The 51,500-nt window shown below is 56.4% G+C and carries 48 protein-coding genes; 31 read left to right on the top strand and 17 right to left on the bottom strand.

All coding sequences use genetic code 11. The features are described from left to right. The first annotated feature begins 264 nt into the window (after positions 1–264). The 3 genes from NG653_RS07280 to NG653_RS07270 all read left to right on the top strand — a co-directional run bounded on the left by NG653_RS07280 (position 265) and on the right by NG653_RS07270 (position 2,642). The gene (locus tag NG653_RS07280; RefSeq protein WP_252741024.1) at positions 265–1,032 is read left to right on the top strand and encodes a DUF6090 family protein; all 768 of its coding nucleotides are present in this window, start codon (positions 265–267) and stop codon (positions 1,030–1,032) included. 83 nt (positions 1,033–1,115) lie between these two features. Next, positions 1,116–1,880 (top strand): DUF6090 family protein, encoded by a 765-nt coding sequence (locus NG653_RS07275; protein ID WP_252741023.1) that lies wholly within the window; start codon positions 1,116–1,118, stop codon positions 1,878–1,880. Between the two features lie 9 nt (positions 1,881–1,889). Continuing rightward, on the top strand, positions 1,890–2,642 hold the full coding sequence (locus tag NG653_RS07270) for a DUF6090 family protein (protein WP_252741022.1): 753 nt from the start codon (positions 1,890–1,892) through the stop codon (positions 2,640–2,642). Positions 2,643–2,714: 72 nt separating this feature from the next. Here the strand turns inward: NG653_RS07270 and NG653_RS07265 are convergent, their stop codons facing one another. Together NG653_RS07265 and NG653_RS07260 are read right to left on the bottom strand one after the other, a co-directional pair. Beyond that, entirely contained in the window at positions 2,715–4,442 is a 1,728-nt protein-coding gene (locus NG653_RS07265) for a sodium:solute symporter family protein (protein ID WP_256470436.1), read from the bottom strand. Beyond that, complete coding sequence (locus NG653_RS07260; RefSeq protein WP_252741021.1) at positions 4,432–4,683, bottom strand: DUF4212 domain-containing protein; 252 nt, start codon at positions 4,681–4,683, stop codon at positions 4,432–4,434. Before NG653_RS07260 ends, NG653_RS07265 begins: the two co-directional genes overlap by 11 nt. A 188-nt stretch (positions 4,684–4,871) precedes the next feature. On the opposite strand from NG653_RS07260, the gene NG653_RS07255 reads away from it, so the two are divergent. The 4 genes from NG653_RS07255 (at position 4,872) to NG653_RS07245 (ending at position 8,110) form a co-directional block, all read left to right on the top strand. Next, positions 4,872–4,943, top strand: coding sequence for a hypothetical protein (locus tag NG653_RS07255; RefSeq protein ID WP_370281093.1), 72 nt, complete (start codon positions 4,872–4,874; stop codon positions 4,941–4,943). A 124-nt stretch (positions 4,944–5,067) separates the two neighbouring features. Beyond that, positions 5,068–5,361: a type I restriction enzyme endonuclease domain-containing protein gene (locus NG653_RS14745; RefSeq protein WP_370281092.1), complete on the top strand. Its 294-nt coding sequence runs from the start codon at positions 5,068–5,070 to the stop codon at positions 5,359–5,361. 61 nt (positions 5,362–5,422) lie between these two features. Further along, positions 5,423–5,782, top strand: a complete 360-nt coding sequence (locus NG653_RS07250) for a hypothetical protein (protein ID WP_252741020.1) — start codon at positions 5,423–5,425, stop codon at positions 5,780–5,782. 156 nt (positions 5,783–5,938) lie between these two features. Next, complete coding sequence (locus tag NG653_RS07245) at positions 5,939–8,110, top strand: molybdopterin-containing oxidoreductase family protein (RefSeq protein ID WP_252741019.1); 2,172 nt, start codon at positions 5,939–5,941, stop codon at positions 8,108–8,110. Positions 8,111–8,261: 151 nt separating this feature from the next. On the opposite strand, the gene NG653_RS07240 is transcribed toward NG653_RS07245, so the two are convergent. Then, a complete protein-coding gene (locus tag NG653_RS07240; protein WP_252741018.1) occupies positions 8,262–10,508 on the bottom strand; it encodes a glycoside hydrolase family 3 C-terminal domain-containing protein in 2,247 nt (748 codons plus the stop codon). Between the two features lie 279 nt (positions 10,509–10,787). Here NG653_RS07240 and NG653_RS07235 point away from each other — a divergent pair, with 279 nt between their 5' ends. Further along, a complete protein-coding gene (locus tag NG653_RS07235; protein WP_252741017.1) occupies positions 10,788–11,393 on the top strand; it encodes a hypothetical protein in 606 nt (201 codons plus the stop codon). 177 nt (positions 11,394–11,570) lie between these two features. Here the strand turns inward: NG653_RS07235 and NG653_RS07230 are convergent, their stop codons facing one another. The 3 genes from NG653_RS07230 to NG653_RS07220 form a co-directional block, all read right to left on the bottom strand. Beyond that, entirely contained in the window at positions 11,571–12,014 is a 444-nt protein-coding gene (locus NG653_RS07230) for an ABA4-like family protein (protein ID WP_252741016.1), read from the bottom strand. 262 nt (positions 12,015–12,276) lie between these two features. Further along, entirely contained in the window at positions 12,277–13,278 is a 1,002-nt protein-coding gene (locus tag NG653_RS07225) for a glycosyltransferase family protein (protein ID WP_252741015.1), read from the bottom strand. Positions 13,279–13,294: 16 nt separating this feature from the next. Further along, positions 13,295–14,137 carry a UDP-2,3-diacylglucosamine diphosphatase gene (locus tag NG653_RS07220; protein ID WP_252741014.1) on the bottom strand — a complete coding sequence of 281 codons (843 nt, stop codon included), beginning with the start codon at positions 14,135–14,137 and terminating at the stop codon, positions 13,295–13,297. A gap of 753 nt (positions 14,138–14,890) precedes the next feature. Between NG653_RS07220 and NG653_RS14740 the strand changes: the two genes are divergently transcribed. The 5 genes from NG653_RS14740 to NG653_RS07200 all read left to right on the top strand — a co-directional run bounded on the left by NG653_RS14740 (position 14,891) and on the right by NG653_RS07200 (position 18,218). Next, positions 14,891–15,022 (top strand): hypothetical protein, encoded by a 132-nt coding sequence (locus NG653_RS14740; protein ID WP_256470435.1) that lies wholly within the window; start codon positions 14,891–14,893, stop codon positions 15,020–15,022. A gap of 205 nt (positions 15,023–15,227) precedes the next feature. Continuing rightward, complete coding sequence (locus NG653_RS07215) at positions 15,228–15,869, top strand: TIGR04282 family arsenosugar biosynthesis glycosyltransferase (protein WP_252741013.1); 642 nt, start codon at positions 15,228–15,230, stop codon at positions 15,867–15,869. Beyond that, complete coding sequence (locus NG653_RS07210) at positions 15,850–16,665, top strand: purine-nucleoside phosphorylase (protein ID WP_252741012.1); 816 nt, start codon at positions 15,850–15,852, stop codon at positions 16,663–16,665. The genes NG653_RS07215 and NG653_RS07210 overlap by 20 nt, the downstream gene beginning before the upstream one ends. Before the next feature lie 93 nt (positions 16,666–16,758). Further along, positions 16,759–17,511, top strand: coding sequence for a DUF547 domain-containing protein (locus tag NG653_RS07205; RefSeq protein WP_252741011.1), 753 nt, complete (start codon positions 16,759–16,761; stop codon positions 17,509–17,511). Further along, complete coding sequence (locus NG653_RS07200) at positions 17,508–18,218, top strand: TIGR04283 family arsenosugar biosynthesis glycosyltransferase (protein ID WP_252741010.1); 711 nt, start codon at positions 17,508–17,510, stop codon at positions 18,216–18,218. The genes NG653_RS07205 and NG653_RS07200 overlap by 4 nt, the downstream gene beginning before the upstream one ends. Here the strand turns inward: NG653_RS07200 and NG653_RS07195 are convergent. After that, positions 18,215–19,216 (bottom strand): glycoside hydrolase family 113, encoded by a 1,002-nt coding sequence (locus NG653_RS07195; protein WP_440480514.1) that lies wholly within the window; start codon positions 19,214–19,216, stop codon positions 18,215–18,217. The genes NG653_RS07200 and NG653_RS07195 overlap by 4 nt on opposite strands. 111 nt (positions 19,217–19,327) lie before the next feature. Here NG653_RS07195 and NG653_RS07190 point away from each other — a divergent pair, with 111 nt between their 5' ends. The 14 genes from NG653_RS07190 to argH all read left to right on the top strand — a co-directional run bounded on the left by NG653_RS07190 (position 19,328) and on the right by argH (position 35,040). Next, positions 19,328–20,629, top strand: a complete 1,302-nt coding sequence (locus NG653_RS07190) for an NAD(P)/FAD-dependent oxidoreductase (RefSeq protein ID WP_252741009.1) — start codon at positions 19,328–19,330, stop codon at positions 20,627–20,629. Next, entirely contained in the window at positions 20,626–22,209 is a 1,584-nt protein-coding gene (locus NG653_RS07185; protein ID WP_252741008.1) for a 4Fe-4S binding protein, read from the top strand. Before NG653_RS07190 ends, NG653_RS07185 begins: the two co-directional genes overlap by 4 nt. Then, complete coding sequence (locus NG653_RS07180; RefSeq protein ID WP_252741007.1) at positions 22,196–22,945, top strand: glycosyltransferase family 2 protein; 750 nt, start codon at positions 22,196–22,198, stop codon at positions 22,943–22,945. Before NG653_RS07185 ends, NG653_RS07180 begins: the two co-directional genes overlap by 14 nt. Positions 22,946–22,947: 2 nt before the next feature. After that, on the top strand, positions 22,948–24,432 hold the full coding sequence (locus NG653_RS07175; protein WP_252741006.1) for a cellulose synthase family protein: 1,485 nt from the start codon (positions 22,948–22,950) through the stop codon (positions 24,430–24,432). A 77-nt stretch (positions 24,433–24,509) separates the two neighbouring features. Beyond that, the gene (locus NG653_RS07170) at positions 24,510–25,892 is read left to right on the top strand and encodes an MptA/MptB family glycosyltransferase (protein WP_252741005.1); all 1,383 of its coding nucleotides are present in this window, start codon (positions 24,510–24,512) and stop codon (positions 25,890–25,892) included. 196 nt (positions 25,893–26,088) lie between these two features. Then, the gene (locus tag NG653_RS07165) at positions 26,089–26,706 is read left to right on the top strand and encodes a GNAT family N-acetyltransferase (protein WP_252741004.1); all 618 of its coding nucleotides are present in this window, start codon (positions 26,089–26,091) and stop codon (positions 26,704–26,706) included. Then, entirely contained in the window at positions 26,703–27,893 is a 1,191-nt protein-coding gene (locus tag NG653_RS07160) for an argininosuccinate synthase (protein WP_252741003.1), read from the top strand. The genes NG653_RS07165 and NG653_RS07160 overlap by 4 nt, the downstream gene beginning before the upstream one ends. After that, positions 27,886–28,860: an N-acetyl-gamma-glutamyl-phosphate reductase gene (gene argC, locus NG653_RS07155; protein ID WP_252741002.1), complete on the top strand. Its 975-nt coding sequence runs from the start codon at positions 27,886–27,888 to the stop codon at positions 28,858–28,860. The genes NG653_RS07160 and argC overlap by 8 nt, the downstream gene beginning before the upstream one ends. Positions 28,861–28,876: 16 nt before the next feature. Further along, complete coding sequence (gene proC, locus NG653_RS07150; RefSeq protein WP_252741001.1) at positions 28,877–29,671, top strand: pyrroline-5-carboxylate reductase; 795 nt, start codon at positions 28,877–28,879, stop codon at positions 29,669–29,671. Between the two features lie 4 nt (positions 29,672–29,675). After that, positions 29,676–30,803: an aspartate aminotransferase family protein gene (locus NG653_RS07145; protein WP_252741000.1), complete on the top strand. Its 1,128-nt coding sequence runs from the start codon at positions 29,676–29,678 to the stop codon at positions 30,801–30,803. Further along, positions 30,800–31,738 carry a Rossmann-fold NAD(P)-binding domain-containing protein gene (locus NG653_RS07140; RefSeq protein WP_252740999.1) on the top strand — a complete coding sequence of 313 codons (939 nt, stop codon included), beginning with the start codon at positions 30,800–30,802 and terminating at the stop codon, positions 31,736–31,738. Before NG653_RS07145 ends, NG653_RS07140 begins: the two co-directional genes overlap by 4 nt. Before the next feature lie 11 nt (positions 31,739–31,749). Then, positions 31,750–32,529 carry an acetylglutamate kinase gene (argB, locus tag NG653_RS07135; RefSeq protein WP_252740998.1) on the top strand — a complete coding sequence of 260 codons (780 nt, stop codon included), beginning with the start codon at positions 31,750–31,752 and terminating at the stop codon, positions 32,527–32,529. Further along, on the top strand, positions 32,526–33,608 hold the full coding sequence (locus NG653_RS07130; RefSeq protein ID WP_252740997.1) for a M20 family metallo-hydrolase: 1,083 nt from the start codon (positions 32,526–32,528) through the stop codon (positions 33,606–33,608). The genes argB and NG653_RS07130 overlap by 4 nt, the downstream gene beginning before the upstream one ends. A 133-nt stretch (positions 33,609–33,741) precedes the next feature. Continuing rightward, positions 33,742–35,040, top strand: a complete 1,299-nt coding sequence (argH, locus tag NG653_RS07125) for an argininosuccinate lyase (RefSeq protein WP_252740996.1) — start codon at positions 33,742–33,744, stop codon at positions 35,038–35,040. On the opposite strand, the gene NG653_RS07120 is transcribed toward argH, so the two are convergent. From NG653_RS07120 to NG653_RS07105, 4 genes are all read right to left on the bottom strand, one after another. After that, a complete protein-coding gene (locus tag NG653_RS07120; RefSeq protein WP_252740995.1) occupies positions 35,037–35,876 on the bottom strand; it encodes a pseudouridine synthase in 840 nt (279 codons plus the stop codon). The genes argH and NG653_RS07120 overlap by 4 nt on opposite strands. 115 nt (positions 35,877–35,991) lie before the next feature. Continuing rightward, complete coding sequence (locus tag NG653_RS07115; RefSeq protein WP_252740994.1) at positions 35,992–36,897, bottom strand: geranylgeranylglycerol-phosphate geranylgeranyltransferase; 906 nt, start codon at positions 36,895–36,897, stop codon at positions 35,992–35,994. 9 nt (positions 36,898–36,906) lie between these two features. Beyond that, complete coding sequence (locus tag NG653_RS07110; RefSeq protein WP_252740993.1) at positions 36,907–37,845, bottom strand: mevalonate kinase family protein; 939 nt, start codon at positions 37,843–37,845, stop codon at positions 36,907–36,909. Between the two features lie 65 nt (positions 37,846–37,910). Next, positions 37,911–38,993 (bottom strand): diphosphomevalonate decarboxylase, encoded by a 1,083-nt coding sequence (locus tag NG653_RS07105; RefSeq protein ID WP_252740992.1) that lies wholly within the window; start codon positions 38,991–38,993, stop codon positions 37,911–37,913. A 74-nt stretch (positions 38,994–39,067) separates the two neighbouring features. On the opposite strand from NG653_RS07105, the gene NG653_RS07100 reads away from it, so the two are divergent. The 3 genes from NG653_RS07100 (at position 39,068) to NG653_RS07090 (ending at position 41,884) form a co-directional block, all read left to right on the top strand. Then, a complete protein-coding gene (locus tag NG653_RS07100) occupies positions 39,068–39,550 on the top strand; it encodes a TspO/MBR family protein (RefSeq protein WP_252740991.1) in 483 nt (160 codons plus the stop codon). A gap of 92 nt (positions 39,551–39,642) precedes the next feature. Then, complete coding sequence (gene glpK / locus NG653_RS07095; protein WP_252740990.1) at positions 39,643–41,142, top strand: glycerol kinase GlpK; 1,500 nt, start codon at positions 39,643–39,645, stop codon at positions 41,140–41,142. A 10-nt stretch (positions 41,143–41,152) separates the two neighbouring features. Then, positions 41,153–41,884: an MIP/aquaporin family protein gene (locus NG653_RS07090; protein ID WP_252740989.1), complete on the top strand. Its 732-nt coding sequence runs from the start codon at positions 41,153–41,155 to the stop codon at positions 41,882–41,884. Positions 41,885–41,937: 53 nt separating this feature from the next. On the opposite strand, the gene NG653_RS07085 is transcribed toward NG653_RS07090, so the two are convergent. Continuing rightward, on the bottom strand, positions 41,938–42,648 hold the full coding sequence (locus tag NG653_RS07085; protein ID WP_252740988.1) for a glycerophosphodiester phosphodiesterase: 711 nt from the start codon (positions 42,646–42,648) through the stop codon (positions 41,938–41,940). 181 nt (positions 42,649–42,829) lie between these two features. Here NG653_RS07085 and NG653_RS07080 point away from each other — a divergent pair, with 181 nt between their 5' ends. After that, positions 42,830–43,261 carry a hypothetical protein gene (locus NG653_RS07080; protein ID WP_252740987.1) on the top strand — a complete coding sequence of 144 codons (432 nt, stop codon included), beginning with the start codon at positions 42,830–42,832 and terminating at the stop codon, positions 43,259–43,261. 49 nt (positions 43,262–43,310) lie between these two features. Here the strand turns inward: NG653_RS07080 and NG653_RS07075 are convergent, their stop codons facing one another. The 5 genes from NG653_RS07075 to NG653_RS07055 form a co-directional block, all read right to left on the bottom strand. Continuing rightward, positions 43,311–45,188, bottom strand: coding sequence for an alpha-amylase family protein (locus NG653_RS07075; RefSeq protein ID WP_370281091.1), 1,878 nt, complete (start codon positions 45,186–45,188; stop codon positions 43,311–43,313). Positions 45,189–45,191: 3 nt separating this feature from the next. Then, entirely contained in the window at positions 45,192–47,120 is a 1,929-nt protein-coding gene (locus NG653_RS07070) for a glycoside hydrolase family 13 protein (RefSeq protein ID WP_252740985.1), read from the bottom strand. Beyond that, positions 47,113–49,419 (bottom strand): glycoside hydrolase family 65 protein, encoded by a 2,307-nt coding sequence (locus NG653_RS07065; protein WP_252740984.1) that lies wholly within the window; start codon positions 49,417–49,419, stop codon positions 47,113–47,115. The genes NG653_RS07070 and NG653_RS07065 overlap by 8 nt, the downstream gene beginning before the upstream one ends. Before the next feature lie 11 nt (positions 49,420–49,430). After that, positions 49,431–50,096: a beta-phosphoglucomutase gene (gene pgmB / locus NG653_RS07060; RefSeq protein ID WP_252740983.1), complete on the bottom strand. Its 666-nt coding sequence runs from the start codon at positions 50,094–50,096 to the stop codon at positions 49,431–49,433. 126 nt (positions 50,097–50,222) lie between these two features. Next, complete coding sequence (locus NG653_RS07055) at positions 50,223–51,266, bottom strand: LacI family DNA-binding transcriptional regulator (RefSeq protein WP_252741030.1); 1,044 nt, start codon at positions 51,264–51,266, stop codon at positions 50,223–50,225. Between the last annotated feature and the right edge of the window lie 234 nt (positions 51,267–51,500).

The following is a 51,500-nucleotide window of genomic DNA, read 5'->3' as shown; positions in this document are numbered from 1 at the left end:
GGGAGGGGGAGGTATCTCCTGGAGTTCAATTGAAGAAATCTCCAGCGGCGGTAGGTTTTGGCACCCCTCACCTTCGCTCGGGACAGGTTTTCAGGTGGGGGACCGAAGGAACATCCGGAAGTGAGCTCTGCTCTACTTCCGGGTATCTCCTGGCAGTGGGGCGCACAAACAACTTCACAAGCCCAGGTAGCTGATCCACATAGCAAACAAAACACCAAAGCTTTGCTTCTTTTTTGTAATTTGATCGGGTAACCAACCGACCTAATGCTCCGCTTCTTCCGTAACATCCGTCAAAGACTCCTAACCGATAATAAGTTTAGTAAATACCTGCTCTACGCCATAGGCGAAATTGTGCTGGTCGTGATCGGGATCCTCATCGCCATCAGCATCGACAACTGGAACCAGGAGCGCATTTTAAAAAGGGAAGAACAGGTGGCCCTGCAGAACCTGAAACAGGATTTCCAATACAACAGGGAGGCTTTACAAATGAATATTACCATAACCCAAAAGACAATTGAATCCAACTTACAGGTTCTTAATTATACCGGATCCAAGCCTAAACCAGATACAGAGGAAGCCTTTAATGTCCTGATCAATGATGTAACGGTTACCTCAGAATTCTTCCCCAAAAACAGCTTCCTGGACGACTTGATGAATTCGGGCCGGCTGCAGATCATTAGGAGTGCCGGGCTCAGGGAAAAACTATCTTCCTGGAAACCGGCATTTGAACATATCAAGGAGGAAGAGCGCCAGACCAAAAGCTATTCGGATCCCTTACTGAACTTTATAATTAAAAATGGCAGCTGGCTCAATGCGGATGAGGTGGCTACCACCCAGGCCATAGCGAAATACAATTTCCCGAAATCCGGATTTGAGGTAGACAACCGGAACCTTCTGGGCTACCTGGAATTTGAAAACATGATTGAAAACCTCGTTATTTACCATGAAAGGGTGCTCTCCAGCCAGAAAAAGGGACTCCAATTGATTGAGGAAATCCTCGATTTAATCAATAAGGAAATCAAGGATGAATAATGGGGGTACAACAAGGGCAATAAAATCGTGCAAATTAGTGCTTATTTCTGAACCCCAAAAGCCATAGAAACCAACCCAAGCCGATGCTCAAACTCTTCAGACGTTTAAGACAAGACCTGCTTACTAAAAACAATTTCAGCAAATACCTTCTGTACGCCATTGGGGAGATTTCCTTGGTGGTGATCGGGATATTGATAGCACTTCAAATAGGTAATTGGAATGAGGCCCTAATGGAAAAAGCCCAAGAAAAAGAGCTGCTAAACAATCTTCTCGATGACCTCCGTGCCGCCCGGGAGCAGTCCTCCAAATCTATCCGTGCCGAGGAACTATTGGTTGTCGATCTTATCCGCACCCTTAATATCCATCCTGACGAAGGTGAGACTCCATCTTCTTTTTACGAGGATGAAAAAATAGGACCGATCTTATGGGATTTTGAATCCGATATTCCCATAATTAAGTCGTACGCAGAGATTAAGAATACAGGAAAAACAGCCCTGATAAGTAATCGAGACCTCCGGGAAATGTTCACCAATTTGGAGATAAGCCTTGATCGATTAGAAAACCTGGTGAAAGATCGTTTGACAGTTCAGCAAATACGGATTGATGAGATTGCGGAATCACAACTGAATTTTATTCGCATCTTTAATTCTCCGGCATCCAATTTGTCGGTGGATCTAAGCAATGAACCAGAAAACGACTATCTGGAACTCTTAAAGGACCCCAGGATCCGCAATTTATTTGCCATGAAACTTGCATTGACCGAAGATGTCCTGAGCTTCCGCCACGATCTTCAATCCGAAATTGATCTTATTATTCAGATGATCGAATCAGAAATCAACAAATCCTGATAAGCTGCCATGCTCCGCTTCTTTCGTAAAATCCGTCAAGGCCTCCTGACCGATAACAAGTTCAGCAAGTACCTGCTGTATGCGGTTGGCGAGATATTACTTGTAGTGATTGGTATCCTGATTGCCTTTCAGGTGGATAATTGGAATGAGAAGCGGAAGGATCGGTTGAAACTAAAAATCGCCATGGAATCCCTGCAGAATGACATCTTGCAGGATAGCCTTTTGATTTCAGAGTATTTGCCAGCTTACAAAAACACAGACAGCATCAATCGAAGGCTGATGAACAGGGCCTATTCCAGTTCTGCTACCCTTGATACCCTGATACAAATAATGAAAAAGGAGTTTCCAGTTTACTGGATATCCAGCTTGCCCTTTAACCAAAACACCTTTGAAAACTTAAAATCTACAGGGGCTTTTGAGCTTTTGCCCGAAGATGTCAAAAAGGCCCTCTCGGATTATTACACCACCATTGCCAGCAATAAAGAAATCATTGATTTCTATAATGATCAATATCGGACCCACCTGGACGATTTTGTCGACAGGTATAATATTATTGGACGACTCCACCATCCGAATTACCAAAACAGTTACCTGTTTAATGCAACATGGAAAAACATTGACGAGGAAGATTTTGTCCCAAGGGTGGCTGTTGTCCTCGGGTCCTATGAGGTGATGTACGGTAGTGAAATTGAACGTCTGGAGCAGCTACAAATTACGATTAGGGCCATACTTCCCCTGTTAAATCCATATATTGAAGATTGACATACTTCGCTTCTTCCGTCAAATACGGCAACCACTCCTAACTGACAATAGGAATCGAATTCCTGGCCTCCATTAATGGTCGGTGGCCGGGCCACTTCCAAGTGGGATGCGTATGTTTTCAACCATTTCCTGTACTTCTGTTGGGGGTGCGGATGTGAATTTTGAAATTACCACCGAAACGAAAAAATTGACACCCATAGCCACGCTGCCAAAGCCTTCTGGTGAAATTCCGAACCACCATTCATCCTTGTCAGGCACAACCTCATCGAACCAGCCAAGCCTGTATTTTATCATATAAAACATCATCAGGGTTATCCCCACAACCATGCCTGCTATGGCTCCCTCCTTATTCATCCTTTTGTAGAAAATACCTAAAACTATGGCTGGAAAAAATGAGGCTGCCGCCAAACCAAAAGCCAGGGCTACGGTTGCAGCGACAAATCCAGGGGGGTTGATGCCAAAATAGCCGGCCACACAAACCGCAACTATAGCCGAAATGCGGGCAGCGATCAATTCGCCATTCTCCGATATTTTCGGATTTATTATTTTCTTGATCAAATCGTGAGAAATGGAGGAAGAAATAACCAATAAGAGTCCGGCAGCTGTTGATAAAGCTGCAGCCAGGGCGCCTGCAGCTACCAGGGCTACAATCCAGTCCGGCAGGCGGGCAATTTCCGGATTTGCCAAAACCATAATATCATTATCCACTTGCAATTCATTCTTTGAGGCATCGGCGACATAGTTGATTATCCCGTCATTATTTTTATCATTAAAGACTATTAATCCGGTCGTTTCCCATTTTTTGAACCATTCCGGAACTGAGGCGTAGGATTGCTTTGAAACGGTTTCAATCATATTTGTTCTCGCAAAAACAGCAACGGCAGGAGCCGTAGAATATAGAATAACGATTAAAAGCAATGCGATTCCCGCAGATTTCCTGGCGTCCCTCACCCTCCTGACGGTAAAGAAACGAACGATAACATGCGGCAGGCCGGCCGTACCGACCATTAGCGCCAGTGTAATTGCAAAGACATCTATTATTGATTTTGACCCGTTGGTATATTGGGCAAAACCCAAATCTTCGCTCAATCCGTCCAATTTATCCAGCAAATACATTCCGGACCCATCGGCCATTTGGCTTCCAAATCCAAGCTGCGGAACCGGATTACCCGTCATTTGGATAGAGATAAAAATAGCGGGCACCATAAAAGCAAAAATGAGCACACAATACTGAGCTACCTGGGTATACGTAATTCCCTTCATCCCCCCTAAAACGGCATAGAAGAGTACAATGAGCATTCCTATGATCACCCCGGTATCAATATCAACTTCTAAAAAACGGGAAAAAACCAGGCCAACACCGCGCATTTGCCCGGCTACATAGGTGAAAGAAACCAGCAAAGCGCACAGCACACCCACAAAACGGGCGATGTCGGAATAGTAGCGTTCACCGATAAAATCAGGCACGGTAAATTTACCAAACTTGCGGAGGTAGGGCGCTAAAAGCAGTGCCAACAGTACATAACCCCCCGTCCAGCCCATTAAATATACCGCTCCGTCATATCCTGCAAAGGAGATAATGCCCGCCATCGAAATAAATGATGCTGCACTCATCCAATCGGCTGCCGTGGCCATACCATTGGCCAGTGGTGATACGCCTGAGCCTGCAACATAGAAATCTTCGGTAGAGCCTGCCCTGGAACAGATTGCAATACTTATATATAGGGCGAAAGTTACCCCGACCAGGATGTACGTCCAATTCTGAATCCCAATCCCTTCGACCATCAAGCTATGAATCATACCCGTATTTTCTATCGAGTTTGTTCATAAGGCGCACATAGACAAATATCAAAATCACAAAGACGTACATAGAACCTTGTTGGGCAAACCAAAACCCAAGTTTGAACCCCCCAATTTTAATCTCGTCCAGTATATTTTTAAATAAAATCCCTGCTCCAAAGGAAACCACAAACCAGATCATCAATAGCATGAAAAGATACCTGAGGTTTTCCTTCCAATATGCCTTTGCCTTTTTAGTCATCAAATAATTTTAAAAATTTATAGCATATCCTTTTGTGCTAACCCGGGGAGGTCTGACATAGGAATCCCGTCCCGGGAGTTCCCTTTCTTCAATGCTGAAAAGATAATAATAAGGACTATTTCAAATCATTTTAATGTAAATTTTAAAGGAGATGTCCAATCCCGTATATAGCCGTTTATGAGATTTTGGTGGTGGTGATTGGGATTTTGATTGCCTTGCAAGTAGACAACTGGAATGAACGCCGAAAAAAAAAGAGATGATTTTGCTTTACGAAGGAATACATCGGTGGAAAAGTATCTCTCAACAAGAAGCAGTGGAAAGGCCATAAAATATGGTAATGGAGATTGATACAATTGTTGCCGAAATTAATCTGGAGATGGAAATATAAGCAGCGGTCGGCCCGCACTATTTTCAATTTACTCAGTTGGCGGGATAGTCCCGGGCAGGGCAAAACCCAAAGCAATCCTCAAGCCGGCCTTACGGCAAAATGGCTATCCCCCGGATATGCAGAAATTGGCAACGGAGATGGTGCTGAAGCAGGCGGAGGTTATTGCCAAAGAATTTACACCTGAACCAGGTTACAGAAAACAGTTCAAATTCAGACGTACTCCTTCGTCCACAAAAAAGCACCCCATATCACCCCCAACCCCACAATCAATCCCTCAGGCGAACCATTAGGCCCTTATGTATTATCTTGTAAACCCATAACCAGGTCGCCCGCCATCAAAACAGTACCCGAATGAAAAACAAACAGGCCCTGCTCAATCACTTCTTCAATTTCCTGGCCGTGATCCTGGGGGTATACCTGGCCTTTTACATCAGCGAAAGGGCACAAATAAACAAGGACCGGAAGGAAAGCGCCCTGTTGGTGCACTCCCTGGTCGCAGATCTCACCGGGGACCTGAAGAGCTATGAGGCGTATCAAATCCCCCAGAACACCGAACACCAGAAAAACGTGGAGAACCTGTTTGCCCTGGTGTCATCCAACCAAATGGAAGGCATCAACAGCCATCTCCCCACTATTTTGCAGGTAGAGAATTACACCCCCACCACCTCCACCTACAGCGTCATGAAATCGTCGGGGAATCGGGGAAACTGAAAGCGCGCCTGGAAGCGGCCCTGGGCTCAAAAGAATAACGCAGGCGCCGCCCGATAAAGTTAAACGACCTTGAACCGTAATCTTTTTTACCTTAGGGGTATGCCCCGGGGGCGCGGCTGCCCGCACAGGGTGTTTGGCAGTCTTTAAAACCATCCTATGAAACCAACCCAACCCAAAGGCATCCCCCGCAGGGAATTCCTTGAACTCAGCGCCAAAACGGCCGCCGGCATCGGCCTCACCTCCCTGCCCCTGGTGGGTTCGGGCTGCCTCGGCCCTTCCCCTGCCAAAACCGTGCACGGGGCCTGCTACCACGATTGCCCCGACCGCTGCAGCTGGAAGGTAACCGCTGCGGACGGCAAGGTTACGGCTTTCCAGGCCGGCGACAACCCCTACACCGCCGGAAAACTGTGCAACAAAATGGACGCCTTCCCCTCCGACGTCACCTACCACCCCGACCGGCTGCTGACCCCCTTGAAGAGGACCGGGGAAAAGGGTACCGGCACCTTTACCCCCATCTCCTGGGAACAGGCCATCGGCGAGGTGGCCGGGAAACTGCGCGCCATTGTTGCCAAAAGCGGGGGCGAAGCCATATTGCCCTACAGCTTTGGCGGCAACCAGGGCCTGGTGCAGGGGGAAGCCATCCCCAACCGGTTCTTTGCCCGGCTCGGGGCCAGCCAGCTGGAGCGCACCATCTGCGGGAATGCGGCCGTGGCCGGGGTGCTCGCCGCCAACGGCCAGACTACCGGGGTTTTGCCCGAAGATTGCGTCCATAGCAAATACCTCGTGTTGTGGGGCACCAACCCCATTCTTTCGAACCAGCACCTCTGGCCCTTTATCCAAAAAGCAAGGGACCACGGGGCCACCCTGGTGGTGGTGGATCCGTTCCGCTCGCGCACCACCGCGGAAGCCGACTGGCACATCCAGCCCCGGCCCGGCACCGATACGGCCCTGGCCCTGGGGATGATGCACATAATCCTGGCGGAAGGCCTGCAAGACCAGGACTACATCGACCGCCACACCCTGGGGATCGAAGAACTAAGGGCCCATGTGCAGGCCCATAACCCGGCAACCACAGCGCAAATTACCGGCCTGCCCGAAGAAACCATTATTGCCTTTGCCCGGGCGTATGCCCAAAGCACGCCCTCCCTGATCCGGGTGCTGATCGGCATGGAGCACCAGGCAAACGGGGCCAGCGCTTTCAGGGCGGTGGCCATGTTGCCGGCCCTCACCGGGGCCTGGCGGCACCATGGTGGGGGGCTGATGCACATGACCTACGAACTTTTCGGGGAGGCGCTCAACTGGGAAAGCATTTCCCTGCCCGCAGAACTGGCCAACCCCGCCACCCGCTCCATCAACATGGTGGAACTGGGGAAGGCGCTTACCGACCCGGCCCTGGACCCGCCCATCGAGGCCCTGCTGGTGTTCAATTCCAACCCGGCCGTCACCACGCCCAACCAGAACCTGGTGCGCCGGGGCCTGGAGCGGCCCGACCTGCTGACGATCGTGTCGGAACACTTCCTTACCGATACGGCCCGGTACGCCGACTATGTATTCCCGGCAACCACCGTGCTGGAACATTGGGACCTCTTCGATTCCTGGGGCTCCACCTACCTGAACCTCAACGAGCCGGCCATCGACCCCCGGGGGGAATCCAAGCCCAATTCGGAACTCTTCCGGCTGCTGGCGCGGGCCATGGGCTATACGGAACCCTACCTGTACCAGGCCGACCTGGAAATCGTAAAAAACACCCTGAAGAGCGACCACCCGTACCTGGAAGGCATCACCTTCGAGTCGCTGCGGCAATCGGGCGGACAGCGGTTAACCCTGCCGGAGCCCTGGATACCCCATGCGGAAGGGAACTTCAAAACCGCCTCCGGGAAATGCCATTTCCACGACGCTGCCCTGGAGCATCCCCTGCCCGCCTACCTCCCCGTGGCGTACAGCGAGGAGGAACTCAGGGCCTACCCCCTGCACCTGCTGACCCTTAAAACCCCGAAATATTTCCTCAACAGCAGCCATGCCAACGTGGGCCACCTCCTTGAAAAGGAAGGGAAGCCCTACCTGGAGGTCCACCCGCAGGATGCGGCGGCCCGCAATATTGCCGATGGGGATGAACTAAAAGTTTTCAACCCCCGGGGCCGGGTGTTCCTCACGGCGCGGATCAGCGAAAAGGTCACCCCCGGGGTGGTCTGCATGCCCCAGGGGTACTGGCCTTCCCTTTTGAAAGGCGGCTCTTCAGCCAATGCCCTTACCGACCACCGGCTGACCGACATGGGCCGGGGCGGCGCCATACAGGAGGCCCGGGTGGAAATTGAAAAAATCGTTTAACATGGTCCTGGCCCGGGTCGGGCCCCAATTAACCCCATGGCGAACCCGGGGCAGTGCCCTTACTGCTGGTTTTGGCCGGGACGCTTTGGTACCTGGCCCTGCGACGGCGTGGCAAAGGGTGACCGGTTGCGGATAAAGGCCATCAAAAGCGTCACTCGACCCGGATGGCAACGGTCGCCTGCGTATCGCGCGAGGAAGTGCCGATGCTGAATTGGTATGCCCCGGGTTCCACCTCCCAGGCGCCCCTGGCCACATTGTAATACGCCAGGTCCCCAAGGGGGATGGCTATCGCGATGCGTTTGGTTTCCCCTGCAGGGACAAACACCTTCCGGAACCCTTTCAGTTCCTTTGCTGGCCGATCCACTTTGGAATTTCGCGCAGTGCTGTAGACCTGCACCACTTCCTTCCCGTCCCGCCGGCCCGTGTTCGCCACCTCCACGCTCAGGTAAACGGTATCCGTTGCGGAGTAGGCCTCCCGGACCGGTGCCGCTTTCCCGATTTCAAAGGTGGTGTAAGATAACCCGTAGCCGAAGGGGTAGAGCGGCTCGATGTTTTTGGTGTCGAACCAGCGATACCCCACCAGGAGGCCTTCGGCGTAGGAAACCGTGGCGTCTCCCGGGAAACTGTTTGTGGCATGGGCCGGGGAATCCTCTATGCGTTTGGGCATGGTCCAGGGCAGCTTTCCCGACGGGTTGACCGTGCCCAGCAACACATCGGCCAGGGCGTTCCCGCCTTCGGACCCGTTGTACCAGCTCCATACCAGGGCAGACGCTTTTTCTTTGATCCGGCCGATGTCAAAAGGCGCCCCCCCAATCATCACCACAATGGTATTGGGGTTTACCCCCAGCACCTTTTCGATCAGGGTTTCCTGCCCAAAGGGCAATTCCAGGTCGGCCCGGTCGGAAGCCTCGGTTTCGTAGTCGCGGTTCGATCCGGCAAAAATGACGGCCACGTCTGCGCTTTTCGCCGCTTCAAGCGCCTCGTTCAACAGTTCCGGGTCGAGGGTATCGATGGTTTCCACCCGCTGCTGGGTCACGTCCCCGAAAACCGCCTCCCGCCTGGGGGCATAGCGCTCCTGGTATCCTTCGGCATACCGGATGTCCACGGATGCGGGCAACCGGTTTTTCAGCCCTTCCAGGGGGGTGACCTCCCTCCTGGTTTTTACCCCGGCCCCATAGCCGCCCAGGGCGTTCTTTTTGGTGGCATTGGCCCCGATCACCGCGATGGATTTCATCCCTTCCGCATTCAGGGGCAGGAGGTTTTGGGTGTTTTTCAGCAGCACCACCGATTCCGCGGCAATGGCGTAGGCATCCCCGAAATGCGCCTCCGTACCGAGGCTTCCTTTTTCCCGGGCTTCGCCCCCCATGCTTTTTACCGTAAACATCACCCGCAGGATGCGTTTGACGTGCTTGTCGATTTCCGCTTCGGAAATCTTCCCGGCTTTTACAGAATCTATGAGCGGGTCTGCCAGAAAGAATTCGTTGAAGGGTTTGGGGGTCCCCATTTCAATGTCCAACCCGCTTTCCAGGGCATGGACCGAGCTGTGCACAGCTGCCCAGTCGGAAATGACGATGCCTTCAAAACCCCATTCCTCCCTTAAGACCTCGTTAAGCATATACCCGTTCTCGCAGAGGTATTCCCCCCGGAATTTATTGTACGCCCCCATAACGGTATGGGCTTTGGCTTCCGTTACGGCCGCTTTGAACGCTGGCAGGTAGATTTCCCGCAGGGTGCGTTCATCGATCTGTACATCCACAAAGTCGCGGTTGGTTTCCTGGTTGTTGGCCGCATAATGCTTCACACAGGCCGCCACGTCGTTCTCCTGCAGGCCCACAATAAAGGGAACGGTCAGTTTTCGGTTCAGGAAAGGATCTTCCGTAAAGTATTCGTAAGTACGGCCCCCCAATGGGGTCCTGATAATGTTGATGGCGGGGGACAGCAACACGTCCTTTCCCCGGGCCCGGGCCTCGGCCCCCACGCTGCTGCCAAAGCGGTAGGCCATATCGGGGTTCCAGGTGGCCGACAGCCCGGCCCCTGCGGGGTAATAGGTCGCAAAATCATCGTCGGCCCCCACCGGTGCCCAGGAATCCCTTGAAATCTCTTCTCGGACGCCCAGGGGGCCATCGGCCATTTTCAATTCGGGGATCCCCAGCCGGGCTACCCCGGCCGTGGTAAACATGCTGGTCCCGTGGAGCATCCCCACCTTTTCGTCCAGGGTCATTTGATCCACGAGGCTATCAATCTGCTGGTCGTGGGCACGGGTGACCGGTATTCCTTTGAAGGTTTGCTGCGATTCCATGGGCGGTGCAGGGATTTCGGGTTTTTCGGAAGGTTGGCACGCAGTAAGCAGTAATACTGCCCCTGCGGCGAGGAACCTGCCTGTGGTGGTGGAGGCCATACGCGGTATTTTCAGGGTGGCTCTGGGCTGGGGCTTGCTTCCCGCAGCTTCGTTCCCTCAAATTTAACATTATCCCCGAAGATACCGGTGGCCCGGGACCAATTAAAACGCCGTTGGCCGATCGGATATTCCCCGCCCCGGGAGGCCATCAACCCCGGAAGCCAGATCCGGCTTCAATTTCCTGGGGTTGGGCCCGGTCGGGGCTGGCCTCTTATCCCCCCCGTGGCAATATACCGGGTATGGGCTTCGTTTTTATCCTACATTTCCAAAAAAAGCCATATGAAAAATATCATCCTTTCTGCCCTTTTGCTGGGCTTTGGCGCGGTTTCCCTGGCCCAGGGCCCGGGGGACGATGTCCGCCGTTTCCGCATCGGGCTCAAAGCCGGGGTGCCGAATATTATCGGTGGGAATGCCGAATTTGTGCTGCCCGTGCTGGGCAACCGCCTGGCGCCTTTTGTGGATTATTCCACCTTTTCCCTGGAAGTGGAAGAGGTAGATACTTCTTTCGATTTCTTTGAAATCGGCTCCAACATCTATTTCAACACCCAGGGGACCGGGCTGTATGCCTCCGTATCCTACGGGAAGTTCAACCTCGACGGCACTTATACCGATGCTGAAACCATCGATGGGGAGCTCTTTGAGGGGGAAGCCACCGGGGAAGTCGAGATTTCGACCTTTAACCTGAAGGTAGGCGCCAAACTCGGGCGGAAGTTCTATTTCCGGGCCGAAGCTGGCTATGGGTTCGGCGATATCCCCCAGGAAGTGGTTCTCCGGGGGACCGTCAATGGGCAACCCGCAGAGGGTCGGGAAGAAATCCCGGACGTGCCCGGCATTGGCGATAACGGACTGCTGGTAGCCAATATCGGGTTCGGTTTCGCCTTTTAGGCGGGCGGGTTCCCAACAGGAGGCTGGTAAAAAATCCGGTAATACGAGGGCGGGGGAGGGTCCCCCGCCCTCGGTTTCAAGATATGGGAATTCCCTGCAAACCCAAAGCATGGAATTCAGGAAACAGAAGGCGCAGGAACCGGGGTTTCTTAAGCCATCAAGGGCCTACCCATTCCTTTAGTTCCCGGACCCATCCTGCAGGGGCAGGCCCAGGTGCCGGGTGTAAGCGGCCCGGATCAGGACATAGGTCAACAGGCCAAAGGGTCCGGCCATCAAGGTAAGGAACAGCGGCAGGGCCATCAAGATCCGGTTCACCCCCACACGCCTGGCATCGAGGGCGATAACGAGGCCTGCCAGCATATCGAAGGCGAGGTAGTGGATCCAGCCGATCAGGGCAACCCAGGGGCTGCCAAAGGCGTTTGAGATCCCCTCCAGGGTGGAACCGGCCTCCGGGTCAAAACTCCCGATATCGGAAAGCAGTAACACCGCATACACAACGGCCAATACCAGGATCACCAGGTAGAAAACGAGTTTTCCGGTATGCTTCCAGGATGGGGCGAACAACAAGAGCAGCCATCCCGGCAGGATCCAGGCATTGGCCAGGGCAAAAAGGGTTTCCATAGGTTTTGGTTTGAAGGGGAAAGATAGCTTTTTTAAGCCGGGCATCGCTATGAGGGAGGTGGTGTGGCGAGGGTAGGAGCGAATTCTTTTCAATATGGGGCGCCCCCTCCCCCCATTTTCAAAGTACCCTAAATCCCTGCAAGAACAAAGCAGGCACCCTTTTTCTATAGCGCGCACCAACCCCTTCTTCACCCTGCAAGCCCAACCCCCATCGGAGGCTGCAAACAGGTTCATGTGCATGGCTGGGGGATATCCGTGGCGTTTAGACAAAAACGGGGGCATGCGCCTCCAGCACCCGGTCCACCACGACCCCTGCAATATCGGGGTAGGGCACCTGCAGGGCCTTTTCCTGCCCCACCCATTCCTGAAGGGCAGGCAGGGTATCTGCAGACAGGCCATCGAGGACCGGGACCCCCATTTGGGAGAGGGCCACGGCATTGCACTGCTGTTCGTACTGGTTTTTCATGGGCACCACGCACAGCTTCTTGCCCAGGAACAGGGTTTCGGACGGGGTTTCAAACCCGGCAGCGCAAAGTACGCCCCGGCAACCTGCGATACTTTCGAGGAACGCATCGTGTTCGATCGGGCGCACCTGCACATTCCCGTGGCGGAACGGGCTGGCGTTGTGTTTGGAAAAAACCTCCCACTGTACCCCGGGGACCTGTGAGAGCACCGAGACGATACGCGCGTCGGAATAGGCCGGGAGGTATACTGTGTAATGCCATCCCTCGGAAATACGGGCTTCCCGGATCCCTTTGCCGATGATGGGGGTAAACATGCCTTCCTCATACGCCTGGAAGTGGAAGCCGTACTGGTGCGAGACCGGGGCGTAATTCCTCAGGACAAAGAGCCCCACCGGGTCCTTCCGGTCTGGCTGGGGCGCGGCCGGGGACAATACGGCGGCCTGGTGGCTGACCCCGATGCACGGGATGTTTTTCAGCTTGCAGGCCCAGGCCGAAACCGGTTCAAAATCATTCAGGACCAGGTCGTATTCCCGGACCGGAAGGGTGCGTACTTCTTCCCTGACCCGAAAGGAGTTTGCCTTCCGGTAAGTTTGCCAGAAATCCACGCCCCCCTGCTTCCCGAAAATGAAACTCATGCCTTTGAACCGGTACCGGACCGGGTAGGGCAACGACAGGTCGGCCTGGGTGCCGGAGACCAGCAGGTCGAGGGCCACCCCCCTGTCGAGCAGGGCCGGGATGAGGTCGCGGGCACGGCTGAGGTGGCCGTTCCCGGTTCCCTGAATCGCATAGAGTACTTTCATGTTCCTTTGTATTTGGTTATCGCACCCTCATTTCCTGAACCAGGTTTTCAAACAACACCTGTACATCCATCACTTCTTCGGCCTCTGCCAGGGGTTCGTCCCCGGGTTGCACAGCCGGGTCGTGCTCGTACCTGTAGAGGCTCCATTGGCCCATATGGTATTCCAGGCTGGTCAGGTTTTCCACCCAGTCACCGGAATTCAGGTAGGTAACCGCGGAATCCCCTTTGCGGATTTCCCGGATTTCGGGCTGGTGGATGTGCCCGCAAACCACATAATCGTACCCGTTTTCCAGGGCGATGTCGGTGGCTATTTCTTCGAAGTTGTTGATGAATTTCACCGCCGACTTCACGCTGCTTTTGATCTTTTTGGACATGGAAACCGGGCCGTAGCCCAGTTTCTTGCCGAAAAAGTTTACCGACCGGTTCAGCAGGATCAGGGCATCGTAGCCCAATGCCCCAAGCTTTGCCAGCCACTTGGAGTGCTTCATGGTCACGTCGAAGACATCGCCGTGGAAGGCCCAGGCCTTTTTGCCGTCGAGGTCCAGGACCACCTTGTTGACAATCGAAAAGCCCGATAGCTGGAAGCCGACGAACTTGCGGAGCAATTCATCGTGGTTACCCGTCACATAATACACCTGTACCCCGCTGGTGACCCAATCCATAAGCAGTTTCACCACTTTCATATGCGATTTGGGCCAGTACCGTTTTGAGAATTGCCAGACATCGATGATGTCGCCGTTAAGCACCACGGTAGCCGGCCTGATCGATTTAAGGTACCTGCAAAGTTCCCGGGCGTGGCACCCATAGGTGCCCAGATGTACATCGGAGAGGACCACGAGGTCCACCGGTCGTTTTTTCATAAGCGAATTAGGGTTTTGGAGGCAACGGCTGGTATCCGGGGTTGGAAAAGCTGGCCGGGAGATAAAGGCGGGGGCCCGGCCCCTGTTACGATTCCCTGGATGTCCTGAAAGTATTTCAGTGCGTTGCGGGGATTGGAATACACTGCGAACTTAACCTCTTAAGGTAAAGTGAACGTAAATCGGCATTTACAAAAAAGTTGCGCCCGTTTTAAGGTTGTGTTTCCAACAGGGTGCTGCTGTCTGGCATCCCGCGTGCCGCCAAACACCCTTCTTTAACCCTGAAAAGCCCGGAATTGCTTAGGGCTTCCGCCCCTGCCCCATCCAAAGGGCGTTCGAATGACGCAGTTTTACCAAATTAGGGGCTTTTCAATTCCACAACCTAAGCTTAATATGTCCCTAACCCGAAACCCGCAAATAAAACGGATCTTTACCCCATATTCATCGCTAAGCATAGTTTGAGTTAGTTTTGGTCGCTAAGGTCGGGGGCAACAGTCCCCGACCTTTTTTTAAGGCATCCGTTCACCGATGTTTTTGAGACCCTGTCGGAACCCGTCCGAATTGTTTTTGATCGACCAACGACACATTTTTCCGATTACAGGTTCCCAAAACTGCAGTTCATCGACAAATTGCGGACCCAAATCCATTTAACCGGCATCCTTCGACCAAAGGGGTGAAATTTGGCTGTGAGTCAAAAGGGGGTCGGACTGGATCCCTTCCCCCGGCAAGCACTCTTTTACAAGAACCTTTTTGATTATGAAAACCATGCTTTCTCTTGAATTTTTCTACCAACTGGGTCAAACCCTCCATCGGTACCGCGGAGCAATCCTTTTCTGGATCTATATGTTTGCCATCATGGCCTATGCCTATCGGTGGGTGGAGTACTAGGGTACCAAAAAATCCTTTATAAAACGTATTTATGCCCGGGAACCCCGGGCTTTTTCTTTTCTCCGCGCGAAGGTCCGGCCACCCGGGATCGTTTTCTCCGGGCACACTGATGGCAGGAACGGTTCCGAAGTGCTATCTTTGACGGGCAACCCCGAGCCTACTGGTGCCTTCCGGCCCCGTCGGGGCTCTAATTAAAAAACCCGCTTTGTCCGAAACACCTCCTAACGCCCTGTTGATTTTTACGCGAAACCCGGAGCCGGGCAAATGCAAGACCCGTCTGGCTGCCAAAATAGGCGACCGGGCAGCCCTGGGGATCTACAGTTTCCTCCTGGGCCATACCGCTGCACTTTGCTGCGAGCTCGAAGGCGTCGATAAACTGGTGTATTTCAGTGACCGCCTCGGGGATGGATCCATTTGGGATCCCGGGGTCTTCCGCTACAGGCTGCAGTCAGGGGAAGACCTGGGCGAACGCATGGCCTCCGCCTTCAGGGAAACCCTGGAGGCGGGGTATTCCAGGGTCATCATTATCGGAAGCGACCTGTACGACCTAAGCGCTGCTGACCTCCGTCACGCGTTTGAACTGCTTGAGGAAAAGGATGCGGTCCTTGGCCCTGCCCGGGACGGCGGTTACTACCTCCTGGGCCTGAAGCGCCTGGTGCCCCCCCTGTTCCAACACAAGGCCTGGGGGAGCGAAACCGTTTTGGAAGAAAGCCTGCGCGACCTGGAAGGCATGCAGGTAGGCCTGCTTCCGGAGCGAAACGATATCGACCGGTATGAAGACATTGCCGGGCACACCCTTTTTGAATTCCTGATCAATAAATATTCCGATGACCAAGAAACAACTTGAATCCTCCACAGCCTATCTTAGGGAGCGGGGGTTCCTGGATCCCGAAATCGGCATCGTCCTCGGATCCGGACTGGGCCGCCTGGTGGAGTCGATCGAAAACCAAAAAATCGCCCATTACCACAATATCCCCTTCTTCCCGCTGGCCACCGTGGAATTCCACACGGGAAAGCTGGTTTTCGGGGAGATCGGCGGAAAAAAGGTAGTGGCCATGCAGGGCCGATTCCACCTGTACGAAGGATATACCTTTACCGATATCACCTACCCGATCAGGGTAATGAAGGAGCTGGGCGTTGGGACGCTACTGGTTTCCAATGCTGCAGGTGCGGTAAACCTGGAATTCCGCAAAGGGGAACTCCTGCTGATCGAAGACCACATCAACCTGCAGGGGGGGTCTCCCCTGGCGGTTAAAAACATCACGGAATTCGGGGAGCGTTTTGTGGACATGAGCGACCCCTACGATCCGGGCCTCCGGGCTGCCCTTTCCGGGATCGCCAGGGAAAAAGGCATTGTCCTGCGCAAGGGGGTCTATGCCGCCGTAGTGGGCCCGCAACTGGAAACCCGGGCCGAATACCGCATGCTCAAGACCCTGGGGGCCGATGCGGTGGGGATGAGCACGGTGCCGGAAGTCATCGTGGCCAACCAGCTGAAGGTGCCCGTGGCGGCGATTTCCGTGCTGACGGATGAATGCGACCCGGACCACCTGGAACCGGTGAAGGTCGAGGAAATCCTGGAAATCGCCGGCCAGGCCGAACCCAGGCTGGTTACCCTGCTCACCGAACTGATTCGAAGGCTGTGATATTGGCAACAATGCCATATGTTTCCAGAATGCCCTTTGGCCCGTAAGGTTTTTCAGGGGAACGCTACTAGTAGGGAAAACAAATCGACACCCATGGTCAAGCCATTTTTCCTTATTGCCCTTTCCATGATCTTCCAGTTTTGCGGATTACACCACCCGATAGCCCTCCCCGGGAGAGACCCGGGGGTCCCGGCGCCTTCCCATGAGTTATGGGATGGCCTGCTGAGGAAGCATGTGGATGCGGTCGGGCAGGTCAACTATAGCGGTTTTGCAGGAGACCGGGCCCAACTGCAGGCCTACCTCGACACCCTTTCAGGCCATGTCCCCGGGGAGCACTGGACCCGCGAAGCCCGCCTGGCGTATTACATCAACCTTTACAATGCGGGTACCGTAATGCTGATCGTGCAGCATTACCCCCTGAAAAGCATTAAGGACATCAGCGATCCGTGGGGGCGGAAGTTCCTTCGGATAGGGGAGGCACAGGTTTCCCTGGAAGACGTGGAACACGGGATCCTGCGCAAAATGGACGAACCGCGCATCCATTTTGCCATTAATTGCGCTTCCCTATCCTGCCCCAGGCTCCAGGCCCGGGCTTATACGGAAAAAGAGCTGGAAAAACAGTTGCAAACCGCTGCAAGGGAGTTTGTCAATGATCCGCTGCGCAACCGGTTTTCGGATAACAAGGCACACCTCTCCAGGATCTTCAAATGGTTTAAGGGCGATTTCACCGGTCGGGGCCTGTCGCTTGTTCAGTTCGTGAACCCGTACCTTGCCACCCCACTCCCCGACGATGCCCGGGTGGAGTACCTCCCCTATGACTGGTCCTTAAATGACCGGCTTCCGTGAAAGGCCTTTCCATTATAATCCCGGTGCTGAATGAAGGCCCCCGCCTCGAAACACTCCTGCCGGAACTCCGCCGCAGGGCGGTTTCGGGCCAGGTACTCGAAACCCTTGTGGTCGACGGGGGCAGCACCGACCACAGCAGGGAAGTGGCCGGACGGCTTGGGGCCCGGGTCCTTCAATCGGCCCGGGGAAGGGCTGTGCAGCTAAATGCCGGGGCTGGGGAAGCCCGAGGGGAACTCCTGTATTTCCTGCATGCCGATTCGCTTCCCCCACCCCGGTTCGACCAACTCATCCTGCAGGCCCAGAGTTCCCGGCCGGTGGCAGGGTGCTTTCGCCTGGCCTTCGAACCCGCCCACTGGTTCCTCGATTTTTTCGCCTGGTGGACGCGGTTCAACCACCCTTTTTGCCGGGGGGGCGACCAGTCGCTCTTTATCCCAAAGGCGTGGTTCGAAACGCTGGGAGGGTTCAATGAGGCGTTCAGGATCTATGAAGACAATGAATTCACGGGCAGGGTCTACCGCCATTTCCCTTTTGCCGTGCTGCCCGACAAAATCACCACCTCGGCCCGAAGGTACCACGAGGCAGGTATCTTCAGGCTTCAATACCATTACACCATGGTACACCTGAAACGGAGGTTGGGAAGTACCCCCGAGGCGCTGTATGACTATTACCAAAAGAAGGTCCTGAGGGCGCCTTCACGGCAGGGTTAGTATCTCTGGTAGTACTGCCGGATCACCTCCTGGGCCGGCTTGTTCTGGGGGGTAAACCGGTTGTCGCCGGCCCCGCCGGCTTTGGGGTGGTCGATGAACCACTTCCAGACAAACCCGCCGGCAAACCATTCTTCGTTCCAGAATTCCTCGAAGATGGCTTCCTTGGCATTGGCCTGGGCCCCAAGGTTTACCTGCTCCTGGTTGCGGTCGACGAGCCAGGGTTTCTTTGCCGTGTAATCCATGCTGCGGTAGCCGTATTCCGTGAAGAGGACGGGTTTTCCGACCTGCTGTTGCAGGGTCCGGATTTCCTGTTTCCAGCGCTGCCATCCATCCCGGAGCTCTGCAACGGTTGGGTGTCGCGATTCGGAAAGCGGAAAGTAGGCATCGATCCCGATCAGGTCGAGCTGGTCCCAGAATGGGACTTTGCCATATTCGTCCCAGTTGGCCGCATAGGTGATCTTCCCCCCATACCGCGCCCGGACCTCCCGGATCAGCTGCCCCCAAAACGCTGGCCTGGCCCGGACAAAGGTTTCCAGCTCGGTACCTATACAGAAAAGGGACACCCCAGTTTCCCGGGCGAGTTCAGCATAGGTAAGGATAAAATCGGCATATTCCGACTCCAGCTCCTGCCATTGGGCCTCGGAGGGCATCTCCAGGTCCCCGGTGAAGAGGCCCCTCCAGATCCAGAGCTGGGGCTTGAGCATTACCTTTATCCCATTGCCCTGCAACAGCTCTATGTACTGCCGCGCCCCCTCGCATGTTTCCCCATACCATTGACGGTCGGTATCGAAAATGATTTCCGGGCTATCCTTTTCCCTGATAAAGCCAAAAGGCATTACCGCCGCGTGGCCGGCGTGCACCTGGCGCAGGGCATCTACATGTTGCTGGTGGGCCGGCTCCCGCGACCCCACAAAGCTCACCCCGTTGATTTTGCCCCCCGGCGTCCCCATGCAGGAAACACCCAGCACCCAACAAAAAAGGACAACGCTTCTCACCACCTTGGGAAATTTATCCCTAAAGTACAGATTTAACCCGCTGCAAATTCCAATCCCTTGTTAAGTTTGTATCTTGTTTGCGACAGTATACGCAACAACCCAATCATCGAATCCATGCATGTTGCCATTATCGGAAACGGGATTTCGGGAATCACGGCAGCCCGTCACCTGCGAAAGCTGTCGGATTGCAGCATTACCGTAATTTCTTCCGAAACCGAATACTTTTTCTCGCGGACCGCGCTGATGTACATCTACATGGGGCACATGGCCTTCGAGCACACCAAGCCCTATGAGGACCATTTCTGGGAGAAAAACCGCATAGGCCTGCTGAAGGCCCATGTGGAGCAGGTAATCCCGGAAGCCAAAACCCTCCTGCTGGATTCCGGCGAACGCCTTCAGTACGACGCCCTGATCATCGCCACGGGCTCCCGTCCCAACCGCTTCGGGTGGCCCGGGCAGGACCTGGACGGGGTACAGGGCCTGTACTCCTACCAGGACCTGCAGGCACTGGAGCGCAATGCCCCGAACCGCCACACCTGCCGGCGGGCCGTCATAGTCGGGGGCGGGCTTATCGGCATCGAACTGGCCGAGATGTTGCGCAGCCGCGACATCCCCGTAACCTTCCTGGTCAGGGAGCCCAGCTTCTGGGACGGGGTACTGCCTTCGGGGGAATCGGAAATGATCAACGAACACATCCGGGAACACCATATCGACCTGAGGCTGGCGACCAACCTGAAGGAAATCCTCCCGGATGCCCGGGGCAGGGCGCGGGCGGTGGTCACCGACCAGGGTGAAACCCTGGAATGCGACCTGGTGGGCCTTACTGCCGGGGTGAGCCCGAATATCGGGTTCCTCCGCGACTCTGGGATCGAAGTCGACAAAGGGGTGTTGGTGGACCGGTTCCTTCAGACCAATATGCCCGGGGTGTATGCCATAGGCGACTGTGCCCAGCAACGCACCCCAGTCGGAAAGCGCAGGGCCGTTGAAGCTGTATGGTACACAGGGCGGATGATGGGGGAAACCGTGGCGCAGACCCTCAGCGGAAACCCCATGGAATACCGGCCCGGGCATTGGTATAATTCCGCAAAATTCCTCGATATCGAATACCAGACCTACGGCTGGGTCAACAGCAACCGCTCCAGGGGGGAGGAGGAAGCCCATTTCCACTGGCGACACCCCGGGGAAAAAATTTGCCTCACTATCGCCTACCAACCGAAAACCCGAATATTCCTGGGCATCAACACCTTTGGGATACGGATGCGCCACGAGGTAATGGACCACTGGCTAACCACCGGGCAAACCGTGGACCAGGTCGTCTCCAGCCTCCGGCAGGCCAATTTTGACCCGGAAGGGTTCGCCCGCTATGAGCCCCTGGTCCGCCATGCCTTCAACCTTGAAAAAAACACACCCCAATGAACACACTTACCTCCATGTCCCTGGCCGGAGGCCCTCCGAAGGCCATGAACACAAACCAGAAAATGGCGGTTTTCCTGGGGATGGCCAGCCTTTTTATCCTGGTTCTTGCCACTTTCGGGATCGATTTCCCAAACCCGGCGGCATGGCTCACCGCTGCCCTGGGCGGCATGGCCCTGGCGGTGGTATGGTTCAGCCGGGCAGCCTATGGCGGGCAACCGGGGGGGGTCAAAAACAACGGGGTATGGTTCAAATCCGTTTCCGGACGGGGAATCTGGGCCTGGGGCCTGGGCATTTTGCTGACCGGGTTCTATATCGTCCTGTATTTTTACCCCCAGTACCTTGGCCTGGTCAGGGATGGGGACAACCGTGGCCTTATCGCCCTTTTCGACCCCCTGAGCCGTGCCATGAGCGGAAACCCGGCCAGCCAGTGGTTTGTTTACGGTACCCTGTATACCCTGGCAATCGTGGCTTTCGGGATCAAATTCCTTTGGAAATACCGGCACAACCGCTATCAGGTCATCCGAACCCTCAGCGTGATGTTCTTCCAGACCGCTTTTGCCTTTATCATCCCGGAAATCATGGCGCGGCTCAACGGGGACCTTCCCTATTACGACCTTAAAAACATCTGGCCGCTCAATTATTACAACTTCGAAAAATACCGGGTAAATGCCTTCCTCGACGCCGGGAACATCGGGCTGGCCATGCTGATCTTCGGGGTGGTTTCCATCCTGGTCATCACCCCCGTACTCACCTATTTCTTTGGCAAACGCTGGTACTGTTCGTGGGTTTGCGGTTGCGGCGGGCTGGCTGAAACCGCAGGGGACCCCTTCCGGCACCTGAGCGACAAGAGCACGTTTGCCTGGCGGGTGGAGCGCTGGGTGGTCCATAGCGTGCTGGTTTTCGTGGTGCTGATGACCACCGCGGTTATCTATTCCTACCTGGGGCCCGACAACAGCAAATACTGGCTCAGCCGGCCCCAGTTCCTCCTGGGGGTGGCCGCGCTGCTGACCGCCATCTTTGCCTGGGTGATGGTGTACCGCCGCGAGCAACTGCGCAAAGATGCCCGCCTGGGCGCCTCGGCCTACCTGCTGGTCATCCTCGGGTTGGTCGCCTTCCATTACCTGAGCGACTCAAGGCACGTGTTCCTGTTTCCTTCGGAGGACCTGAGGAAAACCTATAGCTTCCTCATTGGCAGTATCTTTTCCGGGGTCATCGGAACGGGGTTTTACCCGATTCTCGGCAACCGGGTCTGGTGCCGGTTCGGCTGTCCGATGGCGGCCATCCTGGGGCTGCAGCAACGCCTGTTCTCGCGGTTCCGGATCACCACCAACGGGGGGCAGTGCATCTCCTGCGGGAATTGTTCCACTTACTGCGAGATGGGGATTGACGTGCGGGCCTATGCCCAGAAAGGGGCGAACATCGTCAGGGCCAGCTGCGTGGGTTGCGGGATCTGTTCTGCAGTCTGCCCCAGGGGGGTCCTGAAGCTCGAAAATGGCCCGCTAAAAGGCCGGATCAACCCAAAGGAAGTCCTGCTCGGAAATGATGTGGACCTGATGAAACTCGTGAATGAAAATACCTGAACGCACCCCAACCCCGGAAGGGAAGCCCGCGCCCGCGCCGGGAAATGCAGCCATAATCGACCTGATCATCCCAGCCTTTAACGAGGAAGAATCCATTGGGTTCGTGCTGCGGGAAGTCCCCCCGCTGGTACGCGAAATTGTGGTGGTCGACAACGGGTCCGCAGACCGGACTGCCGAAGTGGCCCGCAAAGCCGGGGCCACCGTCCTGCACGAACCCAATAAGGGCTATGGGCATGCCTGCCTGAAAGCAATTAATTACCTGTCCGAAAAATCCAGGAAGCCCGATATCATCGTATTTATGGACGGCGACTATTCCGACTACCCGGAAGAGTTGCCAAAAGTGGTAGCCCCCATCCTTGAACAGGGGATGGCCCTGGTCATCGGGAGCAGGGACAGGGAACTCAGGGAACCGGGGTCGATGACCCCGCAACAGGTTTTCGGGAACTGGCTGGCGACTTTTTTGATGCGCCTGCTGTTCGGGGCCCGGTTTACGGACCTCGGGCCATTCAGGGCCATTACTTTCGAAGCCCTGGCAGCCCTGGGGATGGAAGACAAAACCTACGGGTGGACCGTGGAGATGCAGCTTAAGGCCCTGAGGCACAAACTGGCATACACCGAAGTGCCAGTGCGTTACAAAAAAAGAATTGGCCTCTCGAAGGTCTCGGGAACCGTAAAAGGTAGTATATTTGCAGGCATAAAAATTTTGGGCTGGATTTTCAAATACAGTTATAAATAACCATGGGACTAACCATTGCTTACCTTATCATCGGAATCTACAGCCTTGCGCTGGTGCTGATCTTTTTCTACAGCCTTTCCCAGCTCAACCTGCTGGTAAACTACCTGGGGTATAAGAGGAAGCAGAAAGAAGCCCCGAAATTCAATATGATGGATCCCAGGGAAATCCCCTATGTGACCATCCAGCTCCCCATATACAACGAACAATACGTGGTGGAGCGCCTGCTCGAAAACATCGCCTGCCTGGAATACCCCCTGAGCAAGCTGGAAATCCAGGTGCTCGACGATTCCACCGACGATTCGGTGGAGAAAACCGCTGCCCAGATTGCAGAACTGCAGAAAACAGGGCTCGACATCCAGCATATCCGGAGGGAAAACCGGGAAGGATACAAGGCGGGGGCCCTCAAGGAAGGGTTGAAAATCGCCAAAGGGGAATTCATCGCCATCTTCGACGCCGACTTCCTTCCCGAGACCGACTGGCTCAAGAAAACCGTACCCTACTTCAAAGACCCTGAAATCGGGGTGGTGCAGACCCGCTGGGGCCACATCAACCGCGATTATTCCATCCTGACCCGTATCCAGGCCTTTGCCCTGGATGCCCATTTCACCCTGGAGCAGGTCGGCCGCAATGCCAAGGGGCACTTTATCAACTTCAACGGCACTGCCGGGATCTGGAGGAAAGAGTGCATCCTGGACGCCGGGAACTGGGAAGGCGACACCCTGACTGAAGACCTGGACCTGAGCTACAGGGCCCAGCTGAAAAACTGGAAGTTCAAATACCTGGAAGATGTGGAGACCCCGGCAGAACTGCCCGTGGTCATCAGCGCTGCCCGTTCCCAGCAATTCCGCTGGAACAAGGGAGGGGCTGAAAACTTCCGCAAAACGGTATGGAGCGTCATCACCGCCAAAAACATCCCTTTCAAGACCAAGTTCCACGGGGTCATGCACCTGCTCAACAGCTCCATGTTCCTGTGCGTGTTCCTGGTTGCCATCCTGAGCATCCCCATGCTCTACATCAAGAATACCTTCGGGCACCTGGGCTGGATCTTTGAAGTCACCAGCTTCTTCATCGTCAGTACCGTGATCCTGTTCATCTGTTACTGGTTCACCTATAAAAGTATACAGGGCAGCGGGCTGGAAAACTTTGTGGATTACATCAGGTTGTTCTTTACCTTCTTTTCGGTTGCCCTCGGTTTTTCCCTGCACAACACCGTGGCCGTCCTGGAAGGCCATATGGGGAAACGTTCCGAATTCGTACGCACCCCGAAATTCAACATCAAAAACCTGACCGACAGCTGGCAGGGGAATAAATACCTGGTGACCAAACTTTCTCCCAACACCTTGCTGGAATTTGCCCTGATGCTGTATTTCCTTTTCGGGATGTACAGTGCCATCCCCCTAAATGACTTCGGGCTTTTCCCGTTCCATTTCATGCTATTCCTGGGCTTTGGGTTTGTATTCTTTAAGTCGGTGAGCGCCAATGCCTGATCGGGTAACCCCCGGGTAAGGTATCCTTTTTTTAAAAGAGATTTTTTCCTTTTCTTGCAGGCGAAAAACCAGCTCCCATGATGCGCGCCCTGCTGACCTACTGGAACCTGCACCGGGTTTCCCTGTTCCTGCTGGCGCTGAGCATCGTGTTTTACGGACTTTTTGCATACCGCCTCGATCGGGGCGATACCCTTGCGCTCCTCTCCCTTTACGCCGCCCTGTTCTTCCTGTGCTATAAGCTGATCCAGTTCGAAAAATGGAACCTGCGCCTGATGATCTTCAGCGGCATCGCGCTCAGGGGGGTATTCCTGCTCGCCCTGCCCAACCTCTCCCAGGATTTCTACCGCTTCCTCTGGGACGGCAACCTGCTGCTGGAAGGCCTGAACCCCTACGCCCTGACCCCCGATGGTTGGATGGCCCAGGGAGGCCCCCCTTTTTCAGGGGCACGGGAACTGCATGAGGGGATGGGAGCCCTGAGCTCCGGCAATTTCAGCAATTACCCGCCGGTAAACCAGTATTTCTTTGCCCTGGCCGCCTTCCTGGGCGGCAAGTCAATCGCGGGTACCCTAATTGCCACCAGGGGGATCATCCTGTTGGCCGACCTGGGGATCCTGTATTTCGGGCGGCGCATCCTCAGGAGGCTCAACCGGGCCCCCTACATGATTTTCTGGTATTTCCTCAACCCCCTGGTCATCATAGAACTCACCGGAAACCTGCATTTCGAAGGGGTAATGTTGTGCTTCTTCATCATGGCCATGTACCTGCTCCTCTCCGGCAAGTGGCTCCTGGCCGCTGCCCCGTATGCCCTTTCCATCGGGGTCAAACTCATCCCCCTCTTATTCCTCCCGCTCGTCCTGCCCCTGCTAGGCCTGCGCAGGAGCCTGGGGTTCTACCTGGGCACAGGCCTGGCCCTGGGGGCGTGCCTTTATCCCCTGTACTTTGACGCCTTCGGCCCAAACTACGCCCAAACCCTGAAGCTCTGGTTCTCGAATTTTGAATTCAACGCCGGGCTGTTCAATGTCGCGGAATGGATTGCAGTCCGCCAGGGTGCGCGGCCCTGGGAATTCATCAGGGCCTACGGAAACTGGTTGCCCGCAGTCATGGTTGCGGTTACCCTGTTGCTGAGCCTGCTCCCGGCACTCAGAAAGGGAAAATACTGGTTCGGGGGAGCCCTTGTGCTCCTGAGCACCTATTTTTTCCTTTCCACCACGGTGCATCCCTGGTACATCATCTTTCCCCTTTTGCTGGGGGTGTTTACCGACCTGCGGTTCGCCCTGGTATGGTCGGCCACCGTGGTCCTCAGCTATTCGGCCTATTCGCCATCGGGGGTAACGGAGAAACCCCTGTTTCTGTTCCTTGAATATTTACCGGTATTCGGGGTTTTGGGTTATGAAATCTTCAAAAACCGGAAGAATTTTAACGCCATTGCCAAAAATCAGGCCGGTAGGGACCCCAGTTAAATAATATTTGTACTTTTAACCCATCATGAACGCACCACGCCTTCATTTTGGCTTTTCACCCCGACGGCTTCCCGCCCCGGTCCGGCACGTGCGTTGCCCCCGCCCGTAAGGGTGTGTCTCCAGTAAAGGAATTAGGTGAGTCCATTTCCGCAGTAAGCCAACTATCATTCTTTTCGTTTCAATAAACCCACTGGCAATGAAAATCATTGTTGCTGACGCTTCCCATAGCATTTACGCCCAGGTCATTTGCGATACCATTGCAGAATCGGCCAAAATCCGGGGGACCGGAATTGCCCGGCGAACCCCGGAATATATCATCCAACGCCTGAAAAACGGGAATGCGGTAATCGCCCTTGACGGGGAAAAATTCGCTGGCTTCTGTTATATCGAAGTATGGGGCCACCAAAAATACGTGGCCAATTCGGGCCTCATTGTCCACCCCGATTACCGGGACCAGGGGCTGGCCAAAAAAATCAAGAAGGCGGCTTTTGACCTCTCCCGCAAGAAATTCCCGGACGCCAAAATTTTCGGCATTACCACGGGGCTTGCCGTCATGAAGATTAATTATGAACTGGGGTACCGCCCGGTCACCTTTTCGGAACTGACCGATGACCCCGAATTCTGGAAAGGGTGCCAGACCTGCAAAAATTTCGATATCCTCACCCGTACAGAACGCAAAATGTGCCTTTGTACCGGGATGCTTTTTGACCCCGTGGCGAAAAGGCCCACCCAAAAAAGGAAAATCGACCAAAAGGTCTTCGACCGGTTGAAAAAAATCAAGCAATCCCTGCTTTTAAAAAAATCCAAGCCATGAAAAAACTTGTGCTAGCCTACAGCGGAGGCCTCGACACCTCCTATTGCGCCCACTACCTGACCCACCGGGAAGGGTTCGAGGTCCACGCCGTTACGGTCAATACCGGGGGGTTCAGCCCGGCCGAGCTGGAAGCGATCGGCACCCGGGCCCTGGAACTCGGGGCCCACAGCTACAAAGCCCTGGATGCAGAGCAATCGTTCTACGACAAGGTGGTGCGCTACCTGATCTTCGGGAATGTCCTTCGCAACAACACCTACCCCCTGTCGGTGAGCGCGGAACGGATCGTACAGGCGCTGGAAATAGTGACTTACGCCCGTGCCCTGGGGGCCTCCCACATCGCCCACGGGAGCACGGGGGCCGGGAACGACCAGGTGCGCTTCGACCTGATTTTTCAAATCATGGCGCCCGACATCGAAATCATTACCCCCATCCGCGACCGCAAGCTATCGAGGGAAGCGGAAATCGCCTACCTGAGGGAGGCCGGGATCCCCTATGCCTGGGAAAAAGCCAAATACTCGATCAATAAAGGCCTGTGGGGTACCTCTGTAGGGGGGGAAGAGACCCTGGGGTCCCGAAAACCGCTGCCGGAACAGGCGTACCCCAGCCCCCTGCTCAGGGAAACCCCGCAAACCGTGGCCCTTGGGTTCACCCGGGGGGAACTGACCGCCCTCAACGGGCAGGAGGGATCGCCGGTAACCCTGATCCGCCAGCTCGAAGAAATGGCCTCGGCCTATGCCATCGGGCGGGACATCCACGTGGGGGATACCGTTATCGGCATCAAGGGCCGGGTGGGGTTCCAGGCGGCAGCCCCCCTGGTCATCATCAAGGCACACCACCTGCTTGAAAAGCACACCCTAAGCAAATGGCAGCAGTTCCAGAAGGAACAGCTTTCCAGTTTCTACGGCATGCTGCTGCACGAAGGCCAGTACCTCGACGAGGTCATGCGGAACATCGAATCGTTCCTGGAAGACAGCCAGCGCCGGGTTACCGGGACGGTCTTCGTTAGCCTGCACCCCTACCGGTTTGCACTGGAAGGCATCGAATCGCCTTTTGACCTGATGGATTCCGGTTTCGGCAGTTATGGGGAAATGAATACGGGGTGGACTGCCGCAGAGGCCAAAGGCTTTATCAAAATCCTGTCGAACCCGGGGAAAATAGCCCGCCAAATCCACCAAAGCCATGATTAAAGCAGGCATCATTGGGGGGTCGGGGTATACCGGGGGGGAACTCATCCGCCTGCTGTTGGGGCACCCCGGCGTCACCCTCGATTTCGTGTACAGCACCACCCGGGCCGGCAGACCCCTTTCCGAGGCGCATCCCGACCTTTTGGGACAGACCCGGCAGTGTTTTACCGACCAGGTCAACCAGGAGGCGGATGTGGTCTTCCTTTGCCTGGGGCACGGGAATTCCGGGAAGTTCCTGGGGGAATGGTCCTTTGGCCCGAAGACCTGCATCATAGACCTCAGCAATGAATTCCGCCTTGCGGAACAGGCATCCGCGCAGGGCCGGGAGTTTATCTACGGCCTCCCGGAATTGCAGAAGGAAGCCATTGCGAAGGCCCGCGACATCGCCAACCCCGGCTGTTTCGCCACGGCGATCCAACTGGCCCTGCTCCCCCTGGCCAGGGCGGGCAGGCTGACCCACCCGGTGCATGTGCACGCCCTGACGGGAAGCACGGGAGCGGGGGCCTCCCTGTCGGAAACCTCCCATTTCAGCTGGAGGAATGATAATGTTTCCTGGTACAAGCCCTTCACACACCAGCACCTGGGGGAAATCGAGCAGACCCTTAAGGGGTTGCAGCCCACCGTGGGGGAGGTGTTTTTCCTGCCGGTGCGGGGGAATTTTTCGAGGGGGATTTTTGCTACCGCCTATACCCCTTTTGAGGGAACGCTGCGGGAAGCGCGGGAGCTTTTCGAGTCGTATTACCAGGACGCCCCGTTCACCTGGATTTCGGATTCGCCCCCAAGCCTGAAGCAGGTGGTCAATACCAATGCGGCCCACCTGCACCTGCACCTGCACCAGGGGACGTTGCTTGTTACCTCGGTAATCGACAACCTGCTGAAGGGGGCTTCCGGGCAGGCCGTGCAGAATATGAACCTCATGTTCGGGCTCCCGGAGGAGGCCGGGCTTGCCCTCAAAGCCATAGGGTTTTAATTTAAACGATGCAATCATGAAAATAGCAATCATTGGAGCCGGAAACCTGGGGGTTTCCATAGCCACAGGAATCCTGCATAGCGGGGGGGCTACCTCCATGTACCTGACCCGCAGGAACCTGGAGGCCCTGAAGGGCTTTGAGGAGTACGGCAGGGTGACCCTTACCCGCGATAACCGGGAGGCCGTAGCCGGGTCCGATATCCTGATCTTTGCCGTGCAGCCCCTGCATTTTGCAAGCATCCTGGAATCGGTAAAGGACCTGCTGCACGACAACCATGTACTGATCTCCACCATTACGGGTTTCAGCCTTTCCGCCATGGAAGCCATAGTGGGCCCTGACCGCTACCTGATCCGGGCCATGCCCAATACGGCCATTGCCGTGGGGCGTTCCATGACGTGCCTGGCTTCCAATGAGGCCGGAAAAAAACGGGTGGAACTGGCGGCTGCCATATTCAACCGCATGGGCCATACCCTGATGATCCCGGAGCAGCAGATGCAGGCGGCCACGGTAATCTGCGCCAGTGGGATCGCCTTCTGGATGCGGCTGATCCGGGCCACTACCCAGGGCGCCATTCAGCTCGGGTTCGACGCGAAAGAAGCCCGGGAACTGGCCATGCATACCTGTGGGGGCGCTGCGGAATTGTTAATCCAGTCGGGCCATCACCCCGAGGAGGAAATCGACCGGGTGACCACCCCCATGGGGTGCACCATCGAGGGCCTGAACGAAATGGAACACCAGGGGCTGAGTTCCTCCCTCATCAAGGGGATCGTGGCGTCCTACGACAAGATCACGCAAATCAGTAAAGGCTAGGCCTATGGAACTCTTTGACGTATACCCCCTCTACGACATCACCCCGGTAAAGGCCGAAGGGAGTTGGATTACCGACCGGGAGGGAATACAGTACCTGGACCTTTACGGGGGGCATGCCGTAATTTCCATCGGGCATTCCCACCCCCATTTTGTCAAGCGCCTGCAAGGGCAGCTGCAGCAAATGGCCTTCTACAGCAATTCGGTGCACAACCCCCTGCAGGAACAACTGGCCCAAAACCTCGGGAAGGCTTCCGGCCTGGAAGACTACCGGCTCTTCCTGTGTAATTCCGGGGCCGAGGCCAACGAAAATGCCCTCAAACTCGCCTCCTTCCACACGGGGAAAGCCCGGGTAATCGCCTTTGATAACAGTTTCCATGGGCGAACCTCCGCTGCGGTGGCGGCCACGGACAACCCCACCCTGGTCTCCCCCCTCAATGCCGGCCATGAGGTCACCTTCCTCCCCCTGAACCAGGCGGGGGCCCTGGAAAAAGAACTGGAAGCCGGGGACGTTTGTGCCGTGATCCTCGAAAGCATACAGGGCGTGGGGGGCCTCGACATGGCCGGGGAGGCCTTCCTCAGGCGGGCCGAAGCGCTCTGCAGGAAGCACGGGGCGGTGCTCATTGCAGATGAAGTGCAGAGCGGCTTCGGACGAAGCGGCGCCTTTTTTGCCTTCCAGCATGCCGGCATCCGCCCCGGGATCGTGAGCATGGCCAAAGGGATGGGCAACGGATTCCCTGTGGGCGGGATCCTGGTCCACCCCGATTTCAAGGCGAGCCACGGCTTGCTGGGGACGACCTTCGGCGGCAACCACCTGGCCTGTACGGCCGTCCTTTCGGTGCTGGAGGTACTCGAACAGGAACAGCTGATCCCCAGGGCAGCCGACCTGGAAGGGTTTTTCAGGGACCGGGCCAAGGGCCTCCCCGGGCTCAGGCAGGTAAAGGGCCGCGGGCTGATGCTGGGCCTGGAATTCGATTTTGAGGTGGCCCCCCTGAGGAGCCGGCTGATCTACACCCACCACATATTTACGGGAAGCTCGAAAAACAAAAACCTGTTGCGCATCTTGCCCGCCCTTTCCGTAGGGAAGGATGACCTTGAGCTCCTGTTTAACGCCCTGGAAAAAGAACTGACATGAAGCACTTCCTCCACGAATCGGATATCACGTCCCTGGGCACATGGCTTGCCAAAGGCAGGGAACTCTCCCTGGACCCGGGGGCCTGCCGGAACCTGGGAAAGGGAAAAACCCTTTGCCTGCTGTTTTTTAACAACAGCCTGCGCACGCGCCTGAGCACCCAAAAGGCCGCCCGCCTGCTGGGCCTGGAGGTCATGGTGATGAACTTCGGCGGGGAGGGCTGGGTCCTGGAGTTCGAAGACGGGACCCGCATGGACGGGGCGGCTGCGGAACATATCCGGGAAGCGGCTGCCGTGGTAGGGCAATACGCCGACCTGGTGGGGGTCCGGGCCTTTGCCGGCCTCACCGACCCGGAGGCCGATGCCGCCGAAAGGGTCCTGGACGGGTTCAGGAAGTACTCCGGCCTGCCGGTGCTCAACCTGGAAAGCGCAACGGCCCACCCCCTGCAGGCCCTTGCCGATGCCCTGACCCTCGAACAGCACCGGGTCGCGCAACGCCCCAAAGTAGTACTGTCCTGGGCCCCGCACCCCAGGGCCCTGCCCCAGGCCGTACCCAACTCCTTTGTGCGGATGATGGCCCGGATGCCCGTGGAACTGGTCATCACGCATCCCGAAGGCTATGAACTGGATCCGGCCCAGGTGGGGCCTTACCAGCCCGTATACCAACAGGAGGAAGCCCTGGAAGGAGCCGACTTTGTGTATGTCAAAAACTGGAGCAGTTTCAGGGAGTACGGGAAGGTGGCATGCCAGGACCCTTCCTGGATGATGACCGCAGAAAAGCTGGGATCCGCCGCATTCATGCATTGCCTTCCCGTGCGCCGCAACGTGGTGGTGGAGGATGCCGTGCTCGATGGCCCCCGTTCCCTGGTCATGGACCAGGCGGCTAACCGCACCGTGGCGGCCCAATTGGCCCTGATGCACCTGTTGGAATCCTTATAGCCCCGAACCCTATGCAAAAAACCGTTTCCATCGTAAAAATCGGCGGGGCCCTCCTGGAGGAGGAAGCCCTCCTGGAGGCCGTCTGCCAGGGCTTTTCTGCAATGGGAGGTGCAAAAATCCTCGTGCATGGCGGGGGCCAGCAGGCCAGCCGGGTCAGCCAGGCCCTGGGGATCACCCCTAAAATGGTCGATGGCCGCAGGATCACCGATGCCGACAGCCTGAAGGTCGTGGTGATGGTCTACGGGGGGCTGGCCAACAAAACCCTTGTGGCCCGGCTGCAGGCCCTCGGCTGCAACGCCCTGGGCCTGAGCGGGGCCGATGCCGGGCTAATCAGGGCCCGGAAAAGGCCCCCCGGAAACCTCGACTATGGCTTTGTCGGCGATGTGGAACACGTGGCAGCCGATACCCTGACAACCCTTTTGGATGCTGGCCTGGTGCCGGTTTTCAGCGCCCTTACCCACGATGGGAGGGGCCAACTCCTCAATACCAATGCCGATACCGTTGCCGCAGAGATTGCGGTGGCCCTGGGGCGGGAGCGCCGGGCACGCCTGTATTACTGTTTTGACAAACCCGGGGTCCTGCGGCAGGTGACAGATCCGGAAAGCACCATCCCCCTGCTCGATCAGCGCCTGTTCCGGGAACTTCTGGAACGGGGGGAAATCGCAGCCGGGATGATCCCAAAACTGACCAATGCCTTCCACGCCCTGGAGCGGGGCGTGTCGGAAGTGTACATCGGGCCGCCTACCCTTTTGGAAGGCGTTTCAGGCCCCTTTACAAAAATCAGCCTATGACAACCCCCGACATCCTTTCCGAAGAGGCGATTGCCCTGTTACAGCAACTGATCAGCACCCCATCCTTTTCCGGGGAGGAAAAGGAAACCGCCCTTTTGCTGGAGCGCTGGCTCGCCACAAAAAACATCCCCAGCCAGCGTCACCTGAACAATGTATTCGCCCTGAATGCCGATTTTGACCCGGCAAAGCCCACCCTGTTGCTGAATTCCCACCACGATACGGTCCGGCCCAACCAGGCCTATACCCGGGATCCTTTCCAGGCCAGCCTGGAAGACGGCAAATTGTATGGCCTGGGAAGCAATGATGCCGGCGGCTGCCTGGCGGCCCTCCTGGTCACTTTCGCCCAGTGGTACCCCAGGACGGGCCTGTCGCACAACCTGGTACTGGTGGCCTCAGCGGAGGAGGAGACTTCAGGGCCGGGAGGCCTTGGCAGCGTCCTGCCCCTGCTGCCGCCTATTGACGTGGCCCTGGTAGGGGAGCCGACCGGGCTCCACCTGGCCGTTGCCGAAAAGGGGCTGGTGGTCTTCGATGCCGTGGTCAGGGGGACGCCTTCCCATGCAGCACACCCAAACCCCAACAATGCCATCTATAAGGCCATTGAAGTTCTGGAATGGTTCCGGGACTATCATTTCCCTAAAACCTCGGCGCATTTGGGGGAGGTGAAGCTAACGGTCACCCAGATTGCCGCCGGGACGCAGCACAACGTGGTCCCCTCCGAAGTGCACCTGGTGGTGGACGTGCGCGTAAACGACTGTTATTCCAACCAGGAAATTGCAGACCTCCTTTGCAGGGAAGCCCCCTGTTCCCTTCAGCCCCGATCGCTGCGGCTGAATTCCTCCAACATCGATCCGGCCCACCCCCTGGTGCGCGCAGGGGTGGCCCTGGGCCGGGAAACCTATGGTTCCCCCACCCTCTCGGACCAGGCTGCCCTGAGCTGCCCTTCCCTTAAAATGGGGCCTGGGGAAAGCTCCAGGTCCCATTCCGCCGACGAGTTCATCTATCTGAGGGAAATCAGGGAAGGGATTCGCCTCTATGGCAGCATGCTGGAGCGTTTCCTGCTGCCTGCAGGTGAGGGATAGCCGGCCCCTGACTTCCGGTGAAGGGGCCCGTTTTGGGGGGGTGCATCGGGTTTGCGGGGAAAAACCGTAGTTTTAGAGTGGGGGTAGCGGGGGGTGGTTCCCCTTTATAGTGAACGGAAAATAAAACACGCCAATGAAATTATGGGATAAGGGGGGCACCCCGGATGAACACATGGACCGCTTTACGGTCGGGAATGACAGGGAACTGGACCAGGTCCTGGTGGGTTACGACGTAATGGCCTCCAGGGCCCATGCAGAGATGCTGGGAAAAATCGGCATCCTCGACCCGGGGGAGACCCGGGCCATCCTGCGGGAACTGGATCGGATCGCGGAGGAAATCCGGGCCGAAAGCTTCCCGATCGAGGCCCCTTTCGAAGACATGCACTCGAAAATCGAGTACGAACTGACCCGGCGCCTGGGGGAAGCAGGCAAGAAAATCCATACCGCCCGTTCGAGGAACGACCAGGTACTGGTTGCCCTGCAGCTCTTCCTCAAAGACGAGCTCGTGGGGTTCAGAGACCGGATCCGCACCCTTTTCGACCTGTTGATGGCCCTGGCGGAGGAGCACAGGGACATCCTGTTACCGGGGTATACCCACCTGCAGGTAGCCATGCCGTCGTCCTTCGGATTATGGTTTTCGGCCTATGCCGAAACCTTCATCGACGACGTGCACCTGCTGCGGGCAGCCTACCGGGTGGCCGACCAAAACCCACTGGGCAGTGCGGCAGGTTACGGAAGTTCTTTCCCGGTAGACCGCGCCTTTACCACGGCCCGGATGGGGTTTGAAACGCAGAAATTCAATGTGGTGGCCGCCCAGATGGGCCGGGGCAAGGTGGAACGCACCACAGCCATGGGGCTTGCTTCCGTCGCGGGGACCCTCAGCCGGATGGCGATGGACATTTGCCTGTTCATGAGCCAGAATTTTGGCTTCCTGTCCTTCCCCGACTCCCTGACTACGGGCAGCAGCATCATGCCCCACAAAAAAAACCCGGATTTGTTTGAACTGGTACGGGCCAAGTGCAACATCCTCCAGGGGCTGCCCAATCAGCTGGCCCTGCTGACCACGAACCTCCCAAGCGGGTACCACAGGGACCTGCAGTTGACCAAGGCCCTGTTGCTGCCCGCCATCGAAGACCTTAAGGCCTGCCTGGAAATTACCACCACAAGCCTGCGCAGCGTGCGGGTAAACCGCAACATCCTGGACGACCCCAGGTACGATTACCTCTTCAGCGTGGACGCCCTGAATGCCCTGGTACAGGAAGGAATGCCCTTCAGGGAGGCCTATAAGGAAATGGCCTCTTTAATCGAATCGGGCAACTTCCGTCCGGAAAAAAAGGTAAAACATACGCATCAGGGGAGCCTCGGGAACCTCTGCCTGCAAGAAATCAGACTGAAAATGGAGGCTGCCTGGCCCCCGGCTATCCCAGGCTAGGAGATCATCTTGAGGTTGATGACTTCCTGGGGCGTCAGGTGCCGCCAGTGGCCCCGGGGCAGGTCCTTTTTGGTCAGGCCGGCAAAAACCACACGGTCGAGTTTAACCACTTCGTACCCCAGGTGTTCAAATATCCGGCGCACGATGCGGTTCCTTCCGCTGTGGAGGGTAATGCCGACTTCCCTTTTGGGGGCATCGGCAATATAGCTGACTTCGTCGACCTTAACCGGGCCGTCTTCCAGTTCAATCCCGTGCCTGATTTTATCGAGGTCGCTGGCCTTTACAATTTTATCGAGTTCCACGTGATAGATCTTCCGGACCCCGTGCCTGGGGTGGGTCAGGGTTTTGGCCAGGTCCCCGTCATTGGTGAACAGGAGCAGCCCTGTGGTATTGCGGTCGAGTCGCCCCACCGGCAACAGGCGGGAATCGCTGGCCCTGGAGATCAGCTCCATCACCGTGCGCCGGCCCTGCTCATCGCGGGTGGTGGTGATAAAATTTTTGGGTTTGTTCAAAAGGACGTATTCCTTTTTTTCACTCTTCAGCAACCTCCCGTCGAAACGGACCTCATCCCCGGGGCTTACTTTATAGCCCATTTCGGTAACAGTCTTCCCATTGACCGTGACGCTGCCGGCAGCAATATAGGTGTCTGCTTCCCTCCTGGAACAGACCCCGGCATTGGCTACATATTTATTCAGCCTGATCAGCTGGGGCCCCTCGGAACGAAGGGGTGCTTGTTTTTTTATGGGGGCGTTCCCCCGGGCATAGCTTTTCTTTCGGAAATTGCCGCCCTGCCTTCCGGAAGGCTTCCTTCCATTATTTGATTCAGATCGGCTCATAGTGCAGTTTCGGCAAAGGTACTAAATGTAGGCCTGCTTCAACGTCCCAGCGGCTTCCTTTCCCCGGAAAGCATCCCACGGCGATCGCCGCGCAGGGATAACAGGGCGGCCGGGGCTATACAAACCGGGCCAGCACCAGGTCCACATCAATCAGGAGGATGCCGAAAACCCCTGAAACAATGATGAATTTAAGGATGTTGTGGAGCCACACAAACTGCTTTTTGGAGGTAGCCTGCCACAAGAGCACAAGGAAGAGCAGCAGCAAAAGGCTGGTGGCTATGAAATAGAGGTACATCAGGCCCACATCGAAATACGCGATCAGCAAAGCTGCGGGGACCAGGGCCAGGAGCACCAGCAGGGTAATACACCCTTTCGAAAAGCGGAGCCCAAAACGCACGGCAATGGTCTGGTAGTTTTGGGCAAGGTCCCCCGCGAGGTTTTCCATGTCCTTGATGAGTTCCCGGCTCAGGATGAGCAAAAAAAGGAAGAGGGCATGCACAAAAATAACCGCCTCAAAATTCTTGTAGTACACAAAGATTGCGAAGAAAGGGGTGATGGCCAGGGTTGCCGAAACGAAATTGCCCACAAATGCGATTTTCTTCAACCGGTGGGAGTACAACCAGATGCCAAATACATACGCGGCAAAAAACAGGGCTGCCCTGAAGGAAACGTAACTCGCCAGCAACACCCCGAGCAGGTTGAGCACAAAATAGGCCTGGATCTTTACCCGCTGGGGGACCAGCCGGTCGAGCATGCTTTTCCGGGGCTTGTTGATCAGGTCCTTTTCGGAGTCGTAGAAACTATTGATGATATACCCCCCGGCAATGACCAGGGCACTGCTCAGCACCAGCACCAGCAGGTTGGGGTCGAGCACCACGTCCCGCAAGGGGAGGTCCGGGGCCATAATAAAGATGGCTGCCAGGTATTGCGCCAAGGCGATGACAAGGATGTTGTACCCGCGGACAATGGAGATCAGGCTGAGGGATTTCAGCAGCAGTAACCGGGTCCGTCTGGGGAGCATGGGGCAGGTTTAGAAGTTGTAGACGACTTCCAAACGGTGGCCTTTGAGTGCTTCACGTGCTTTTTCAAGGTCTTCGGTAAAGCCGAGGATGTACCCGCCCCCTCCTGAGCCGCAAAGCTTGAGGTAGTAAGCGTTGGTTTGGATCCCCTGTTCCCAGAGCTGATGGAATTCCGAAGGGATCATGGGCTTAAAGTGGTCCAGCACCACGTGGGAGAGTTTCTTGATGTTCCCGAAGAGCGACTTTACATTGCCGCTGATAAAGTCTTCCACACAGGCGTCGGTGTACCGGACAAACTGGTCCTTGAGGACATTGCGGAAGCCTTCATGCTTCATCTTTTCCATGAAAATCTGCACCATGGGGGCTGTTTCCCCCACGGTCCCGCTGTCGAGCAGGAACACAGCGCCCTTTCCGTCGGGGTTCTGGGAAGGGATGCTGGTAGATTCGATATCGTCTTTGGAGTGGATAAGGATCGGCAGGCTCAGGTAACTGTTCAGCGGGTCGAGGCCTGAGGATTTCCCGTGGAAGAACGATTCCATCGCGGAAAAGACCTCTTTCAGCTTTAAGAGTTTTTCCCGGGTGAGGTTTTCCAGGACCGTGATCTTCTCCCGGGCATAGCGGTCGTAAATGGCGGCAACGAGCGCCCCGCTGCTCCCCACCCCATATCCCTGGGGGATGGAACTGTCGAAAAACATGCCTTCGTCCAGGTCATTTTTCAGCGCTTCGAGGTCGAATTGCACCAGCCCGGGGGACTCGGCCTGCATCGCTTCCAGGTGCCCGGCAAACCGCCTGAGGTTCCTGTTCGATTCCATGGCGGCACCTTCCAGGTGGTCCTGCTTTTTCAGGGCCCCCTTGAAGAAATTGTAGGGGATGGAAAGCCCCCTGGAATCTTTGATAATCCCATATTCCCCGAACAGGAGGATTTTGGAATAGAATAGCGGTCCTTTCATGCCTGTCTATAAGCTGGTTAACGCAAAAGTAAGAAACTTTATTCTAAAGGGAGTGTTAAACCTTTTCAGAAGCTCACCGCGCCTTTTCCCACCTGGTCGCAGAGGTGCTGGCCTTCCTCGCAGAACGGCACCAACTGCTCCCTGACAAAGGCATAAGCCCTGGCCTCGCTCTCCTTCGGGTAGAGGAAATGGACATTGGCCCCGGCGTCGAGGGTAAAGCATACCGGCTCCCCGGTCTCGCGGCGGAACTCCCAAATCCGTTCTATGATTTGAAGGGTGGCCGGCTTCATGAGCAGGAAATACGGGTCACTGGTCATCATCATGGCATGCAGGGTCAGGGCCTCCGACTCTACCAGGGAAATAAAGGCTTCCAGGTCTCCCCCCCGGAAGATGGGTTGGAGGGCATCGATATGGTCGCGGGCCTGTTTAAAGCGCTCTGCGGCAAAGGGGTGCCCCTTCATAAGGTTATGCCCTGCCGTGCTGCTAACCTGCTTCTGCCCTTTATCCACCAGCAGGATCGTGTCGCGGTAACTTTCAAAAACCGGGTGTAGCTCCAGCGGATACCGGATGCCATAGAGGTCGGAACTCCCCGGAATGGAACCGTGCTGCCCCCAGTGTACCAGGCTGCCCTCGATGCTGCGGGCCGCGGATCCCGACCCGAGGCGGGCCAGGAAGGATGCCTTGCGGGTAAACCTTTCGGGCTCCATCCCCGGGAAGATGGCCCTTTCGAGGTCGGCAAGGCAAAGGGCCAGGGCGGCCATGCCACTGGCAGATGAGGCAATGCCGCTGCTGTGCGGAAAGGTATTGGTGGTATGGACCTCAAAATCGTATTCGGAAACAAACGGTTGGTAGGGCAGGATCCTTTCGAAAAAGGCGCGTATTTTTTCCCTGAATCCCGGGGCCGGCCTGCCGTCGAGGAAAACCTCAAAGCCGGGCGCCCCAGATGCCTGGTCCCGCCTGCGGTACCGGAGCTCCGTGCGCGTGGCGGAAGAATCGAGGGTAAAGCTCACCGAAGGGTTGGTGGGGATCTGCCCGGCTTTCTTGCCCCAGTACTTTACCAGGGCAATATTGCTGGGGGCCTGCCACCGGGCACTTCCCGATTCGGGCAGGGCCCCCGCCGGGCCGGGGATAAAATCCTTTTCGGTCATCAGGGATTTTTGCGCAAAGATAAGGCTTTGCCAAATCAGAACCCCATCCCCGGAAAATTTGCTACTTTAGGGCAATGGACTCCTCCTTCAAAACCTTTGGGCGCATCGCCCTGGCTGTCGCCATTTGCCTGCTGGTTGGCGCCCTCTCGGGCCTTGCGACCCAAACCTCGGTAGATACCTGGTATACCACCCTGAACAAGCCTTCCTTCAACCCGCCAAACTGGGTATTCGGGCCGGTTTGGACCCTGCTGTACCTCCTCATGGGGGTTGCTGCAGGCCTGGTCTGGACACGGGGTACGGGGCAGGGCCCACGGAATAAGGCCCTGGCTCTTTTCGCCTTCCAATTGCTCCTCAACGCCTCCTGGAGCCTGGTATTCTTCGGCCTGCAAATGCCCCTGCCGGCCCTGTTTATCCTGGTAGCCCTGCTCGCGCTGATCGCGCTCACCATTATGGCTTTTCGCAAGGTTAGCCCGGCAGCCGCGTACCTGATGGTCCCCTACCTGCTCTGGGTGGCCTTCGCGGGGATTTTGAATTTCAAGATCGTGGAGCTGAATTGATCCCCCGGGGTTCCGTGGCATTATGTTTTACGGGATAATTCGATTATTTTAGGGCCAAACCCAACCCCGTCCACCCGCATAAAACCGTTTTTATGGAAGGATTTATTCTAGCGCTCGACCAGGGCACCACCAGCTGCAGGGCTTTGGTATTCAACCGAAAGGGAGAAATCGTCTCTTCCGCCCAAAAAGAATTTACCCAGTATTTTCCGCAGTCGGGCTGGGTGGAACACGATGCGGAGGAAATCTGGGCCGTACAATCGGGAATGGCCTCCGAAGCCCTGGCCCGCGCCGGGATCCGTCCCCATGAAATTAAGGCCATCGGGATAACCAACCAAAGGGAAACCGTGGTGGTGTGGGACAAAAACACGGGGAAACCCGTCAGCCGGGCCATTGTCTGGCAGGACAAGCGCACCGCGGATTTTTGCACCCGCCTGAAAAAAGCAGGCCACCAGGAATGGGTGCGCGAAAAAACCGGCCTGGTGCTGGACGCCTATTTCTCCGGCACCAAGGTAAACTGGATCCTGGACAAGGTCCCCGGGGCGAGGCAAAAAGCCGAAGCGGGCGACCTGTTGCTCGGGACCATAGACAGCTGGCTGATTTGGAAAATGACCGGGGGCGGGCTCCATATCACCGACACCACCAATGCCTGCCGGACCCTGTTGTTCAACATCCATACCCTCGACTGGGACCCGGAACTGCTGGAACTGTTTGCCGTGCCCGCCTCCATGCTGCCCCGGGTCCGCGGATCGAGCGAGGTCTACGGGCACACCGATTCGGGCTTCCTGAAGGAAGGAATCCCCATTTCCGGGATTGCCGGGGACCAGCAGGCCGCCCTTTTCGGGCAAATGTGCACCCAAAGGGGCATGGTGAAGAACACCTACGGCACGGGTTGCTTCATGCTGATGAATATTGGGGACAGCCCGATCGTATCAAAAAACAACCTGCTGACCTCCGTGGGGTGGACCCTGGGACAACAAACCACCTATGTGCTGGAGGGGAGCATTTTCATCGCAGGGGCCGTGGTACAGTGGCTTCGCGACAGCCTTAAAATCATCGATGGTTCGGCCGAGGTGGAAGCCCTGGCCTCCACCGTCACGGATACGGACGGGGTGTATTTCGTGCCGGCCTTTGCAGGCCTTGGGGCGCCACACTGGAACCAGGAAGCGCGGGGCAGCATTTTTGGCCTGACCCGGGGCAGCACCGACGCCCATATTGCCAGGGCGGCCCTGGAATCCATCGCGTACCAGACCATGGACGTGCTGAAGGCTATGACCGCCGATTCCGGGATCCCGATAAGCGAATTGCGGGTCGACGGGGGCGCCACCGTGAACGACCTGCTCATGCAGTTCCAGTCGGATGTGCTCGATACCACTACCGTAAGGCCCAAAATTGTGGAAACCACAGTCATGGGCGCCGCGTTCCTGGCGGGCCTGGCCGTGGGGTACTGGGATGGCCTGGAAGAAATAGAAAAGCTATGGCAGGTCGACCGCCGTTTCACCCCTACCAAAAAAAGGGCGAAAATCGCGGAAGGCATCCGGGGGTGGTACCGGGCCATCGGGGCTTTGGAACACTGGGCGAAAGATACCGATTAACTCCTTAACTATGAATGCATTCGCAGCTGAACTACTGGGCACCTTACTGCTGATCCTGATGGGTTGCGGGGTAGTGGCCAATGTGGTCCTGAAAGGGACCAAAGGACAAAACGGGGGGTGGATCGTCATCACCACCGGATGGGCCCTGGGGGTCTACATAGGGGTGGTGGTGGCCGGGCCTTACAGCGGGGCCCACATCAACCCGGCGGTGACCCTTTCCCTGGCCGTGGCGGGGGATTTCCCATGGCAGCAGGTGCCTGCCTATATCGCCGCACAGTTTGCCGGCGCCCTGCTGGGGGCCTTGCTGACCTGGCTGGTATACCGGGACCATTTTAATGCCACTGAAGACCCAGACACCAAACTGGCAGTCTTCAGCACGGCTCCTGCCATCCGCAACCTGCCTGTAAACCTCCTGGGGGAAATCGCAGGCACCTTTGTGCTGATGTTCACCATTTTCAACTTCACCGACGCCACGCTCGACAACCCCGGGACGGTAATCGGTCTGGGGTCCCTGGGCGCCCTCCCGGTCGCCCTGCTCGTGTGGGGTATTGGCCTCTCCCTTGGAGGCACCACGGGCTATGCCATCAACCCGGCACGGGACCTGGGCCCGAGGATCATCCATGCCCTGGTGCCCATAAAGCACAAGGGCCCGGGTGGGTGGGGTTACAGCTGGGTCCCCGTGGCAGGGCCCATAGCAGGCGGGGTAATCGCTGCACTGTTGCACCTGGCCCTGGCCCCCTGATACGAAGTTTCACCCCCGGGGCCGCCCTATGGGACTTGATCACGGCAACCGGCCTAGCGCATCTGGTCGGGAAAGTTGGAAAAGACCCCGTCTACGCCCATGGCCTTAAGGTTTTGGAAATCCGCGGGGTCGTTTACCGTCCAGGTATAGACCTTAAAGCCTTCCTGGTGGATGCGCGCAACCTTTTCGGCATTTACCTGGGTGTAGTGCGGGTTGATCGCCTCGGCCTTCAGCTCGGCCGCGACCTCCAGGGCTTCCAGCGGATCCCCTTCCACCAGCACGGCAATCCGGGCTTCGGGGTCCAGGGCGCGGTACGCCCTGAGTTCGTCCCAGTTGAAACTGGAAATGATAAACTGGTCGGGGGCCCATCCCCTTTGGGCGGTATAGTAGGAAACGATATGCTGTACAGGGCCTGCCGTGCCGGTGCCTTTGAGTTCGATATTCAGCGGGACCCTGTGGTCTACCAGCTTCAATACCTCCTGTAGAATCGGGATCCGGTGGCCCCCGTCGAGGATCAGCTTTTTCATGTCGAAGAAGTTGTATTCCTCGATCCTGCCGCCGCTATTGGCCAGGCGTTCCACCCGCTCGTCGTGGAATACGGCGATCTCCCCGGTCTGGATGCGGAACACATCGATCTCGATCATGTCCACCCCCAGTTCCATGGCCTTTTCAATGGAGGCCAGGGTATTTTCGGTTTCATACCCCATGGCACCCCGGTGGCCGATGATCAGTGGGGATTCGGGTTTCGGGGTACAGTTACTCATAATACAACACAGTATGCAAAGACTCCAGGTGCGCCTCATGATTCCGGCATTTTCGGACTAAAGTAAGGCTTCCCCAAAAAATTTGGAAGGCAGGCAGGCCGAAAAATCTGAGGCCCGAAGCTCCACATGTCTTTTTATTTTGTATATTCTCCTCACTATTAACCAATTAACCTAAAAAACGATGTTTTCAAAACAAAACCTTTTGGCGACCCTGGCAGCCACGGTCACCATGTTTGTACTGGGCTATCTGATCTGGGGGATAGCCGCCGTCTCCTTTTTCGAGGCACACACCATCACCAACGTGATGAAACCGGATGCGGAAATGAATATGGTTTTCATTTTCATCGGGAACCTCTTCGCCTGTTTCGGGATGAGTACGCTTTATGGAAAGTGGGCCCGGGGACACCACAGCTTTACGGAAGGGTTCACCTTCGGGGCATGGATAGGCTTTATCATCGGTGTGGGGATGGGCCTGCTCTGGTTGGGCACCTCCAATTTGATGGACACCACCGGGCATCTGGTCGAAGCAGTGCTCGACATCGTGTTTTACGGCTTTGTTGGGGTGGTCATTTCCCTGGTGTACAAGGCAGCATCCCCCAAAGAAGCTTCTTAGCCAACCTCCGATCCCGATCCTTTAAAGCCGGCCCCATTGGCCGGCTTTTTTATTGCAGTTCAAGGATGAAGGACTCCAGGGGGGAGACCCTCAGGGGTATATGGCCTATGCCCCCGGACACCTTCATAACCGGGTTCTGGTCGCCATACAACCGGTCTTTCAGGCGGTATTCCCCTTCTTCCAGGCCCCAGGCTGCGATTATGGCTTCCGGCACCTTTAGTTCGAAGTCATAGGCCTTCCCAGTATCAAAATTGCTGATAAGGACCAGGCGCTGGGCATCCGACCAGCGGACAAAGGAATACACCCGGTGGTCATAGGAAGGCGTGTGTTCCTTGTTGTAGTAATGGATGTCTTCGTACCGCCCCATCAGGGCCTCGCTCCCGATCACAAAGTTCAGCAACCGCTGGTAAAAGTCGCGCAGTTCCCGCTCCCCGGCCGTGGAGGCACCCCCGTCAAAGCGTTTTCCGTTCATCCACCGCTGATGGTGGGGCACCCCGATGTAATCGAAAATGGAGGTCCTGGAGGGCTTTCCGAAACCCGCATCTTCTGCCCCGGGTTCCCCGACCTCCTGCCCGAAATACAGCATGGTGGGGGAAGTGCTCAGGGTAGCCGACACCACCATGGCAGGCATCCCCCGGCGGGCATCCCCGGCAAATTCAGGGCTGGCAAGCCGCTGTTCATCGTGGTTTTCGAGGAAATGCAGCATGTGGTGTTCAATATCCATCAAACCCTTCTGCACCACGGGGATGTGGTCTGTCCACCCATGGCCCTGGATAATGTGCTTGAGGCTGTCGTAGAGTTCCACCTTATCGTAGAGGTAATCCATTTTCCCGTTGTGGATGTAGGTCCTGTACAGGGCGGGGTTATAGACCTCAGCCAGCAGGAAAGCCCCCGGGTTTTTCATCTTGATGTGCGAATTCAGGTAACTCCAGAATTCCACGGGTACCATCTCCGCCATGTCGTAGCGGAAGCCATCGACACCTAAATCGAGCCAGTAGAGGGCAATATCGCGGAATTTTTCCCAGGTGCCCGGCACATCCCGTCCCTTCCAGAATTCGTAGTGGTCGCGGTAACCTTTCTGGTCGAATCCTTCGGGAAGGACTTCAAAATCGTAGCTGCCGTCGGGTTTAACCCCATAGTTGATTTTAACCGTCTCATACCAGTCGTTCATGTCGGGCCGGGCAAGGCGGGAACCGTTCCCGGTCCACCTGGCAGGGTTCTCCTCAAAAATGCCATCGGCCAGGGGGTGCTCCTGCCCCCCCAGGGGGCGGTACCCGTCCCGCCACAGGGGTACCCGGAAAGATTCCCCTGGCAGGTAATAAAAATCGTTGTCGCGGGAATATTCCACCGAGGTATCGTCCGTGGCCCCAAAAGGCGTGCTGCCGGCCGGGGTGGAAGCCCCCTCGTACCTGCGGGCGACGTGGTTGGGGACAATATCGATCAGGACTTTAAGGCCCGCCTGGTGGCTGCGCTCCACCAAAGCCCGGAACTCCTCCAGGCGGTTGGCAGGGTCTGTGGCCAGGTCGGGGTTTACATTGTAATAATCCTTCACGGCATAGGGAGACCCGGCCCTTCCCTTCACCACATCGGGGTCATCAGGGGACATGCCGAATGCCGAATAATCGGTGACCAGGGCGTGGTGGGGCACCCCCGTATACCAGATGTGGGTGACCCCCAGCTCCCTGATTTCGTTCAGGGCGGTGGGTGTAAAATCTGCAAACTTGCCCACGCCATTTTCTTCCAGGGTCCCCCAGGGCCTGTTGGTGGTGTTCGTATTCCCGAATAACCGGGTAAATACCTGGTAGACGACTATTTTTCCGGTCTCTTTCATAGGGGTTTCCTTCTCATTGTCCGCCCCCTGCCCCTTTTTTTCCCCACAGGAAAAAAGGAACAGGGCAGCCAGCGGAATTAAGGTTATCGGTTTCATCGTTTAATCCTTATGGGTTGCAAAAATATAGGCCCCGGGGGAATTTAGGGGCAACCTGCCTTCCCAAACCAGGGTTTCTCCATTGAGGATATTCCTTACGGGTTTTCCCTCCAGGCCCAGTTCTTCGAAACGGCCGAGGGACAGGGCATAAGGCTTCTCGTTTTTGTTCAGCACCAGCACCACCCGCTCGTCCCCGTAGGTCCGCGCCAGCACGTACACCCCGTCCTCCGGGGCAAAATGGAGCGTGCCGCCCATTTGCAGGGCCGGGCTTTGCTTCCTGAAATTCAGGAGTTTTTTAACGTAGGCCTGCATGGCCCGCTCACGGGGGTCCAGGCCCCTGCCGTCGAACCCGTTTTTGGGGTCCCCTGACCAACCCCCCGGGAAGTCGGTGCGGATCAGGCCGTGGTCTCCGGGCTTTGCGCTGTTCTGCAACAACAATTCGGTGCCGTAATAGATCTGAGGGATCCTTGGGGCCGTAAGAATAAAGGCCAGTGCCATTTCAGTGAGGCCGACCGATTCCCCCAACTGGGTAAACAACCGGTCCATATCGTGGTTGTCGCCGAAGAAGAGCAAATCGAGGGGGCGGGGGTAATGGAAATCATTGGCCAGGGCTTCGTAAAGGATATTCAGGCCGGCGTCCCAACCCTCTTCCGCAGTTAAGGCCCCCACCAGGGCCTTCTGGAGGGGGAAGTCCATGGTCGACCTGAGCCACGACTGGTAGGCGTCCCGGTTATGCGCCCCGTGCTGCCAGTACCCGACCAGCAAGGGGTTATAGCTCCACTCCTCGCCCACGATGGTGAATTCCGGGTATTCCTCCATCAGGACCCTTGCCCACCGGGCCATAAAGGCCTTGTCGGGATAGGGATAGGTGTCCTGCCGGATCCCCCCGAGTTGCAGGGTTTCCACCCACCAGATGCTGTTCTGGATCAGGTATGTGGCCATAAAGGGGTTTGACTGGTTCAGGTCGGGCATATCCGGGACAAACCACCCCTGGTTCAAGAGCTCCCTGTCGGTGCGGGCGGCATAAGGGTCCTGGTTGGTCGTGCGGCGGTGGTTAGTGACCGTAAAGGGCCGGCCCGCCAGGAAGTCGTCCTGGTAGTGTATCCAGTCCGGAAAAGGAAGGTCTGCCATCCACCAGTGGTAAAGGCCGCAATGGTTTACCACCTGGTCCATGATCAGTTTCAGGCCGCGGGCGCGCGCCTTGTCGCTGAGTTCCCGGTACTCCTCCAGGGTGCCGAAACGGGGGTCTACCGCATAAAAATCAGTAATGGCATACCCGTGGTAAGACGTCCGGGGCATGTCGTTGGTCAGCAGGGGGGTGGGCCAAAGCGCGGTAAACCCCATTTCAGAGAGGTAGTCGAGGTGTTCGATGATCCCGCGGATATCGCCCCCGTGCCGGGCATAATCGTCCTTCCGGTTGACCCCCTGCTCCCTGAGCCCGGGCACCTGGTCGTTCCCGGGGTCCCCATTGGCGAACCGGTCGGGGGTGATCAGGCAGACCACATCGGAGGAATCGAAGCCCCTGAGGGCCTCCGGAGGCCTTTCCCGCCTTTTCAGTTCGTATTCCAGGGTGATTTTGGGGAAGCCGGAGCGCTCCAGGGCAATCGATACCCAACCCCCTTCCCCTTCCGGGGCCACCGTGAGGTCGAGGAAGAGGTAGTTCGGGCTCGCGCCCGGGTGCCAGGCCTCCAGGGTCAACCCATCGCCTGAAATTTCAGGGCGATATCCGGCAATCCCGGACCCGTGGAGCATCAACTGGAGGGAAGGGTTGTGCATGCCCACCCACCAGTTGGGGGGCTCAACCCTGACCTGCGCCAGTAACCGGTTTGCCATAACAACCATCATCAGGGGGGCCAGGAGTGCCGGGAACAGGGCTGCCCTTGCCCATGCCCGGGCCCGTTTCCCGCAGCAATCCCGCCCCCGGTTACACATGGACGGTTTCCTGGGGGGGGAGTACCACCCGGTTCCCGTTGACCCGGATCGACATCTCTTCCTCAGCATCGAGGTGGAAACTGGCCTTGCCGGGGGTGACTGTCACCTTCAGGATCCGGCCACGGAAATTGAGCTTGAAGGAATAGGACTTCCATTGCTTAGGGATGCGGGGGTGGAAATTCAGCTTGTCATTGATGACCCTGAGCCCCCCGAAACCTTCCACAATGCTCATCCAGGTACCGGCCATGGAGGTGATGTGCAGCCCTTCGTGGACCTCCTTGTTGTAATCGTCCAGGTCGAGGCGGGAGGTGCGCAGGTAAAACTCGTAGGCCTGGTCCATGCGATTCAGCCTGGCCGCCTGAATGCTGTGCACACAGGGGGAAAGGGACGACTCGTGCACCGTAAACGGCTCGTAGAAATCGAAGTGCCTTTCCAGTTCCTCCAGGGTGAAATGTTCTTCAAAGAAATAGAACCCCTGCAGGGTGTCGGCCTGTTTAATATAGGGCGAACGCAGGATGCGGTCCCAGCTCCATTTCTGGTTGAGTGGCCGCTGGGTGCGGTCCAGTTCCGAGACCGGGATCAGCTCCTTGTCCAGGAAGCCGTCCTGTTGCAGGTAAACCTTATGTTCCTCTGAATAGGGAAGGTACATCTGATCGGCCACCTTTTTCCATTTTTCCGTTTCGACTTCGGTCAGGCGGGTATGGCCGATAATGCGGCGATAGTCTTCCTGATACCCGTCCTTAACCTTGCGAAGCTGCTCAAGGCAAAACCGGATACACCAGCGGGCCGAATAATTGGTATACCAGTTGTTGTTGACATTATTCTCGTACTCATTGGGCCCCGTAACCCCCAAAATAACGTATTGCTGCTTTGGTTCGGAAAAGGAGGCGCGCTGGTACCAGAACCGGGCGATGCCGATAAGCACCTCAAGGCCCATGTCGGGGATATAGGTATAGTCGCCCGTATAGCGGTAATAATTGTAAATGGCATAGGCGATGGCGCTGTTGCGGTGGATCTCCTCAAAGGTGATCTCCCACTCGTTGTGGCATTCCTCGCCGTTCATGGTTACCATGGGGTAGAGGGCCGCCCCCTTGCTGAAGCCCAGCTTGGCCGCGTTTTCTATCGCCTTTTCCAGGTGGTTATAGCGGTATTTCAACAGGTTCCTGGCTACAAACTGGTCTTTGGTGGCCATGTAAAAGGGAATGCAGTAGGCTTCGGTATCCCAGTAGGTGCTCCCCCCGTATTTTTCCCCGGTGAATCCCTTCGGCCCGATATTGAGTCGTGAATCCCTGCCGGTATAGGTCTGGTTCAGCTGCAGGATGTTGAACCGGATGCCCTGTTGGGCCTTCACATCGCCCTCTATGGTAATATCGCTCATTTCCCAGATGCGGGCCCAGGCCTGGCGCTGCTCCTCCAGAAGGCCGTCGAACCCCTTTTTGCGGGCCGTGCCGAGCACCTTCCAGGCCGCCTGCATCAACCCCTCTTTCGGGTGGTTCAGGTCCACCGTATATCCGCCGTATTTATAGAGGGTAAGGGTTTGCCCTTCAGGCACCTCTACGGTATACCGGTGCCCCACGTAAGTCGGTTCTTCCCTCACCTCAGGTTCGTTCCCGATTTCAGCCCCGTCAAGGGTCAGGTGCGCCTCCATGAAGGTGCAGGTGTGGAAAAAAGTTTTCAGGGTGTGGGCTTCAATGCAGGCCCGCGCCCCCTCGGAAACCACCCTGGTGCTTTGCCAGAACTGGTCGTCCCAGTTGGAATCCTCGTTGGTGATGCCGCTGTCGAGATACGGTTCCAGGGCAATGGTACCCCCCTTTTCGAGCAGGGTAATACTGTATTTGATCGCCCCGAGTTCCCCATGGGCCATGCTCAGGAAGCGCGTGGCCTCCACAGCCACCCGCGCCCCGTTCCGGAGCCGGGCCTGGAAGGAGCGTCGGTACCAGCCCTCCTTCATATGGAATTCGCGCCGGTACCCTTTGATTTCCGTACAGCGGTTCAGGTCGAGGGCTTCCCCGTCCACCGTTACCCCGATCCCAATCCAGCTCGGGGCATTGATTACCTTGGCAAAATACTCCGGGTAGCCGTTCTTCCACCAGCCCACCCTGGTTTTGTCAGGATAGTACACCCCCCCGATGTAGCTTCCCTGGAAGGTGGGGCCGCTGTATGCTTCCTCGAAGTTTGCCCGCTGGCCCATGGCCCCGTTTCCGAGGCTGAACAAACTTTCAGATGATTTCACCCGGGAAGGCTCAAAACCTTCCTCTATAATCGACCACACATCGGGTACGATATAATCCTGGTTCATAAAGTTCCTGTTTAAGACGTTTTTATTTCCAATTGGAGCAGGTGCTCCATAAAACCGGGGCGGATTTCTGTAAAATCCCGGAATACGCGGTCGGCTTCCCCGAGCACGGCGGCATCCCCGATCCCGATACTGTACATGCCCGCGGCGTTGGCGGCTGCGATGCCCGCCTGAGCGTCCTCGAACACCACACATTCAGCGGGGGCAACACCCAGGCGGTCAGCCGCCATAAGGAATACCTGCGGGTCGGGTTTGGCTTTCACCACCTCGTTCCCGTCCACCACCGTCCTGAAGTAGGAGGCAAGCCCCACTTTTTCCAGGATGGGCCTGGCGTTCTTGCTGGCAGAGCCCAGGGCCATGGGGACGTCCCTTTCCCTGAGAAACTCCAGCACCCGGGGTACTTCCGGGAGGATTTCCGAGGCATCCATTTTACTGATATAGGAGAGGTAGTCTTCGTTCTTTTCCAGCAACCAGGCTTCGAATTGCTCCCCCGGCACCTGCAGGCCACCCATTTCGAGAAGGATTTCCAGGCACCTGCGGCGGCTCACCCCCTTGAAGCGTTCATTATCGGCTTCGGTGAACGGGATTCCCAGCTGGTCGGCCAGGTGTTTCCAGGCGAGGTAATGGTACCGGGCGGTGTCCACGATAACCCCGTCGAGGTCAAAAATAAAACCCTTCATATAGAATCTCTTTTACCCGGGGAGGCCGGAAGGCAGCATCCAGGGGTTCCCGGTTGTCAAATATAGAAAGGAATTCTTTCTTTAGCCCCATGGAAGGCAAGCGGTTGGGTTTCTTTAGCCGGGCCGTCAGGACCCGGGGAGGCCGGGAAGGGTGGATTCCCTTTCGATGAGGCTTGCCCGGATAACTTCAGTCCGATAGCTGCCAGGGTCGGTTTCGTCGTATTCGTGCTCTACTTTCCCGATCAGCAGGCGGGCGGCACAGGCCCCCATTTCCTCCCCGTGCTGGGCTACCGAAGTCAGGGTTGGGATGGAATACCGGGAAAGCATCCCGTCGGTAAAGCCGATAAAGGAAATATCTTCAGGAATCCGGTATCCCTGCCCCCGGGCCAGGCGCATCCCCCTGATGGCAAATATCTCATTGACCGAAAGCACGGCATCGAATTTCCGGGTCTCAAAGAATTGCCTGCTTAACTCCTCCTCCTCAAACTGGTAGGGCAGACGGAGGACGAGGGTGTCATCAAAGGGGATGCCATGATCTTTGAGTGCCCGGCGATAGCCCTTCTCCCGCATGGCGCTCACGTGCAGGTAGCTTTCGTTCGTAATCAGGGCTATACGCCTTTTACCACTCCGGATCAGGTGCTCCACGGCCTGCATGGCCGCTTCCTCATCATTGATTACGACCTTGTCGCAGGGCACTTCCTCGGTCACCCGGTCAAAAAGGACCAGGGGGATGCCCTGTTCGGCAACCTGCCGCAGGTGCGCATAATCGCCCCTGAGTTGGGTTTCAGCGGAGAGGGCCATAATAAACCCGTCAATGCTGCCATTGGCAAGCATTTCCATATTGATGACCTCCTTGTCGAAGGACTCATCGGAAACGCATACGATTACGTTATAGCCTTTCCCGTTGGCGTATTTCTCAATCCCCCGGAACACCGTAGTGAAAAAATGGTGCACGATGTCCGGGATCACCACCCCTATATTTTTGGTGCGCTTGTTCTTAAGGCTGATGGCAATATTGTTGGGCTTGTAGTTGTAGAGCCTTGCAAAGGCCTGTATCTTTTCACGGGTATCGCGGCTGATCTCATTGCTGTTTTTCAGGGCCTTCGAAACCGTGGAGACCGAAACCTCCAATTCGCGGGCAATATCCTTCAGGGTGATGTTCTTTCTCATCATGGTAAAGGTCCGATCAATTCCAAAGTGAAAGTAAGCAATATTCCTTCAGGAGTATCCCCGGGGGTGCGCCCTTTGGAAAACCCCTGTTTTATTAGGGACTGAAAATTTACGTAAATTGCCGTGGCATCAAAAAAATACTATATTTGTTTCGCTTATACATAAAATTACACCCCCGCCTTTACCATATAAGTAACAGGAACAATCAAAAATTAGGGCATTCGTATTTCATGG

Source organism: Robiginitalea marina, assembly GCF_024006985.1.
In the GTDB taxonomy this organism is placed as follows: Bacteria; Bacteroidota; Bacteroidia; order Flavobacteriales; family Flavobacteriaceae; genus Robiginitalea; species Robiginitalea marina.
This window is presented reverse-complemented; position numbering and strand designations above follow the sequence as displayed.

What these genes read in the sequence shown, in the direction of transcription:
- NG653_RS07280 (WP_252741024.1), top strand. Translation starts at nt 265, where the DNA reads ATGCTCCGCTTCTTCCGTAACATCCGTCAAAGACTCCTAACCGATAAT.
- NG653_RS07275 (WP_252741023.1), top strand. Translation starts at nt 1,116, where the DNA reads ATGCTCAAACTCTTCAGACGTTTAAGACAAGACCTGCTTACTAAAAAC.
- NG653_RS07270 (WP_252741022.1), top strand. Translation starts at nt 1,890, where the DNA reads ATGCTCCGCTTCTTTCGTAAAATCCGTCAAGGCCTCCTGACCGATAAC.
- NG653_RS07265 (WP_256470436.1), bottom strand. Translation starts at nt 4,442, where the DNA reads ATGATTCATAGCTTGATGGTCGAAGGGATTGGGATTCAGAATTGGACG.
- NG653_RS07260 (WP_252741021.1), bottom strand. Translation starts at nt 4,683, where the DNA reads ATGACTAAAAAGGCAAAGGCATATTGGAAGGAAAACCTCAGGTATCTT.
- NG653_RS07250 (WP_252741020.1), top strand. Translation starts at nt 5,423, where the DNA reads ATGAAAAACAAACAGGCCCTGCTCAATCACTTCTTCAATTTCCTGGCC.
- NG653_RS07245 (WP_252741019.1), top strand. Translation starts at nt 5,939, where the DNA reads ATGAAACCAACCCAACCCAAAGGCATCCCCCGCAGGGAATTCCTTGAA.
- NG653_RS07240 (WP_252741018.1), bottom strand. Translation starts at nt 10,508, where the DNA reads ATGGCCTCCACCACCACAGGCAGGTTCCTCGCCGCAGGGGCAGTATTA.
- NG653_RS07235 (WP_252741017.1), top strand. Translation starts at nt 10,788, where the DNA reads ATGAAAAATATCATCCTTTCTGCCCTTTTGCTGGGCTTTGGCGCGGTT.
- NG653_RS07230 (WP_252741016.1), bottom strand. Translation starts at nt 12,014, where the DNA reads ATGGAAACCCTTTTTGCCCTGGCCAATGCCTGGATCCTGCCGGGATGG.
- NG653_RS07225 (WP_252741015.1), bottom strand. Translation starts at nt 13,278, where the DNA reads ATGAAAGTACTCTATGCGATTCAGGGAACCGGGAACGGCCACCTCAGC.
- NG653_RS07220 (WP_252741014.1), bottom strand. Translation starts at nt 14,137, where the DNA reads ATGAAAAAACGACCGGTGGACCTCGTGGTCCTCTCCGATGTACATCTG.
- NG653_RS14740 (WP_256470435.1), top strand. Translation starts at nt 14,891, where the DNA reads ATGAAAACCATGCTTTCTCTTGAATTTTTCTACCAACTGGGTCAAACC.
- NG653_RS07210 (WP_252741012.1), top strand. Translation starts at nt 15,850, where the DNA reads ATGACCAAGAAACAACTTGAATCCTCCACAGCCTATCTTAGGGAGCGG.
- NG653_RS07205 (WP_252741011.1), top strand. Translation starts at nt 16,759, where the DNA reads ATGGTCAAGCCATTTTTCCTTATTGCCCTTTCCATGATCTTCCAGTTT.
- NG653_RS07190 (WP_252741009.1), top strand. Translation starts at nt 19,328, where the DNA reads ATGCATGTTGCCATTATCGGAAACGGGATTTCGGGAATCACGGCAGCC.
- NG653_RS07185 (WP_252741008.1), top strand. Translation starts at nt 20,626, where the DNA reads ATGAACACACTTACCTCCATGTCCCTGGCCGGAGGCCCTCCGAAGGCC.
- NG653_RS07180 (WP_252741007.1), top strand. Translation starts at nt 22,196, where the DNA reads ATGAAAATACCTGAACGCACCCCAACCCCGGAAGGGAAGCCCGCGCCC.
- NG653_RS07175 (WP_252741006.1), top strand. Translation starts at nt 22,948, where the DNA reads ATGGGACTAACCATTGCTTACCTTATCATCGGAATCTACAGCCTTGCG.
- NG653_RS07170 (WP_252741005.1), top strand. Translation starts at nt 24,510, where the DNA reads ATGATGCGCGCCCTGCTGACCTACTGGAACCTGCACCGGGTTTCCCTG.
- NG653_RS07165 (WP_252741004.1), top strand. Translation starts at nt 26,089, where the DNA reads ATGAAAATCATTGTTGCTGACGCTTCCCATAGCATTTACGCCCAGGTC.
- NG653_RS07160 (WP_252741003.1), top strand. Translation starts at nt 26,703, where the DNA reads ATGAAAAAACTTGTGCTAGCCTACAGCGGAGGCCTCGACACCTCCTAT.
- argC (WP_252741002.1), top strand. Translation starts at nt 27,886, where the DNA reads ATGATTAAAGCAGGCATCATTGGGGGGTCGGGGTATACCGGGGGGGAA.
- proC (WP_252741001.1), top strand. Translation starts at nt 28,877, where the DNA reads ATGAAAATAGCAATCATTGGAGCCGGAAACCTGGGGGTTTCCATAGCC.
- NG653_RS07145 (WP_252741000.1), top strand. Translation starts at nt 29,676, where the DNA reads ATGGAACTCTTTGACGTATACCCCCTCTACGACATCACCCCGGTAAAG.
- NG653_RS07140 (WP_252740999.1), top strand. Translation starts at nt 30,800, where the DNA reads ATGAAGCACTTCCTCCACGAATCGGATATCACGTCCCTGGGCACATGG.
- argB (WP_252740998.1), top strand. Translation starts at nt 31,750, where the DNA reads ATGCAAAAAACCGTTTCCATCGTAAAAATCGGCGGGGCCCTCCTGGAG.
- NG653_RS07130 (WP_252740997.1), top strand. Translation starts at nt 32,526, where the DNA reads ATGACAACCCCCGACATCCTTTCCGAAGAGGCGATTGCCCTGTTACAG.
- argH (WP_252740996.1), top strand. Translation starts at nt 33,742, where the DNA reads ATGAAATTATGGGATAAGGGGGGCACCCCGGATGAACACATGGACCGC.
- NG653_RS07120 (WP_252740995.1), bottom strand. Translation starts at nt 35,876, where the DNA reads ATGAGCCGATCTGAATCAAATAATGGAAGGAAGCCTTCCGGAAGGCAG.
- NG653_RS07115 (WP_252740994.1), bottom strand. Translation starts at nt 36,897, where the DNA reads ATGCTCCCCAGACGGACCCGGTTACTGCTGCTGAAATCCCTCAGCCTG.
- NG653_RS07110 (WP_252740993.1), bottom strand. Translation starts at nt 37,845, where the DNA reads ATGAAAGGACCGCTATTCTATTCCAAAATCCTCCTGTTCGGGGAATAT.
- NG653_RS07105 (WP_252740992.1), bottom strand. Translation starts at nt 38,993, where the DNA reads ATGACCGAAAAGGATTTTATCCCCGGCCCGGCGGGGGCCCTGCCCGAA.
- NG653_RS07100 (WP_252740991.1), top strand. Translation starts at nt 39,068, where the DNA reads ATGGACTCCTCCTTCAAAACCTTTGGGCGCATCGCCCTGGCTGTCGCC.
- glpK (WP_252740990.1), top strand. Translation starts at nt 39,643, where the DNA reads ATGGAAGGATTTATTCTAGCGCTCGACCAGGGCACCACCAGCTGCAGG.
- NG653_RS07090 (WP_252740989.1), top strand. Translation starts at nt 41,153, where the DNA reads ATGAATGCATTCGCAGCTGAACTACTGGGCACCTTACTGCTGATCCTG.
- NG653_RS07085 (WP_252740988.1), bottom strand. Translation starts at nt 42,648, where the DNA reads ATGAGTAACTGTACCCCGAAACCCGAATCCCCACTGATCATCGGCCAC.
- NG653_RS07080 (WP_252740987.1), top strand. Translation starts at nt 42,830, where the DNA reads ATGTTTTCAAAACAAAACCTTTTGGCGACCCTGGCAGCCACGGTCACC.
- NG653_RS07075 (WP_370281091.1), bottom strand. Translation starts at nt 45,188, where the DNA reads ATGAAACCGATAACCTTAATTCCGCTGGCTGCCCTGTTCCTTTTTTCC.
- NG653_RS07070 (WP_252740985.1), bottom strand. Translation starts at nt 47,120, where the DNA reads ATGTGTAACCGGGGGCGGGATTGCTGCGGGAAACGGGCCCGGGCATGG.
- NG653_RS07065 (WP_252740984.1), bottom strand. Translation starts at nt 49,419, where the DNA reads ATGAACCAGGATTATATCGTACCCGATGTGTGGTCGATTATAGAGGAA.
- pgmB (WP_252740983.1), bottom strand. Translation starts at nt 50,096, where the DNA reads ATGAAGGGTTTTATTTTTGACCTCGACGGGGTTATCGTGGACACCGCC.
- NG653_RS07055 (WP_252741030.1), bottom strand. Translation starts at nt 51,266, where the DNA reads ATGAGAAAGAACATCACCCTGAAGGATATTGCCCGCGAATTGGAGGTT.